We start from the raw sequence: 55,934 nt of genomic DNA on the forward strand, positions 1-55,934 counted from the left end.
CCGATCTTGACCGTGTCCAGGTCATAGGCGGTCATGATCGCTTCGAGCTGGTCGGTGATGACCTGCGGGTCAACGGGAACGAAGCGGTGGTTCCACGAGTCCTTCGGATCGAAGGACACAATGCAGGTCAGTGCGGTGATGCCGTAGACACCCAGTTCCTGGAAGGTCTTCAGGTCGGCCTGGGCGCCGGCGCCGCCGGTGGCTTCAGAGCCGGCGATGGTGAGCGTGACGGCCGGTGCTGAGGCCGCAGAGGAGGATGTGTTTGCAGACATGGGTCCATCTTCCACCCAAAGCCCCGGAACGGGCCACCCTTGCAAGACGCGCTGTTACGGCGCGCCGTCGTCGTACCGGCTCACTTCGCTGCGGGCTCCCCGTCCCGGCGGACGCCGCGGAGCACGTGGACTACGTCCTCCACGATGTTCCGGACCACGGGAAGACGGGACAGGATCACGAGCTTGGCCACCAGCGGCGCCACGCCGGCAGCCAGGCGGTGGGACCGGCGCTGCCCCGGCGAACGGTCGTAAACCCAGAAAAACGTGATGCCCATATACATCAGCCACAGCAGTTCGGGCAGGTCGCCGCGGATTGCCACAGGCGGCTGCGGCCGGGCAGTGGCCACGGCCTGGCGGAACATCGCGATGGACTTGCCACGTCCGACGGCGGCATCTTCCCTGCGGTCGGGTGCCATGGCGTCCCGCAGGAAATGCACACCAAAGGCGTGGTACGGCTCCATCGTCGTCAGGCCCGTGGACAGGATGGCCGAGAGGTTCTCGCCCAAGTTGTGGCCCTCACGGATCAGCGGCAGGGCCCGGGAACGATGCTCGTCCTGCAGGAACCGGTACAGCTCATGGATGAGGTCATCCTTGGAACGGAAGTAGTAATAGGCGTTGCCCACGGAGACATTCGCCTCCAGTGCGATGGCCCGCATGGTGGTCTTTTCGTAGCCCTGGGCGGCGAAGAGGCGAAGTGCCGTATCGATGAGGAGCCGGCGCGTCTGTTCGCTCTTGACGGTGACGGCCAATGTTGCTCCCTTTTGCAGTGTTTTCAGGGTCCAGTAGACCATGTTTTTGAACATGTTCAAAAACATTGGCACCACTGGTTCCGCCCGGTCGTGGCACAATGGATGCGGCCCACGTGGGCCGCCCGGGGCAGCGGGCAAGTGCTAATACAGCCGGCGACAGCCAGGCGAACCACTACCGGAACGGAAAATGCCATGGACGTACAGCCACGGGCAGCAGGAAAAACCGCTGCAATTTACGCCTCCCGCGGGAGCTCCCACTATGACCTGATCCTCACATTGATGTGCGTGGTCATTGTCATTTCAAATATCGGTGCCACCAAGGGTGTGCAGTTCGCCCTTCCAGGCGGCTGGGAGATTGTCACCGACGGAGGCTTTTTCCTCTTTCCACTCGCCTACATTCTGGGCGACGTGGTCAGCGAGGTGTACGGCTTCAAAGCCGCCCGGCGCGCGATCTTTGCCGGGTTCACCATGGCGCTGCTCGCCGTCGTAAGTTTTGCGGTGATCATTGCGCTGCCGGGGTTCAATGACGCCTACGGCATGGAAAAGCAGGCCGCCCTGGAAGCGGCGTTGGGACCGGTCTGGCAGATTGTGCTGGCCAGCCTGCTGGGGTTCCTCGCGGGGCAGATGCTGAACTCCCTGGTGCTGGTGCGGATGAAGGAGCGGTTCCGGGAGAAGGCCCTGGCCGGACGCCTGATGGTCTCCACCGGAGTGGGCGAGTTTGCCGACACCCTCATCTTTTGCGCCATAGCCGCTCCGGTGATCGGCATTACCGACGCCGGCGGGTTCTTCAACTATGTACTTTTCGGTTTCCTCTACAAGACGCTGATCGAGTACCTCTTTGTGCCGGTCACCGCCATGGTGATCCGGGCCATCAAGAAGCGCGAACCCACGTACGTGCCGGCCGGGCTGGAGCCTGTGGCTGCCGGGCACTAGGTTCTCCGGCGGGCTTGGGCCGGCAGCTGCCGTTGCCGACGCCGGTAGGCCGGCCATTCGCCGGGGGTTTCCGCTGCCGGTTTGTACATCCGCTGCCATTTCGGGATTTTGCTGCCGCGCAGAACAGCAGCAAAAACCCAAACTGGCAGTAGTTTCTCAAACCGGTCGGTTTTGGAGTGTCGGGACTGCACGAGGGGCCCCTGCGGTGCGGGATGCGCTGCTCAGGCCGGGCGAAATCCCCAGCCAGGTGTGCAAGGGTGGGGGAACGCACGCGTTTCACTTTCCCGGATGGCAGGAGACAAGATGAGCAATCAGGAACCAGTTTCGAACCCCGGTGCCAAGGCAGTGGATGAAAACCTTGCCGGAACCGCGGACGAATTCAACGACGCTGTCACACGGGCAATGGTTGAGGATGCACAGCAGGCTGACTCGAAACCAGGTGACGAAGAGCGGGACTCGCAGGAAGCGCTGGAAGTCGACGAAGAGACTCAGGCCAAGCCGGACAATTCCTAACCCTTCTGCAGCAGGTCCGGGCAGTACTGCAGCGGTAGGTCCAGTTACTTGCCGCTGTAGTACTTGCCCAGTACCTCTGCCTTGAAGTCGAAGAACGTCCCGTCGTCGATGGACAGCCGGGCGTCATCCACGAGTTTCACGGTGAAGCGTTCGTTGTGGATGGAAATCAGCGTGTGGCTGACCATCTCGTTGGCCTTGAACAGGTGCTGGATATAGGCCCGCGTGTAATGGGTGCATGTGTAACAATCGCAGCCGTCAACCAACGGCCCGAAGTCCCGCTTGAACTTGGCGTTGGACAGGTTCTTGCGGCCGTACGGCGTGTAGAACGCGGAATTGCGGGCCACACGCGTAGGAGAAACACAGTCAAAGGTGTCGGCTCCGTTTTCGATGGCCGTAAAGATGTCATCCGGCTCGGAAATTCCCAGCAGGTGGCGCGGCTTATTCTCCGGAAGCTCCTCCGTGCACCAGCGGACGATAGTGCCCAGGTTTTCCTTTTCGAAGGCACCGCCCAAACCGAATCCGTCAAAGTCCATGGCACCCAGGTCCCGGGCCGCTTTCCGGCGCAGGTCCTCGTACTGTGCACCCTGCAGCACCCCGAACAGGGCCTGGTACGGCTTGCCGGCGCGTTCCTCGGTCAGCCGCTGGTGCTCCGCGAGGCACCGCAGCGCCCAGAGCCGGGTCCGTTCCAGGGACATTTCCTGGTAGCCGCGGGAATTCATGAGTGTGGTCAGCTCGTCAAAGGCGAACATGATGTCCGCACCAATCTTGTGCTGGACCTGCATCGAAATTTCCGGACTGAAGCGGTGCTTGTCCCCGTTGAGGTGGGACTTGAACCAGACGCCGTCGTCGTCGATGTGCGCCAGGCGCTCCTTGCCGGGCGCGACGTCGTCATCCGCGCCGGTGGCATGCGTGGAGCCGTCGGCATTCATGTTGATGACCTTCTTGAACCCGGCGCCGAGGCTCATGACCTGGAATCCGCCCGAGTCGGTGAAGGTGGGGCCGGACCAGTTCATGAACTTCCCCAGGCCGCCGGCCTCGTCCAGGATGTCCGGACCGGGCTGCAGGTACAGGTGGTAGGCGTTGGCCAGCACCGCCTGGGCGCCGAGATCCGCTACGGATTCGGGCAGCACAGCCTTGACGGTGGCCTTGGTGCCCACCGCGATAAACGCCGGGGTCTGAATTTCACCGTGGGGCGTGGAGATGGTTCCGGTGCGGCCCTGGAAACCGCCGCCGTTCGCCTCGACCCGCTGTTCGGCCGCTGCAGGGGCGGTTTCGCGCAGGCGCTTACCGAGGGTGAAGGAAAAGGCTGAGGAAGACACCCCTCCATTTTGCCCTACCCGGAGCGCACCTCCCGCCGGGCGCGGCCGCTGGGAGATGCACCACATTTATTCAGCCCTGCGCTTTTCCGGGGATAGGTTGGATGGGCGGAATTTGAAGCCGCTGGGGAACCGGCGGAAATTATGCCCGCACCCACCTATTCCAATGGAACGAAAGTGCCAGTGGTACGAAAGTCAGAGGCCGTCCCCTTGACGCACCTGCAAGAGATATTCAGGATTGCTCCGGCGAACAATGACCATCAGGCGGCCATCCGCTGCGCCGTTGGCCTGGGAGCACCGCTTCTCCTGCTGTTGTTCACTGGGCGGATCGATCTGGCCATATTCGCAACGTTCGGTGCCTTCACGGGAATTTACGGCCGGAACGAACCGCACCGCCAGCGTCTGGGCCATCAGGGCCGTGCAGGCGCACTGATGCTGGCCGTGATCCTGGCCGCCGCGCTGTGCGCCCGCCTGGACCTGGACGATTGGGGAACCGTGGTGGGCACCACCGCGGTAGCCGGACTTGGCACGATCGCCACCGGATTCTGGCGGCTGCGTCCCGTGGGTTCCCTGTTCCACATCTTTGCCTTCGCGGCTATCTCTTCCGTACCGAACCAGCCACCGCTCTGGCAGGGCATGCTCACCGCGGTCCTCACCGTGGGGTTCTCCCTCCTGCTGGGTCTCTCCGGGATGCTGGTGCGGAAGCACCGCACCGAATGGGCCAGGCACGAGCGCCCGCGGTTCTCCCGGGTCCAACGCCGCCTCATCTACATTGACGGGCTGCAGTACGCCACGGCAGCGGTGCTGGCCGGTTCCATTGCCACCCTGCTCGGCATCGGGCACAACTACTGGGCCATGGTTGCCGCGACCGTCCCGCTGGTCGGGGCGACCGTCCGCCACCGGGTCCACCGGGGACTGCAGCGCATCCTCGGCACGTTCGGCGGCCTGCTGCTGACAGCCCTGATTCTCTTTCCCGGGCTGGAGCCCTGGCAGATGGTCCTGGTCATTGCCGCCTGCCAGTTCGGTGCCGAGATGTTCATTGCCAGGCAATACGCCCTGGCGCAGGTGGTGGTCACCCCGCTGGCACTGGTCAGCACGGAACTGGCCCACCCGAGCGATCCGCTGGAGCTGCTCCGGGACCGGGGCCTGGAAACCCTGATCGGCGCCGCGGTGGGCATGGCCGTGGTGGTGGCCGTGCATCTGCGGCAGCAGCATCTACGCGAAAAGCACGCGCGCCGGAAGCAGGACCAGATAGGGCAACTCCGCTAGCCGCGCACCGCAATAAGCTCGGTGCGGATCCGCCGGTCCAGCTCGGCGTCGGCCAGTGTCTGCGAGCCGCCGTGGGCACGCAGGTACAGGAGGGCGTTCAGGCGCAGGAGCCGCCATTCCCGTTCGCTGGCATCGTTTCCGGCCTCGGCGGCGCGGTGGATTTCACGGTCATACAGGTTCGGCTCGTTCAGCTGGCGCTGCAGCAGCTCGGCCGCCAGCTTCGCCTTCAGCGGGTCCGTCTCGGAGGTGTCCGCAGAGCGCACGGCATGGCTGTAGGCAGCTGCGCTCTCCGCATCGCCGGCCTCCTGCGTAATGTGCGCGGCCAGGGCAAGGGCACCCTGGATCCAGTTCCACCGTCCGAAGTTCCCGTCAAAGGGCAGCCCGGTGATGACGTTGCAGACCTTGAGCGCGTGCTCTGCGTCGCCAAGATCGATAAAAAGAATGTGGGCAAGGTCTCGGACATCCTGCAGATGACTGCCGGATTTCACGTTCAATCCGCGCTCCAGACGTGCCGCGATTTCCTGCACCGCAGCGTTGTCCGGATGCGCCGCCGAAGCTTCGGCAATGATTTCGGCAGCGTTGTCCTCTTCGGAAGGCACCTGCTGGACGGCGTCCGAAGGTGCACTCTCCGGAGCCGGAGCGGCTACCCGGACGGGGGACCCATAAGCCAGCCGGAGCGAGGATCCATCTTCCAGTTTGGCCAGCACCAGGGCCGGAATCCCGAAGTCATCGGCCTCCACAGTGGTTCCGGCTACGGGAGCCAGTGGTGCTGCGGCACCGTCGCCCGGGACCAGCATTTGTCCTGGGGCAAGCAGTTCCGCATTGACCCGGAATGCGTACGTTTCCGGTTGGCTCTCAGACATGGCGATTCCTTCGTGGTTGGACCCGGCTCCCCCCAGAACCCCCATTATATAAAGCTTGGGCTACGCCCCTTTGTCAGCGCCCCCAGCCGGCAGACGCAAGCGCCTGGCGCAGCAGGTCCCCGCGGCCGCCGGAGAACTCGGCGTAGATGGCCGGGCTAAGTGCTTCCTCGGGCGTGAGCCAGGACAATTCCAGGGCATCCTGGCGCGGGTCACATTCACCCGTTACGGGGATCAGGTAGGCCAGCGCGACGGCGTGCTGGCGTTCATCGGTCAGCCCGCTCTGGGAGGGGGAGGGGAAGTACTCGGCGACGGCGAACGGGACCAGGGTGGGCGGAAGCTGCGGCAGCGCCATGGGGCCGAGGTCCTTCTCTAGGTTGCGCAGCAGCGCGCCGCGGATGGTCTCGCGGTACAGCACCCGGCCCGAAACGAAGGAACGCACCATCTGCCCCTCCGGAGTTGCCTGCAGCAGCAGACCGACTTCGGTGACGTAGCCCAGCGGGTCACACCGCACGGGCACCGCCTCGACGTAAACCATGGGCAGGCGTTGCCGGGCTTCGTAGAGATCTTCCTCGGAAAGCCAGCCTGGATACGGGTCAGGAGTACGAACGTTCATAGCAGTGTTCTACCTCAAAGGTGCCGTGTCCGTCACATGGAACGCTGCGCTTCGGCCATTGGCTGAACCGGCAGGGCCCTTCCGGCGGGCCGGACCCTTTCAGGCCGGCAGGTGCTTCCCTAGACTTGGACCATGACACGGGAGCTCCCCGAGCTTCTCCTGCCCGACGCCGGGGCGTGGCGGGAGTGGTTGGAGCATAACTACGGGTTGTCCTCCGGCGTACGGCTGGTCCTTGGCAAGAAGGGTGGCAACGTCACCCGGCTGACGTATCGCCTGGCACTGGATGAAGCGCTCTGCTTCGGCTGGATCGATGCGCAGGCTGACAAACGCGATGAGGAAAGTTACCTGCAGCGGTTCCAACCCAGGGGGCGCCGCAGCATCTGGTCGCTGCGGAACGTGGGCCACATCAGCCGGCTGGAAGCGGAAGGCAGGATGCACCAGGCAGGCCGGGATGCCGTGCTCAGTGCCAAGGTGGACGGGCGGTGGGACGCTGCCTACGCCGGTTCGGCGACGGCGGAAATCCCCGCGGACCTTCAGGCGGCCATCGCAGCTGTTCCGGCTGCCCAGGAAATGTTTGACGTGCTGACCTCTCAAAACCGCTTTGCCATGTACTTCCGGCTCCAAGGACTCAAGACGCAGGCAGCCCGCGAACGCCTGATCGCCGACTACGTACAGATGCTCAGCGAACACCGCGCGCCCTATCCGCAGAAACGGAAGCCATCACCCTCGCCTGCGGGCGATCAACAGCGGGGCAGCTAGGCGCAGCCGCAAGGCTGCCCCGGTCCGTCCCCTGTCCATCAGGAGGTCCACATGTGCCGACTCTTCGGTATGCACGCCGGGAAAACTCCGGTCCGGGCAACGTTCTGGCTCCTCACGGCGCCCGACAGTCTGGCCCAGCAGAGCCGCAGGGAAGCGGACGGATTCGGGATCGGCACCTTCACCCCGGACGGCAGCCCGTCGGTCGACAAGGCACCCATCGCGGCGTACGAGGACATCCAGTACGCCCAGGCCGCCCGTGAGCTGGAGAGCACCACCTTCCTTGCCCACGTGCGTTATGCCAGCACGGGCGGGGATACGGACGTCAATACGCACCCTTTCGTGCAGGACAACCGCCTTCTGGCCCACAACGGGGTGGTGGAGGACCTGGACAAGCTCAACGACCGGCTGCGCCAGCTGGAGGTGTACCACCTGGTCCGGGGTGAAACAGACAGCGAACGGCTCTTTGCCCTGATCACCGGGGCAGCGCGGGTGAACGGCGGAGACGTTGAGGCCGCGATTGTGTCGACGCTGGCCTGGATCGCACAGAACCTGCGGCTCTACGCACTGAACATCATCCTCACCACCGCCACCGAGCTGTGGGCCGTCCGCTATCCCGACACACATCCGCTGTATGTCCTGCAGCAGGGGCCGCAGGACATGCTCGAGGACCAGCACAGCAACCGGATCAGCCTTCGCAGCGACCAGCTACGCGAGGACAAGCGCTCAGCCGTGATGGTGGCGACGGAAAAAATGGACTCAAATCCCAACTGGAGGCTGTTGGATTCCGGCGAAATGCTGCATGTGGACAGCGCGCTCCACGTCCAGCGCAGTTTCCCGCTCCCGCATCACCCGCAGCACCTGATCACCCTGGCGGACCTGGACCCGGTGGCAGCAGCATCGCAGCACCCGCTCAAGGCCGGCTGACGGCCGGCTCACGGTCCGCTTAGGCCGTGTCCGTGCCGGCCCGCCGCACCCGCGCCGACGCTTCCAGGACCATCCATGCCTGCAGCTGGGTGGAAAGCTCGACGGCGGTGCCGCCGGGATAGGTTGCCGCCGCCGGTTCCAGCGGCCGGGAGGAAAAGAGGATCCAGTCCGCACGTTTGCCCCGTCCCTCCCACAGCGCCTGTGCGGTGGCTTCCACCAGGCCGGCAGCGGTCCGGCGGGCCGGCTCCGGCAGGGCGGGGGACACGGCCGCCTGGGCGAGGTAGCGGGCCAGGATGCCGGTGAAAAGCCCGGCGTCGCCCGTGCCGTGGGTGCGCAGGACACGCGCGGACCCGCCGTCGTCGGTCAGGTGGGTGGAGACTGCCTCCACCAGCTCCGCGGCGCGGGCCAGGTTGGTGCTCCCGCCAAGCTCCAGCAGGGCACCCAGAACGGGGCCCTGGTTGTAGGTGAACACCGTCCGCTCCAACTTCGTTTGCACCGGCCCCGAACGGCGCCCGACCATCTTGATCCCGTCCAGGTAGAGGCCGGTTTCCGGGTCCAGCACGGTGGCGTTCAGCCAATCGACCAGTTCCTGCGCGCGGTCCCGGGAGCCGGTCCGGACAAAGTGCAGGGCCGCGGGAGCGGTGGCCGGAGTGTTCTTGAAGTTGCGGTCCCGGTTCCAGTAAATGCCGCCGCCCAGCTCGGGAGTGTGTGCGGATTCCAGTGCCGTGTTCAGGGCAGCGAGGATTTTCCGGTACGGCCGCTGCCGGTCACGCGATCCGGACAGTGCGTTCAGGCGGCCGACGGCGAGGGCCAGCCAGGCCATGTCGTCATAGAACCTGTTGGTGTAGTGCATGCGGTTCCGCAGCCCGATGGTCCGGACCAGTGCCGGTGCCAGGTCCGCAGCCGAAGGATGCTCGGGGCCGCGGAAGGGTGTGCCGGTCCGGCGCTCCCGCAGGCCGGCGTCGATCAGGGCATCGAGATAGTGCGCCTGCCACCAGTAATGCCACGGCTGGCGCAGCTGTTGAAGCCGGGACGCGGGGCGGCTGGTGGCGGCCAGATGGGTTCCGGGCAGGCCGGCCAGCTGGCGTCCAAAAGCACTGCTCACCGTGCGGGCAGCTGCTTCGGCGCGGTCGTCGGCGTCCAGGTCGGCATCCTCGAAGAGCATGCGCCAACCCTATGCCAGACGCCGAAGATGCGGCACCAGCCGGGGCACAGTAGGCTCGGATCCTGCCGGTGTGACATAGACGACACTGCCGGTGAGTACCCACCAGGAGGATTGCATGGACATCGCAGGCGCATCGGCCATAGTCACAGGGGGAGCCTCGGGCCTGGGGCGGGCCACGGCACGGAGACTGTACGACGCCGGCGCGTCCGTGGTTTTGGTCGACCTCCCGCAGTCGGAGGGACTGGCCTACGCGGCGGAACTGGGGGACAACGCCCGTTTCGTGCCGGGCGACGTGACCGACCCGGACCAGATGCAGGCCGCCGTCGAGGCGGCCATGGCAGCAGGACCGCTGCGGGTTGCCGTGAACTGTGCGGGCATCGCCACACCGGGCAAGGTGCTGGGGCGGGACGGTGTCCTTCCGCTGGAGGACTTCGCCCGCGTCATCAGCGTGAACCTCATCGGTACCTTCAACGTCACCCGCCTGGCTGCTGCCGCCATGGCCGAAACCGACCCCGTGACGGCCAACGGCACCGAGGAACGCGGCGTCATCATCAACACCGCCTCCGTGGCCGCTTTTGACGGCCAGATCGGCCAGCCCGCCTACTCCGCCTCCAAGGGCGGCGTGGCCGCGATGACCCTGCCGCTGGCCCGCGAACTGGCCCGCCACCTGATCCGGGTAGTCACCATCGCGCCGGGCATTTTCGAGACCCCGATGATGGCCAGCCTGCCGCAGGCCGCCCAGGATTCCCTGGCCGCGCAGGTGCCGCACCCCTCGCGCCTGGGCCGGGCCACGGAATACGCCTCCCTGGCTGCCCACATCATCGAGAACCAGATGCTCAACGGCGAGACGATCCGCCTGGACGGCGCCATCCGGATGGGACCGCGCTGACCTTGACGAACCACCCCGCACCAATGGACCAGCTGCCTGACGCCGACTTCTACGGCTTCGAAGACCTGCTCAGCGACACCGAAAAAGACAAACTCGCCGAACTCCGGCAGTTCCTCGCCGAGGAAGTGCTGCCGCACGCCGTGGACTGGTGGAACGAGGCACGGTTCCCCTCCGACCTCCTGCCCAAGCTGGCGCAGCTGGAGTTGTCCGCACCGGTCCACCAGGGGTACTCGCCGCTGTTTGCCGGACTCGTCATTGCGGAAATGACCCGTGCGGATACCTCCCTCGCCACGTTCTTTATGGTCCACCACGACCTGTTCGTTGAGGCGTTGCTGGCCTTCGGCTCCGCGGAACAACAGGCCCGGCTGCTCGACGACGCACGCGCCCTGCGGATCACCGGTGCCTTCGCACTGACCGAGCCCGAACACGGCTCCGACGTGGCCGGCGGAATGTCCACCACCGCAGTGCGGGACGGTGACCACTGGGTGCTGAACGGCGCCAAACGCTGGATCGGCAACGGAACCTTCTGCGACTACATGGTCCTGTGGGCGCGGGAACCGGAAACCGGATACACCCGTGGTTTCCTGCTCGATGCGACCCTGCCCGGAGTGGTCCGGACCCGGATCGAAAACAAGACCGCGCTGCGTACCGTGCAGAACGCGGACATTGTGCTGACCGACGTCCGGGTACCGCAGGCGGATCTGCTCGCGGGGGTGGAAAGCTTCGATGACACCAAGCAGCTGCTGCGCGGGTCCCGCATCATGGTCGGGTGGCAGGCGGTGGGGGCGCAGCTGGCCACGTTCGACGTCGCCCGCGCCTACGCCGTCGAACGCACGCAGTTCGGCCGTCCGCTGGCCGCGTTCCAGCTGATCCAGCAGCAGCTGGTCTCCATCCTCGGCAACGTGGTGGCCAGTACCGGGATGCTGGCCCGGGTCACTGAACTGGAACACGGCGGCTACCAGCTGCCGTCCGGCGAAGGCGAAGTGCCTGAAGCCCGTGGGGACATGGCGCGGGCTGCACTTGCCAAGTCCTACGCCAGCGCGAAGATGCGCGAGTCCGTGGCCCTGGGCCGCAGCATCCTCGGCGGCAACGGGATTGTCACGGATTACCGGATGGCCAAGATTTTCGCCGACGCCGAGGCCATCTACACCTACGAAGGCACCTACGAGATCAATACCCTGATTGTCGGGCGGGACATCACCGGGGTGTCGGCTCTGCGGTAGGTGTGTGCCATTCCGGCAGGGTTGCCCGGCTGGGGCCCCTCCGGCCGTTCCCGTTTTTGCTCCGTTATGGGAGAAATCGACCGGTTTGGGAAATCGCTGCCGTGGCAAAGCGGAGGGGTTTCCCAAACTGGCAGCAGATTCACAAACCGGAGCGAAATGGCATGTCCGGGACCCTGGATGTGCCGGCGACGGCTTCCAGCAGGAGCTCCCATGCAGGGCTGCCGGGTGGCATGCCATCCTCAGGATCAGTAGGCTTACTAAACGGGCCGTAGAAACGGCGGCCCGGTTTACCGGACGTGAAAGGCATGGTTTATGACCGAGCAGAGCATTCCTGATCCCGAGCTGGGCGACGATCCGGTTCTCGCCGACGACGTAGCCGCAGTTGCCACGCCGGATGAACTGACAGTGGTTTCCGAAGACGAACTGCTGGAACAGGACGAGCTGGTGGACGCTGAGGACCTCACGTACCCCGGCGCGGCGGAAGACAACCCGGACAACTGGCAGGACGATCCGCTGATCCGCGAAGAAGCACCGCTGAACGAGCCCGGCGAACTCTCCGACCAGACCCTCCGCGATGACACCGCCGAAGAGCGCTTCCTCAACGGCGACACCCAGGTCCCGCCGGAAGCACCGACCATCGGCGAGGCAGCCAACGACGTCGACTTCGGCGATCCTGCGGCCGGCGACGAAGACGCCAGCGACGACCCCGCACACCGCGGCGGCGATCCGCTTGCCGGCTTCAACCCGGACGACGTCTAAGACGAACACCAGAGGCCGTGGCAGCTCGCCCCGGCCGAGCCACGGGGCCCGGCAGTGCCGTCTACGGACGGCCGGCCGGGCCCTTCGGCTTCTGCCCGGCGGGATCTGGACCCGCTCCACCGTCATAGCCGGACACATGAACTTCGCAGACGGCTCACCCGGTGCCCGTGAACCCCTCGCCAAGATCACCAAGGGTACCGCAGCCCCAGCCCCCACCCCCTAAAACAGAAAAGACCGCTGAAGCCATAGCTTCAGCGGTCTTGGTCGCAACAGTAGACGGGATGGTTTCACGGCATTTCATGGCCGGCTGATCTCGTAAGCGGATCCCTCAACGGGCCGTGCACTTAGGAGATTACGGATTTCGAGCCGGATCAACGTCACAACGTCTGGTTAGGATTTGGGGGTGACCAGCCTAGCCACCTTGTGGCCACCCTTCGGATTAGTTCTCTCCACTCCACGTTTGGTTCTGCGACCGATCCAAGATGCGGACTTGCCCGCTGCCGTGGAAGCCGCGGAGGCTGGCATACATCCCCCAGGGCAGATGCCTTTTTCCCATCCGTGGACGGAGGCACGCCCTGAAGATCTTCCCGCAAACACTGCACGACGGATTTGGCGGGCACGTGCAGAATCGACACCGGAGAAGTGGGCACTCCACTTCGGAGTCTGGAGAGGCAACGACTTTGTCGGATGTCAGGACTTGAGTGCCGAAGGATTTGGCACTCTCAAGACGGTGTCAACGGGCTCCTGGCTCCGCCAAGATGCTCAGGGCCAAGGCCTCGGCAAGGAGATGCGAACAGCAGTCATCCTCTACGCCTTTGATTGGTTAAAGGCGAACACCGCTGTCTCCGAGGCAGCAGTCTGGAACTCGGCTTCTCTGGGTGTGTCAAAATCTTTGGGTTACGAGCCCAATGGGATTTTCAGGGAATCATGGAAACCTACGGAAGTAACAGAGGTTCAATACCTGCGCCTTAGCTCGGAAAGGTTTATACGGCCCGCCTGGAACCTCGACGTGAGAGGACACATACGTTCCGCAGACTATCTTGGGATTCTCCTCAGCGACGGCTAGGTTCGGCCGCTGGGATTTTTTTGAGAAACCACCCACACTCACAAGGCGACCTCAAATGCCCGTGAGCCTGTCGGCTTACGGGCACTCGATGGCGGCGCAGGCCGCGCGCGGATCGCACTAGGCTGGTCCCATGCCTTCCTTCCGTGTCCAGCTGAATATCCTCGGACTGAAGCCGGGCAACCCGCCCGAAACCGTCATGGAAACGGCGGTAGCCGCACTCGGGGCCGCTCACCACGTGGAGGCTAACCAACTGGATATCGTCTCCGGGGTTCCGCGGATCACCCTGCGCTTCACCGTCCCGGATGATGAATGGTCCGTGGAAAACTCCCGGGCCCGCCGCGCGGCGATCAATATGCGGGCAGCCGTCGAAGAAGTAGCGAACGGCCAGGATCTCCGCGTGCTCCGACGGATGCGCGGCCGCTGGACCGTCCTGTAGCCGGGATGCAGTAGAAGGGTAGATTCACCCGGTGTGCAGTAGTCGGGCAGCCTCAGCCGGGAAACGCCTCGAGCGACAGCCGGCTGCGGTACTCCACCGGTTCGTGGGTCAGCGGATCGGTGAACTGGACCGACCGGGCCAGCAGTTGAAGGGGCTTCGAATAGTCGTCTGGCGCCTGGGGCAGCAGTTCCGGATAGAACGAATCGTTCAGGATCCCGATGCCCTGCGAGGCCATATGCACCCGCAGCTGGTGGGTTTTGCCCGTGTGCGGGAGCAGCCGGTACCTCCCCAGCCCGCCGCTGCTTTCCATCAGCTCGATCCGGGTCTCCGCATTCGGCTCGCCCTCCACTTCCTGGGCCAGCAGGTAGGTGCGGGATTTGATCATCCGGCTGCGCACGATCCTCGGCAGCTCAAGATCCTCCCGGACGGGTGCGACGGCCTCGTATTCCTTGCTGATCCGGCGCTTCTCGAAGAGCGTCTGGTACTTGCCCCGGGTCTCCGGGTTCGTCGAGAACAGCAGTAGGCCCGCGGTCATGCGGTCCAGGCGGTGCATGGGGATCAGGTCCGGAATCCCCAGCTGGACCCGCAGCCGCACCAAAGCCGACTCGGCCACATACATGCCGCCCGGCGTCGTCGGCAGGAAATGCGGCTTGTCTACCACCAGCAGGTTCTCGTCCTGGTACAGGATGCCGATCTCCACCGGAATCCGCTCTTCGGGCGGGAGCTCACGGTAATACCAAATGAACGTGTGCTCGGCCAGGGGCGTCGTAGCGGTCAACGGCACGCCGCCCAGACCGACGACTTCGCCACGCTCGAAGCGGTTCACGATGCCGTCCGGATCCACGTGGCCGAAGCGTTCGAGCACATAGTCCATGGCGGTGTCCCAGGGGCCTTCGCCGGGAAGGCGCAGGCGGGTGGCATTGACTCCGTTGCGCACGGGAAGAGGGGACTGCATCACGGTTTCAGGATATCGCGCATCCGGGCTTAAATTGGGCTGGGTTGTTCTGGCCGGACACCTGTCCGTCCTGACACACCCGCCGGCACTTGTTGCCGCAGAATCTGCAAGCCGAAACGGAGCCCGGTGGCCACCAAACCAGTTCTTTCCCCTTCTGAGCCGACGAAAGCCACACCGACGGCGGCAGCGGCCCCGACGCCGGAGGAACGCCAGTCCGTCCTGCGTACCCTGCGTTCGCCGAAGCTGCTCAAGACCGAGGTCCTGGCCGGACTGGTGGTGGCGCTGGCCCTTATCCCCGAGGCCCTGGCCTTCTCCGTCATCGCCGGGGTGGATCCGCGGATCGGGTTGTTCTCCGCCTTCACCATGGCCGTCACCATTGCTTTCCTGGGTGGGCGCCCGGCGATGATTTCCGCGGCCACCGGTGCGGTGGCCCTGGTGATCGCCCCGCTGGTGGCGTCCCACGGTGTGCAGTACATGATTGCCGCAGTACTGCTGGCAGGTGTTTTCCAGGTGCTGCTGGCGCTGCTCGGGGTAGCCAAGCTCCTGCGCTTCATTCCGCGCCAGGTCATGGTCGGGTTCGTGAATGCACTGTCCATCCTGATCTTCGTTGCCCAGGTGCCCGAACTGCTGGGGGTGCCCTGGCTGGTCTATCCGCTCACGGCCCTCGGGCTGCTGGTGGTCTTCGGACTCCCGCGGCTGACGACGGCGGTGCCGGCGTCGCTGGTGGCCATCGTCGTCCTCACGGCCATCACGGTGGCCGCCTCCCTCGACGTCCCCACGGTGGGGGACAAGGGAGAGCTGCCGCACAGCCTGCCGTCCCTGCTGCTGCCGGATGTGCCGTTCACCCTGGACACCCTGCAGGTGGTCTTCCCGTACGCGCTGGCTGTGGCTTTCGTGGGGCTGCTGGAGTCGCTTATGACGGCAAAGCTGGTCGACGACGTCACCGACACCCGGTCGAATAAAACCCGTGAGGCCTGGGGCCAGGGTGCGGCGAATCTGGTTACCGGGTTCTTCGGCGGCATGGGTGGCTGCGCGATGATCGGCCAGACCATGATCAATGTGAAGGGTTCCGGTGCGCGGACCCGGATTTCCACCTTCCTGGCCGGTGTGTTCCTGCTCCTGCTCGTGGTGGTTCTGGGCGACGTGGTGGCGCTCATTCCGATGGCCGCCCTGGTAGCGGTCATGATCTTCGTGGCCGTGACCAGCTTCGACTGGCACAGCATCCGCCCGTCCACGCTGAAGATGATGCCCAAGAGCGAAACCGCCGTCATGCTGGTCACCGTGGCCGTGACGGTCTGGACCAACAACCTGGCCAGCGGCGTCGGCGTCGGCGTGCTGGTCGCCATGGTGCTGTTCGCACGCCGGGTGGCGCACTTTGTCACGGTGGACCGCACGGTTACCGGGGACGGGGCCGATGCCACCGCCACCTACAGGGTCAACGGTGAGCTGTTCTTTGCCTCCTCGAATGATCTGTACTTCCAGTTCGAGTACGTCCTGGATCCCGCCGCTGTGGTCATTGACCTGAGCGGTTCGCACGTCTGGGACGCTTCCACCGTGGCTGCGCTCGACGCCGTGACCGAGAAGTACCGCCGCCGCGGAACCGAGGTGCGGATCACCGGATTGAACGACGCCAGCGTGCAGATGCGCGAGCGGATGGCCGGAAAGCTTCCGTAGCCGCCGCCGTCGCGCGTCAGGCAGCTGCTGAATCCGGGAGCCGATGGCGCAGGGACGCCACCTCCCGCAGGCACTGCTCCGCGGTGGGCCGGTCCTGCGGGGACAGGGAGGTCATGGCCGAAAGCAGTGACCGCCAGCCGGCCGGCAGTGCGGACGGGATGTCCGGACCGTGGACCGTGCGGACCGTCAGGGATTCGGTCTGCGGCAGATCGAAGGCGCGGGCTCCGATCAGGCATTCCAGCAGGACGAGTCCCAGGGAGTAGATGTCCGTGGCGGAAGTCAGCGGGGCACGGCGTACCTGCTCGGGGCTCAGATAGGGCAGGCTTCCGTAGGACTGCGCCCCGCCGTTATGCACCAGGGTGCTGACGGCGATGCCGAAGTCCGTGATCTTGGCGGCGCCGGTCTTCGGGTCCAGCAGGATGTTCGATGGCTTCACGTCCCGGTGGATGTAGCCGGCAGCATGCACTCCGCCCAGCCCCGAGGCGAGGTCCAGGCCGAGGCGTGCCGTGGCGGCACTGGTGAGGACACCCGTGGTGGCAAGCGTCCGCTGGAGGTTGGTCCCCGGCACCAGTTCCAGGACCAGGTACGGCGTCTGCATGTCGCTCAGCGGATGGCTGATGGTGCCCGTGGAAATCATCCGGACAACGCGCGGATTGGCGACGGCCCGCAGCACAGCAGCCTCCCGCAGGGCTTCGTGACCCTCAGGAACATGGCCGAGCGGCGCGGAGAAAATCTTGACCGCCACCTTCTCCAGGGACGCGAGATCGGTTGCCCGCCAAACGTAAGCGGCGGTGCCGTGGCCAATCGGTTCATCCAGGCAGAACCGCCCGTCCACCAGGACGTGGGCACTGAAACCGGAGGCGTCGGAGGCGGGCGGGGCTGCTGGGCCTGGCTTTGTGTCCATCACCGTTTCCCCGCCCACTAGTGCCCGCTATTAGCTAGCTCGTCGAATTAGTAGTTCAGCTAACAATATGGGGGCATGGTGGCAGTGTCCAGCCTGGGGATGCGGATGGGGAGCGCGGATTACTGGTGTGGCGGGGTGGGTGCTGTTGCGGGCGCATCCAGCGCCTCACGCAGCCGGTCCATAAAACGGATCACGGTCTCGGCATCCTGTGGGGACAGCTCCGCCGCTGCCTGCATCATCCGCTGGTGCATAGTGCCCACAGTTGCCCGCACTTCCGCGTCCGAGGTATCGGTGGGGACAATTTCCCAGGCCCTGCGGTCGTGGGGCCTGGCACGCCGCTGGACATATCCGCCGCGCTCCAGCCGGTCGATGAGTGCCGTGGTGGACGCGGTGGAGATCCCCAGGAGCCTGCTCAGGTCTTTCGGGCCCAGGCTCCCGCCGGTCTGGCGGGCCTGCATCAGGTACCGCATGGCCAGGAGGTCGTTCTCATTCATACCCATGGCGTCCTGCGTGCGGCGGCGGATCCGGGTTTCCGCCGCACGGTAGCTCCGTACTGCTTCCAGTACCTCCCGGGCTTTTGGATGCTCGGGGCTGGACGCGTACCAGTAGCCGTCTGCCGGCTGGTTGGGGGTGTTCACCCAACTAATCGTAGCCTTCCGAAAAGGTAGGACAGCTAGCAAAAGATGCGAGGCATTTCACACCGTAATTAGGGCATAAAAACGTGATCTAATCTCTTCGGCTGTGGTCAGATGTTAGGTGTCCGCTTATGTATTCCACCTTCCGTCCCGTGAGGAATGTCCTTGACTGCACCCGAAATTTCCCTGTCCGGTCCAACATCGGGACTCTCACGACGCAACATCCTGGGCGGCGCCGGCCTCGGCTTCCTGGCACTGGCGCTGGGGGCCTGCTCCGGCCGTAACACGGTGGCTGCGGCGGGGAATGCGGCAGGATCCGGCGGTTTCACCGTGACCGATATGCGCGGCGTCGAGGTTTCCTTCGACGCCCCGGTGCGGAAAATCGCCACCACGGTCATTCCGTCTCCTTCCATGCTGGCTGCTGTGGACGGCGGGTACGGAAAGATCGTGGGCATTAACGAATCCACGGCGCAGGCCAACCGGCAGGGTCTGTTCGGGGAAATGTTCCCCGAGTCCAAAACCACCACCACCATCTCGCCGTCGAGTTTCACCCCCAACATCGAAACCATTACGAAGCTGGAACCCGACGTTGTATTCCAGTGGGCGGACCAGGGTGAGGGCCTCGTGGAGCCGCTGGAAAACGCCGGGTTCAAGACCGTCTGCCTGCTCTACGGAACGCAGGAATATCTGGAAACCTGGGTATCCCTGTTCTCCACCATCCTCGGCAAGCCCGAGCGCGGCACCGAAATCGTGGACTGGATGCACGCCGAAATCGCCCGGCTGGAGGATGAGCTCGCCGCTGTTCCCACCCGCGTCCGGGTCGTCCACCTCGGCCAGTCCGGCGACGGCTATTCGGCGTCCAACAAGTCTTCCTACATGCACTACTGGATGGAGTTGGCCGGTGGGCAGAACATGGCGGCGGAAAACCTTTCAGCCGAGAACGTGGTCAGCGCCGAGCAGCTGATCGAATGGGATCCCGAAGTCATCACCCTGGGCGGTTTCGATACCCGCACGCCGGCCGACGTCTATGCGGATCCGTCTCTGGCGTCCGTGTCCGCCGTCCAAAACCGCCGGGTCTACAAGGCGCCGCTGGGCGGGTACCGCTGGGAGGTGCCCTGCGCCGAATCCCCGCTGATGTGGCAGTGGGCCGCCGAGCTATTCCATCCGGGCCGCGCCAGGAACACCCTGCGCACCGATATGAAGGAAAAGATTGCGTACCTCTACGGGTACGACGTGAGCGAAGCCCAGATTGACGCCGCCCTGCGCCTGGACCTGAACGGGGCCAGCCTTGGCTACGACGTCTTCCGGGGCTGAGGTGGCGGCTCTTCGCCGGTCCGGCACCGGTGCGCGCACCCGGCCCGCCGGACCGTCGTCGTCGGCCAGGGCGTCGTCTGCCAGCGCTCCGCCGTCACCGGCGCGGCGCCGACTGATCCTGCCGCTCTGCGTCCTGATCCTGTGCGCGGTGGCCCTGGTCTCCATGGCGGCCGGCCGGTACTGGGTGCCGCCGAACGAAATCCTGCGCATCCTCTTCAACGAAGTCACCGCTCTCTTCGGCGGCGAAGGCATCGTCCGCCGGACCTGGACCGAGCAGGAAGCCACAGTGGTCCTGGATGTACGGCTGCCACGCGTGCTCCTGGCCTTCCTGGTGGGCGGCGCGCTGTCGCTCGGCGGTGCGTGCCTTCAAGCGTTGTTCCGCAATCCGCTGGTCAGCCCGGACATCATCGGCGTTACTGCCGGTGCGTCCTTCGGCGGCGTACTGGTACTGACCCTCGGGTTGTCCGGCGGCTGGATGGTCGGGGGTGCCTTCGGGTTCGGGCTGGCGGCCCTCGCCGGCGTGCTGCTGCTTGGCCGGCTGGGCGGACGGGACAACGCCATGCTGATGATCGTCCTGGGCGGGATTGTGGTGGCGGCGTTCTTCAACGCCCTGGTCTCCTTCATGACCTACCTGGCCGACCCGTACTCCGAACTGCCCTCGATTGTGCACTGGCTGCTCGGTTCCATTGCCGCGGCCAGTTACGACAAGGTGCTCACCGCCCTGGTCCCGGTGGCCATCGGCGCGGCGGTCGTCCTGGCCCTGCGCTGGCGGCTGAATGTCCTGTCGCTGGGGGACGACGACGCCGCCGCCCTGGGTGTGAACCCGCACCGCTCCCGGGTGGTGCTCTTGTGCGCCGTCGCCCTGATGACTGCCGGCACGGTCGCCGTGGCCGGGGCCGTCGGATGGGTGGGACTGGTGGTTCCGCACCTTGCCCGGCTCTGGGTGGGGCCGGACCACCGGACCCTGCTGCCGGCGTCGTTGCTGCTGGGCGGCACCTACCTGATGCTCATTGACACGATCAGCCGCTCCATCAGCAGCAGCGAACTGCCGCTGGGCATCCTCACCGCCATCATCGGCGCCCCCGTTTTCGTGGTGCTGCTGGCCCGTTCGCAGAAGAAAGCCGAGCTCTCATGACCGTCCTTTCCCGGGCCCGCCCGGTTCCGTCTGCTCCGGTGCCGGACCGCCCGGCCGCCGGCTCCGGACCCCTGATGCAGGCCACCGGCCTCGGTTTCCGCTATTCCCGGCTGCGTCCGTGGCTTTTCCGGGACCTCGGCTTTTCGCTGGAGCGCGGGGAAATCCTGTCCATCCTGGGCCCCAACGCCCGCGGTAAAACCACGCTGCTCAAATGCCTCTCCGGGCTGCTTGCCCCACGCGAGGGAACGGTTCACGGCGCGCCGGGCATCGGCTATGTGCCGCAGGACCACGGCGCCGGACCGTCCTTCACCGTCGCCGACATGGTGCTGATGGGCTGCACCCGGCACCTGCGCGCCTATCAAACCCCGCGCCCCGAGGACCACGCCGCCGCCGATGCGGCGATGGAACGGGTGGGCGTGGTGGACTGGGCCGCACGCGACTATTCCACCCTCTCCGGCGGGCAGCGGCAGCTGGTGCTGATTGCCCGGGCCGTGGCGTCCGGCTGCGAACTGCTGATCCTGGACGAACCGGCGTCGGCACTGGACCTGAACAACCAGTCCCGCGTGCTGAGCGTGCTCACCGGACTGGCCGCGGAGGGCATGGGTGTCATCATGACCACCCATCATCCCGACCATGCCCTCCATGTGTCCCGCAATGCACTGCTGTTTGTCGGCAGCCACGACGTTCGCTGGGGCCCCACCGAGGAGCTGCTGACCGGTCCGGCCCTCTCCGAGGTCTACGGCCTACCCATCTGCACCCCGACCGTGGGCACGGTGTCCGGCGACCGCGTCATCGCGGTGCCCGACTTCGGTCCATCCTGCCGTGCCTGCCCGGTCCCGGAAGCCGTTGGGGCACCGGCTGTATCCCTCCACGAATCCCGAAAGGACCATCCGTGATTGTCCGCTTGATCGGCGGGACGCCGATGCCTGGCCAGACCGACACCACCTGGCGCGGCGCCTTCGAGGACGTCGACGCCTATGACCTCGACGACGACGCCGCCCGCGCCCGGATCTTCTCGGCCGACGGCCTGGTGATCGGCGGCGGGGTGGACCATCTCCTGCTGGGCAGGCACCGCGAAGAGCTCACCGGATTTGTCCGCGCCGGCGGACGGGTGCTGGTCAACGGCCAGGTAGTCCGGCCGTTCATTGACGGACTGGCGGTCTGGCGGAAGCTCGAATTCCGCGGCGCGCAGGACGTCCGGCCGCATCCGGCCTCGCCGCACCCGGTGTGGGACGGCATCGACTACCGGGACCTGCACTACCGCACCGGGGTGCCCGGAACGCACAGCTACGAGCGGTTGGAGGAGATCGGCGTCGCCGGTTTCTACGGCCGCGGCTACCACCTGGACCTGCCCGAGGGCGCGACCGTGGTGACCGGCATCGGCCAGTACCGGCTTCCGCTGGACTACAGCTACCGGCTGGGGGACGGGGAAGTGCTGGTCCACGGCGGCAATGACCTTGAGAGCTTCAGCGACGATCAGTATTCCACCCGCGTGCTAGGTCCGAACCTGGTGCAGTGGCTGGCAGGGGGAACGGGGCTGGCTGCTGAACCGGTGTCATGGGCTGCGGGTGTCACCGTGCCCCCTGCGGCCGCTGCCACCGGTGCTTTCACTGCCACCAGCGCCGGCGTTGCTGGTTCAGCCCCGCGAACCGCTGCCCCCCGGATCGGGTTGCTGCACTCCGGCACTTTCCAGCCCCTGCGGACCCTGGCCGACCCTGCCCTGGCCCCGTACCGGCTGGAATCCGTTTATCTTCCGGACACCGATCCCTCCGTACTCGCGGACCTGGACGTGGTGATTGTCAGCGACCGGCTGCACCAGGGCCAGCTGGCCCGCTTTGTTCCCGCGCTTCTGGAGGCTTTGTCGGACCCGGGGAAAACAGTGATCGTGCTGGGGGAGAACAAGGTGGAACAGTGGCTGCCCGGCGTCGGCTACAGCTTCCGCCCCACGGTGTTCTGGATGTGGCGCACCGGCGAGGACAACGGCACCCGGCTGCGGCTTCCGGAGGACCCAATGTGGGAATTCCTCACGCCGTGGTCCGTGTCCTGGCATCACCACGGTTTGCTGCATCCGCGCCCCGGTGCCCGTTCGCTGGTGGTGATGGAAGAAAACGGTGCCGAATCCGGCTCGCTGCTGTATCTGGACGAGGTGAACCAGCCGGCCCGCCTGCTGGTGACCACGATGGACCCGGTCTACCACCACGGATCCGGCTTTATGCCCGGTGCTTCGCAGCTGCTGTATTCCCTGCTGCGCTGGGCCACGGCTACACACGCAACCGGCGGGCGCTAGCGGGGCCGGACGGCAGCAGAAGATCAAAAGGGACTGAGGCCGGTCAGCCGAGCACCAGGCGGACGGCCAGAACCAACATGACGACGCCGATGAGCAGATCAACCACCTGCCAGGTCCGTGGCCGGTTCAACACACCAGACAGCGAGCGGGCACCGTAGCCCAGGGCCATGAACCAGAGGAAACTTCCGACGGCGGCGCCGGCGGCGAAAACCCAGCGGGTGTCCGGACCGTACTGGTTCGCCAGGCTGCCCAGCAGCACCACCGTGTCCAGGTAGACGTGCGGGTTGAGGAAGGTCAGGGCAAGAGTGGTCAGGATGACGGTGCCCTTGGCGCGCGGGGCCTGTGCTTCCAGGACGGAAGGCTTAGCCGCGGAGATTAGGGAGCGGATGCCCCACCAGGTGAGATACGCTGCCCCGCCCCAGCGGAGGATTTCCAGTACTGCCGGGAAGCGGGACACCAGTGCCCCGATCCCGGCGGTGCCGCCGAAGATCAACAGTGCATCGCTGATGATGCAGAGGGCAACCACGACGCCGATGTGTTCCCGCCGCAGGCCCTGCCTCAGCACAAACGCATTCTGTGCCCCGATGGCGACAATCAATCCCAGTCCGGTGACCATCCCGGTTACCCAAACACTTCCCATTCCTTGACGGTAACCAGCTGAATCGGTTCAGACAAACGAAAGATTTGAAGGATGCATTAGGTTTGCTTCATGAACTTCGAGCATCTCCGCGCGCTGTCCGCCGTCGTCGACGAGGGAACATTTGAAGCGGCAGCGGATCGGCTGCACATCAGCCCGTCGGCCGTCAGTCAGCGCATCAAGGCATTGGAAAGTTCCGTAGGCCAGGTCGTCGTCCGCCGGGGGATGCCCTGCACCCCGACGGAGGCTGGCGCGGTTCTGCTGCGCATGGCCCGGCAGGTAGAGCTGCTGGAGGGGGAAACCCGGTCGGCGCTCTCCGGCGGCATGTCACCGCGGACGCCGACGCCGGTGGCCGTCAACGCGGACTCCCTCGCCACGTGGTTCGTGCCCGTCCTTTCCGATGCAGCCGGGTGGACGGACAGCACCCTAAACCTGCACGTGGAAGACCAGGACCACAGTGCGCAGCTGCTGCGCCAGGGGGACGTTATCGGCGCCGTCACTGCCGATCCGGCACCGGTCAACGGCTGCAGGGTAGAGGCATTGGGTGCCATGCGTTACCTCCCGGTGGCAACGCCGGGCCTGCACCAGCGCTTCGCACGGGACGACGGCGTCGACTGGGCAGCCATGCCGGTGGTGCAGTTCAACGCCAAGGACGATCTGCAGCGCCGCTTCCTGCAGGCGCGCGGTGTTGACGGCCTTCCACCCCGGCACACCGTTCCGTCCTCGGAGGCATTCCTGGTGGCGGTCCGGGCGGGACTTGGCTGGGGCATGCTGCCGGAACTGCAGTTGGGCACGGAGCTCGACGACGGGACGTTGGTGCTGCTCGACGAACGGGCGCACCAGGACGTCCTGCTGTATTGGCAGGCCTGGAAACTGGACTCGGAACGGCTGCACCGCATCAACGCCGCCGTCCGGAGGGCCAGCCGGCAGCTGAGATAAGAATGCTTGAGTCGGAAGCGGGAGCGTTTTAGGGGAACGGCTGGCAGCGCGGGCAGTAATACAGATCCCGCATTTCCATTTCGTTGTCACCGAGCAGCTCGTGGGCCACCTTGGTGCCGCAGCGCAGGCAGCCCCGCCGTTCCCGGCGATAGACCCAGAGCTGGTCCCGTCCCATGGCGCCGGTGGTGATCCGGCGGGACCGGGCCTTGTTGACCTCCAGAAGGCGCTTGGACAGGTCCACCAGCCGCGGCAGGTCCGGCACATCGGAGACCGGGGTCAGCGGATGGATGCCGGCCAGGAAACACAGTTCGCACCGGTAGATGTTGCCGATTCCGGCGAGGTTCCGCTGATCCAGCAGTGCCAGGCCGATGGGCCGGTCCGGCTGGGCCGAGATCCGCCGCAGCGCCTCATCCGCGTCCCAGTCCGGACCCAGCAGGTCCGGGCCAAGATAACCGACGGCGTCGTCCTCCTCCGAGCGGGACAGCACCCGGAGGAACCCGAGGTCGAACCCGACCACCTGGTGGGTGGCAGTCTCAAGGATGCAGCGGGCCTTGAAGGCCGGACGGCGCCACTTCTCTCCGCGCGCGTACACGTGCCAGAGTCCCTCCATTTTCAGGTGGGAGTGCAGGATCCAGCCGTCCACGGGATCACCGCCGCGGATCAGCAGATGCTTGCCGCGGGACACGACGTCCTGGACGGTGGACCCGGTGAAGTCGGTGGTCGCGAACTTCGGAACCCGAATATCGCACCGGGTCAGCTCCTGGCCGGCCAGAACGGCGTTGAGGTCCCGGGCCGCCCGCCAGATGGTATCGCCCTCAGGCACGGTTCCTCCTCAATCCGTCGGCGCCGGGCCGCAGGGACGGCAGCTCACACACGGTAACGCAGCCCCTTCGGCGTGCTGTAGAAACCGGCCGCGGTCAGCGCCCGCGCCGCTTCCGTGTCGAGGATATCCGTTCCGTTGACCTTCTCAATCGCCATCTTCTCCGCAGCACCGCGTTGGATAATCCGGACCAGGGCGGCCGCGGACAGTTCCAACGCAGCCGGTTCCTCCGTGAAGGTCAGGAGGGTCTTACCGCCCCGTTCGGCATACAGTGCCAGCTCGCCGTCGACCAGCACCACCAGCGCACCGGCCTTACGGCCTGGCCGGTGCCCGCCTTCCAAGGCGGGCCAGGGCAGGGCGGCGCCGTAAGGGTTCGCCGGATCCGTGGCGGCCAGCGCGACGGCGGTCGGTTCAGGCTGCTTCAACTGAGCGTCTTCGGAGAAGGAACGCAGCCGGTCCACCGTGGCCGGCACGGCAAACTGGGCGGCACCGAGCTGTTCAATAAAGTAGCCGCGCCGGCACCGGCCCATCTCTTCCAGCCGGGCCAGTACCCGGTACAGCAGGGCGAAACCGCCCGGCGTGCCTTCGCTGGCCACGGACCCGCGGGTCACCACTCCGTAGCGGTCCAGCATCAGCTCCGCCGTGGCATGGGCATGGAGGGTGGTGTCGGTTTCCACCTCGGGGAGCATGCTCCACCGCCCGGCGACCAGGGGCGGAGCGTTGCGCAGTGCGGGAGCCGACGTGCCGCCGGCAGCCAGCCGCATGGAACTGCCCGTTAGCGCTGCACCGGGTGCCCGTCCCAGCCGTCCCATCCGTGCGGTGCGGGCGCGGGGAGTTGCCGCCCGCTGCTTATGCGCGGTTTTCCCGCCCGAGAGCAGGGACCGGACCGGAGTGAAGGTGTCGTTGCTGATCCGCCCGGCCCACACGAGTTCCCAAAGGGCGGAAATGATGTTCGCATCCGTTTCAGCCACGCCGTCTGCGGCCAGGCCGTCGCCGAGCTGGCGGAAGAAATACGCACCGCCGTTGCCCAGCAGTTCCAGGACCCGCTGGTGCAGGCCGGTGGGCTCGAAATCCGGGGAGGGATTAAGCGTCAGCGGGGCGTTTTCGGCCAGGTGCAGGGCAATCCAACCGTCGTTTCCCGGCAGGGAGCCGCTGCCGGACCACACCACTTCCCCCGTCGCCGTCAGCTCGTCCAGCATGGCCGGGGCATAGTCCCGCACCCGGGAGCCCAAAATGAGCGGTTCCCAGGCCGAGGCCGGGATGGGCACGCCGGAAAGCTGGTCGATCACCGTGGCCACGCCGTCGAGTCCGCGCAGTGAGGAACCGACATTTTGCCAGGCCGGCAGGAACCGTCCGTAGGTGGCGGGGTCCACCGGTTCCACCTCGGAGCGCAGGGCGGCGAGCGAACTGCGCCGCAGCCGGCGCAGCACCTCGACGTCGCACCATTCGGTTCCGCCGGGAGAGCTGGGGACGGTGACGGTGGCCGGGGGAGTGGAGTCGACGCCGTCGGCCGCGTCCAGCAGCAGCGTCTCGGTGGGGCGGAATTCTCCCTCGGCGACGCGTCCCTCACCGGCGAGGCGCTGGAGGGTGCCGGTGACGACGGCGACGCCGAGTCCCAGCCGGGTGGCGGCTTCGGCTGCGGTGAAGGGCCCGTGGGTGCGGGCATACCGGCCCACCAGGTCCCCGAGCGGATCCGCAACGGGTTCGATGAAGGCCAGCGGCACGCCCATTGGCAGCGGTACGCCGAGGGCATCGCGCAGCCGGGCGGCGTCTTCGATGGCGGCGTACCGCGTGCTGCCGGCGATGCCGGTCTTCAGGGCACGGTTGGACCGCACCAGCTGTTCCAGCAGCTCTTCGGCGTCGGCAGGGGTGGCGGTGGACGGAGCCGGTTCCACCGCGGTCCCGGCCTCGTCCGTAAGGAGCTCCACCGGCTGCAGGCGGGCGGCGACCTCCGTAACGGACAACGGCCCGAGCAGCCGCAGCAGGTCCGCCACGCCTTCCAGTCCGCGGGCATGGCGGTCCGGAGCCAAGCGCTGGAGTTCGCTCTCGATCCGGGCGATGATCCGCGCGTCCAGCAGCTCGCGCAGTTCGGCCCGGCCCAGCAGTTCATTGAGCAGCGTGGGATCCAGGGACAGCGCGGCGGCCTTGCGTTCGGCCAGCGGCGAATCGCCCTCGTACAGGAAGGCACCCACGTAGCCGAACAGCATGGAGCGGGCGAACGGTGACGGCGAGGGGGTGGTGGTTTCCACCAGCCGGATTTCACGCCGCTCGATCCCGGCCGCAATGTCTTTCAAGGCCGGCAGATCGTAGACGTCCTGCAGGCATTCCCGCACTGTTTCCAGCAGGATCGGGAACGTGGGGTACTTCTTGGCGACGTCCAGCAGCTGCGCCGACCGCTGCCGCTGCTGCCAGAGCGGGGAGCGCTTGGACGGGTTCTGCCGCGGCAGCAGCAGCGCGCGTGCCGCGCATTCCCGGAACCGGGACGCGAACAGCGCGGAGCCGCCCACCTCGGCGGTGACTATCGAGTCGAGTTCCTCGGGGTCGAAGAGGAACAGCTCAGCTCCCGGCGGTTCATCCTCCATCAGCGGCACGCGCAGCACTATGCCGTCGTCGGAGGCCATGGCCGAACCGTCCAGCCCGTACCGGGCATGCAGCCGCGCCCCGACGGCGAGGGCCCAGGGGGCGTGGACCGGCATGCCGTAGGGGCTGTGCAGGACCACCCGCCAGTCACCGAGTTCGTCGTGGAAGCGTTCCACCACCAGCGCGCGGTCGTTGGGCACCACGTCGGTGGCCTGCTGCTGGTCGCGCAGGTAGGTGATCAGATTGCCGGTGGCCCAGTCGTCCAGCCCGACGGCGGTGAGCCGTTCGCGGGCCGCGGCGTCGCCCGCTGCGGCCATTTCGCGGACGAACGCACCCAGGGCACGGCCCAGTTCCACCGGACGGCCCAGGGTATCCCCGCGCCAGAACGGCAGTTTGCCCGGCTGCCCGAAGGCGGGGGAGACGAGCACCCGGTCGTGGGTGATGTCTTCGATCCGCCAGCTCGTGGCGCCCAGGGCGAAGATGTCCCCGACCCGGGACTCGTAGACCATTTCCTCGTCGAGTTCACCGACCCGGCGGCTGTTTTTACCCTCGGAATCGCCCACCAGGTACACGCCGAAGAGGCCGCGGTCCGGAATGGTGCCGCCCGAGGTTACGGCCAGCCGCTGCGCACCGGGCCGGCCGGTAATGGTGCCTTCGGTGCGGTCCCAGACAATGCGCGGCCGCAGTTCGGCGAACTCGTCCGAGGGGTAGCGCCCGGACAGCAGGTCAAGGGTGGCGTCGAACGCGGAACGCGGCAGGCCGGCAAACGGCGCGGACCGGCGGACGACGTCGAACCATTCCTCCACGTCGATGGACCCGAGGGCGGCGGCGGCCACGGTCTGCTGGGCGAGGATATCCAGCGGGTTGGCCGGGATGGCCAGGGGCTCGATCTGCCCGGCGAGCATCCGTTCGGCGGTGACGGCGGAGTTCAACAGGTCCCCGCGGTGTTTGGGGAACATAACACCCTGGGAGATCTCCCCGACCTGGTGGCCGGCCCGGCCCACGCGCTGCAGGCCGCTGGCCACCGACGGCGGCGATTCGACCTGCACCACCAGGTCCACCGCGCCCATGTCGATGCCTAGCTCGAGGGAACTGGTGGCCACGACGCAGCGCAGCCGCCCGGACTTCAGGTCGTCTTCGATCAGGGCGCGCTGGTCCCGGGACACCGAGCCGTGGTGCGCGCGTGCCAGCACGGGGTTGTCGTCCTCGACCGCGAGGTCCGCGCGCCGCTGCACAGAGACCCCGGCCTGGGCCATGATCTGGGCCGGCGGACGCGCCGGTGCTGCCGGAGCTACCGGTACGGAGGTTCCGTCGGTGCCCGTCGCGGCCTGTGCAGCCTCCAGCCGGAAGGCGTGGATTTCGTTCAGGCGGGCCGTGATGCGTTCGGCCAGGCGCCGTGAATTGGCGAACACAATGGTGGACCGGTTGGCCTCGATGAGGTCGACAATCTTTTCCTCCACATGCGGCCAGATGCTGGCCTGCGGAGCGTAGCCGCCCTCCACGGTGTCCTCAGTGGTGGGAGCGTTACCCAGATCCGTCATGTCCTCCACCGGGACGGTGACGGTCAGGTTCCAGTTCTTCCGGGACTGCGGTGCCACAATCCGCACCGGCGCGTTGCCGCCCAGGAAGCGGGCCACCGTTTCATGCGGCTCCACCGTGGCGGAGAGTCCGATCCGCTGGACGGGTTTCTCCAGCATGGCGTCCAGCCGGGCCAGCGTCACGGCCAGGTGCGCGCCGCGTTTGGTGCCGGCCACGGCGTGGACCTCGTCCACAATGACGGTTTCCACCTCGGACAGGGTTTCCCGGGCTTGCGACGTCAGCATGAGGAACAACGATTCCGGCGTGGTGATGAGTATGTCCGGCGGCCGGGTCAGCAGGGCGCGGCGCTCGTTCTGGGGTGTGTCACCGGAGCGGACCCCCACGGTGATGGACGGCGCCGGAAGGCCCAGCCGTTTGGCGGTCTGAGTAATACCGATCAGCGGGGACCGGAGGTTGCGTTCCACGTCGACGCCCAGGGCCTTCAACGGGGAGATATACAGAACCTTGGTCTTGCGTTTCGGTTCCGTGTTCCGCTTCCGGCGCGGAGGTTTCGACCCGGGTTCCGTCAGCCCCGGCAGGGGCAGCTCCGCAGGAACCGCAGGAACCGCAGGGCCTGAGGCGGCGGAGGCGATAAAGCTGTCCAGCGCCCAGAGGAACGCTGCCAGGGTTTTACCCGAACCGGTGGGAGCGACCACCAGGGCGTTGGCGCCCTCGGACACGGCGTCCCACGCCCCGACCTGGGCGGGTGTGGGCGCGGCAAAAGCCCCCTCGAACCATTCCCGAGTGGCGGGGGTGAACTTGCCGAGCACCAATTGTTCCTGCACCGAGGACGCCGATGTCATGGCACTATTCTTCCCCACCCCGGTGACACTTTCTCCGCGGCCGTGGGAGGTTCGGCTGCAGGCCGAAAATCAGCGGGCCTGCAGGATCCCCACGTGCAGCAGTTCGATGTCCGCGTTCGTGCATCCCGTGGAGGGGTAGGCAATGGTCAGGGAAGCGGTGTCCTCAGGCGGGTACACCAGCAGGGACGCTGTGCCCTGGACCTGGCAGTCTCCGTACTTCTGGGCCACGGTTTCCTGCAGCTCGGCGGCCGCGGCCTGGCCCGGTGCCAGCGTGACGGGAATTGCTTCGCCGCCTTCGGCCCGCGCAGCAGGCGCTCCCACCTGTGCTCCGGAGGCATCGAGGTAGGAGACTCCGGGGTAGCCGGTGACGGTGCAGGTGCCGTCGGCGGACGTGTTGGTCAGTACCAGGGCACGGTAGACGCCGCCCGGAGCAGCACCGCCGGGAACGTCTTCGACGGAGCCGGCCAGCATGTCGGCCGTGCAGGGAAGGGGGCCGGTGGCCGCGCCGCCAGTTGCTGCGGGCGGGGTGGACGACGCCGATGACGACGCCGATGTTGACGGTGATGCGGATGGCGCAGTCTCACTCGCCGAGGGGGACACCGAAGCGTCATCATCGTCCCGGGAACCGCATCCGGCAAGCGCCGATCCGGAGAGGGTCAGCAAAGCCACAAGGGCGAGGGCCCGGCGGGCCGGGGAGGGTGTTCGGGAGGCTGAGACAGTGATCATGCTCTCACCCTCCCCGCCGGGCGGGGGCGCGTCAATCCGCCCCGCCCGGCGGAACGGATCGACGCAGAACCGTTACGGGGCGCCAGCCCGGCGGAAACGAGCCCGGCAGGGACAGCCGGTCAGTGACTAGGCCTTGCTGCGGCCCCGCGTACGGATCAGGGCGGTTACGCCTGCGGCCAGGCCCAGCAGGCCCGCACCCAGACCCACGTAGCCCGCGATTTCGGCGGCCTCGCTGTCGTCGTCGTCGTCCTGCCGGTCGGAAACGCGTTCCTGCGACGCGCCGGCGGCGCTGCCGTGACCCGCGCCGTCCCCGTGCCCGTCGTCGTCCGCTTCAGTGATGGTCACAGCCGGTGCGGGGGAATCAAGGTCATGGCCGGACTGGCCTTCGGCGGGGATCTGGGACCAGTCCGTTTCGCCTTCCGCGCAGGTCTGCCGGACGGGGAAGGCGAGGGTGGTGTCTTCGGCGTCGGGCAGGACCACACTCAGTGCGATGGTGTCCCGGACGCCGTCCGCCAGGGGTTCCTTGGCGGTGTAAACAATTTCGCTGGTCCGCGAGCTGACCTGCGAGCCGTTGGGCAGGGTCTGCGGTTCTGCCAGTTCCTCGGTGACCTTCTTGATCTCCCAGCCCGCATGCGCCGTGGGGGTGGCGTCCACGAGTTCGTCCGGGAGGGTGAAGGTCAGGGCGGTGGTGGGTGAGCCCTCGCAGCCGTGCGAGAGATCGAAGGTCAGCAGCGCGGTCTCGCCGGCGCCGGTGGTGTCGGGCGTGACGTGGACGTGGGCGGCGGCAGGTGCCAGGCCGAGTGCCATCAGGGCGGCGGTGCCGCCGGCGGCAAGGAGGATGGAGGAGGAATTGCGCATGGAAGAGCCTTTCGATGGCATGGTGCCACGTAACCGCGCTGGAGGCGGTCAGGAGTGAAGTGCAGGGAAAGTGATCAGGCCAGTGCGAGCGACGGCGGCCCACGCAGCGGAGTTGCGGGGCAGTAGCGCGTGCGGGTGGTTCCGACGGCGGGACGGGGAGCCGCGGCGGGGCGGACGATCCGGAACCGCACCGGCGCGGGCACCGTGAACAGCGGCCGCAGCCAGGCCGCCGTGGCGTGCAGGGCGTCCTCGCCGCGCGCCAGAGCCAGCGCCGAGAGCACCACAGCGGCCAGATGTGCGAGGAAAAGTGCCGTGCCGGCGTCGTGCTGGAAAGTGTGGAGGCCGGAGAGCTGGTGCGCTCCAAGCTCCTGCACCCCCGCAGCCGGGGCCGGACAGACCATGGCAACGCCGTGGTGGGTGGAGGCGCCGGGCAGGCAGTGCACACCGGAGGTCAGGACGCGGAACGCACCGTGCAGACCGAGCTGGGCGGCCGCAAGCACCAGGAAAAGGCTGCCGGCAGGCAACCGGCGTCCGGCCGTGGCACTGGTGCCGGCCAGGGTAAAGGCGGCCAGCGCCAGCAGCAGGACCGGTTCGGGCAGGACCCCGCCGCCGGCCACATGGGCACCGGCCGCCAGCGCGAAAATCACCGCGGCAACGACGGCGGAACGCAGCAGGCGGAAGGGGTCGGTGCGCTGGGGCATACTTCCCTTCCCGGTCCCGCCGGCCGTGGCGTGGAGCCCGCCGGACTGCTGAAAAACTGCTCCTACTTTACCCGTACGCGGACCCTGCCCTATTCGTGGTGGTACGGGCGTCCGCCGGCGATCTCCTGGGCGCGGTACACCTGTTCGGCAAGGATCAGGCGGACCAGCTGGTGCGGGAAGACCAGGGGGGAGAGGGACCAGATGAAGTCGGCGCGGTCGTGGACGCTCGAGTCCACGCCGTAGGCCCCGCCGATGATCAGGGTGACGTTGCGAGAGGAATCCAACGGCCGCTGCAGGGTCTGTGCCAGCGCCGGCGAGGTGATGGCCTTGCCGCGCTCGTCCAGCAGGATGACGTAATCGGATCCGACCTTCGCCAGCAGGCGTTCGGATTCCTCCCGGCGGGCGGCGTCCCCCTCGCGTGCCGAATGCGGAATCGGCACCCATGTCAGGTCGAAGGGCTTCTTCAGCCGCTTTTCGTACCGGCGGATGCCGTCCACGACCCAGTCCTCGTGCTTGCGTCCGACCATTAGAACTTTCAATGCCATAGGACCATTCAAGCCCGGAACGGGTCCGGTCCGGTAACCGGACGCAGTGCGGGCCTACACTGCGGGGACAGGGAACAGCACTTCGATGGCGTCAGCCAGGGGGTAACAACGTGTTCGAATCGCGGGCAGTGGTATTGGGCGGCGGCGGAGTTGCCGGAATTGCGTGGGAAATCGGTCTCCTGGGAGAACTGCTGGACCAGGGCATCGACCTGAACGAGGCGGATCTGGTGGTGGGAACCTCTGCGGGGTCGGTGGTCGGCGCGGCGCTGCGTTTCGACCAGGTCGCCGCGGCGGCGGCCGCCCAGCAGGGTGCAGCGGACCGCACTGCGTCACCGGATTACCAGGAGCCCGACACGTTCGACGGCGAACGGTTTATGAACCTGATCGGCGCCGCAGGTTCCGGCGGGGGCGGAGAGAAGGCTGCCCGGGCACGGCTGGGGCAGGTGGCGCTCAAAGCTGACACTGCGCTCAGCGAAGACGCCTGGGTGGGCAGCATCCGGTCGCTGGTGCCTTATCCGGTCTGGCCGGACCGGGCCTTCGGAGTCACTGCCGTGGATGCCGAAGACGGCAGCTTCCGGGTGTTCGACGCCGGCTCCGGGGTGGATCTGGCGCTCGCGGTGACGGCCAGCTGCACGGTGCCCACGGTGTGGCCGCCGGTGCATATCGACGGCCGGGTTTACATGGACGGCGGGATGCGGTCAGGGACCAACGCCGACGTCGCCGAGGGGAACGACAGGATTGTGGTTATTTCCTGCGGCATCGAGGCACCGCAGAGCCCGTTTGGGCCAACGCTTCCGCAGGCCATAAAAACACTGGAAAAGAACGGCCAGGTGTTCCTTATTGAAGCGGATGCGTACGCACTGCAGGCCTTCGGCACCAACATGCTGCTGGATTCCACCCGCCGGCCCTCGCTGGAAGCCGGCCGGCGGCAGGCCAAGGAGATCGCCGAAGCCCTGCGGAGGTTCTGGGAGGGGTGAGCAGCTAGCGGTTGTCGCGGTCGACGTCGGCCTCCAGATCGGAACCCGGCTCAATCACCACGCCGTCCTCACGCTGCTCGACGCCGTCGGCCTGCGGTGCCGTGTCTCCGGGGAGGGAGGGAGCGGGGGCGGCAGCTGAGGTGGGGACGGCAGCTGAGGTGGGGGCTGCAGCCGCAGCGGCGGCCTCGGCCTCTTCGCGCTCCTTGATGTATTTGACGAGGTACTCGAGTTCGTCGCTGTACTGCTGCAGGCGGTCGGTGCGGGACTCGGTAGCCAAAGCCATCACGAGGTCGGTCTGGCGTGCACGCAGCTGGGCGATAGTGGGCTGTGATTCGTTGGTGTCCATGCTTCATCCTACAAAGGCCTGCCCGCCCTTAGCCGCATGGCTGGGACGGGAACCGTAGCGGCACTAGTCCCCGCCGGCGTCTCCCGGGCGCCGCTTCGAGGTGTCATCTTCGCCGGGGGTCCGCTTCACGTCAGCGCCATACGGTGCCCGCCGGCGCGGAGGCAGTAAATCGATGAGTTCGTTCGCGGCATGGGCCAGGATGTCCCGCTGCAGGAGAGGGAGGGAGAGAGAGCCGTTGATATAGGCGTCCACCTCGTATTCACCGGCTGCACCGCCGAAACGGAAGTATTGCAGCCAGACCTCGGGCACACTCAGCTGCGCGTCATCCAACGCCTTTTTGAGCAACTGCCGTTGCTGCGGCTCAACTGCCTCGAAACCCATGATCCATCCCTCATCATGTACGCACGTGTATCCGCCCAAGTGTTTCCTGCTTAGCGTCATCCTATTACTAAGTTTGCTTATAAGTTAGCTGCTGGGATAGGTTCCCCGTACTGGTCCGTGGCCGCTACACGAGGCGGCCCAACTAACGACGGGCCTGATATACGGAGGTGCGTAGTGTTTTTTCATAAGCAGGAACTCCAATTCTCGGCCACACCCGATAAGCCGGATGCTGTATTCGCCCGCAAGCTGCAGGAAGTCCTGGGCGGACAGTATGGCGAAATCACCGTAGCAATGCAGTACGGGTTCCAGTCGTGGAATTCCCACCTGCCCGGTAAGTACCGTGACCTGCTCTACGGCATCGCCGCCGAAGAGATGGGCCACGTGGAAATGCTGGCCATCATGATTGCCCAGCTGCTGGAAAAGGCTCCTTTGGGCATTACCGACGACGCCGTGCAGTCGGATCCGACGATTGCAGCAGTTGTCGGCGGCATGGACGTCCAGCACGCCATTGTTGCCGGAGCGGGGGCCCGTCCGGTGGACAGCAACGGCAATCCCTGGACCGGTGGCTACGTCACTGCCAGCGGCAACCTGCTCGCTGACTTCACGTCCAACGCGAACATCGAAATGCAGGGACGCCTCGCCGTCGCACGCCTGTACCACATGACCGATGACAAGGGCGTCCGCGATATGCTCGCGTTCCTCCTGGCCCGCGACACGATGCACCAGAACATGTGGACTGCCGCTGCAAAGGAACTCCAGGAAGAGGGCCACGAGCTGCTTCCGGTTCCGAGCAACTTCCCGATCAAGAAGGAACACCGCGAGGTGTCCTACCAATACCTGAACTTCTCCGACGGCAAGCATGCGTCCGAGGGCTCCTGGGCCTCCGGCCCCACGCCGGACGGCAAGGGCGAGTTCAGCTACCACGAGGGTCCCACCACCACGGCCCCCATGCCGGACGTTACCCGTCCGGATGCCCGTTACTACGGCACCACCGACATCCCCAATGTCGTGGAAAAGGTTGCCGGAACGGTTCAGGACAAACTGAACCGCGAGTAACAGCACGAATAAATGCCCGGACGCTCAGCGTCCGGGCATTTTTCTTATGCGGCTGTTTTTCTTATGCTGCTGCGCGGCGGCCTACTGCCGGAAATGCGTCTGTGCTTCGGCCTCCGAGACCGAAGCCACGACCTGCTCGGCTATCTGCCGAAGTTTTATGTTCCGGCTGCCGGAAGCGGAAACCAGAATATTGAACGCCTCATCCTGGTTGCACCGGTTCTGCGCCATGACTATCCCGACAGCCAGGTCAATGACCGTTCGGGAATCCATCGCGGCACGAAGGTCCGCGGAGTGCTCCCCGCCGGACACCAGACGGGCAGCGAGGCGAAGAGGCTTGGTGATGCGCCGGGAATAGTCCCGAACCTGCTCAATTGTCGCTGCGTCGAAATAACCCGGCCGGGTGCTGTAGAGGCTGAGGGTGGCCGCGCCGTCCGACTCCAGATCCATCGGAAACACGAGCACGGAATGCAGGCCAGCCTGGTTCAACACATCTACGTACTGCGGCCACCGCTTTTCCCGCTGCAGGTCCGGAATGTGCACCGCGGCCTGCTCCAGGACCGCGGTGGGGCAGGGTCCCTCGATGAAGTCGTACTTGATGTCTCCCAAGGAATGGGCGGCGGCGATGCTGGAGGCCGCAAGTACAGGTTTGCGCTCCCGAAGAAGGGTCATGGCGCACTGCACGGGGCTGTCCGGGAGGGAAAACGCCTCGGCCGTCAGACAGGACAAATCGTGGAGGAACTCGTGGACGGTAACGCTTGCGAGAGTCAGATCCTGCAGGCGCTCGACGAGGAAGAGGTCCACCTCGTCCGCAGTGCTCTTCCGGTCTACTGTCGACCGCCCGGGGGGTGTCTGCAATTGTTCTCCTGTGTCGGTTCCGGCCATGCCTATTTCTTCATCATGCGGCATACCAAGTTGCTTGTCCCTTTTTCCAAGATCGAATTGGCCAGCCGTATTCCCAGGGCCATTATTTGCCGGTGTTTTCGCGGGATGTGATGGCGAAAGTTCGGGACTGGATGACGGTGAGCCACGCGTCGAGGGCTTCCTGGTATTCCGGCACTACCGAGCTGCTATCACTGCTCCCGCGCGGCGCATGGGGAGTAACTGAGCAACTATTATGAAATCGATGTGCAGAAAACCCTCTCGGGAGGATGTGTTTCAGAACTCGGTGCGTTTGGTGCTGCCGGTGTCGCGGCGATGCGGCGTCAGCATCGGCCGCCGCCGCCTCAAGGTGATTGAGAATATGGGGACATGAAGAGATGAAGAGCCCTACAGGGAATACAACTGTTGTCCGTGACATGCTGGTCATGCAGGGCATTGGTCTGGTCTTTACCATTGTTGCGTTTGCAGCGGCCCTCTCCGAACTAGATGGCCGCTACGGAACCGAAATTGCTACGGTCTTGGTTGTCGGCATCGTGGGAGGAACGCTCATCAGATGGCTAGTCCACGAAGGCAAGGTAGCCATTGTATTGGTCCTCCTCGTGGTGGCTGAGGTGGTACTGCTCCAGAAATGCCCCAGCCCTTGGTCGGGGTTGTGGCCGGTACTCGTACCGGGTAGCGCCATTGGTGTTCTGGTGGGGGCTGCGATTCGGACGGGTGTTCGGCAAAGCAGGCCGAAGCCACGGGATGTGTGGGTGGTCAACGGTATCGAGGATCCGCGTTCGGACAGCGCCAAAGCGAAAGCCCTGGACGCTTTGCCGTCTTGGGATGCGGGGGACTCGGGTGCGTTCCGGGTGCAGCGCAACGATGCGGAGTTCACAGCGGTAGGAAGTTCGCAGACGGGCTTCATCGTGCACTCCACGACGAACTCCCGGGACGAGCACGAGTGGCGGATGCTTGGGACGGACGACGCCGACGTCGTCGAGATCCGGCTTTTGTCCGGTCCTGCTTTTGCGCCCAGGGGAGTGCTCTCCGATTTGGCTACCACTCGCAAGGCATTGCTGGGCTTCTTCCACCACCGCGGTCCCGACCCGCAGCTGCCTTGGTCGGTGGGTGAGGATGTGCGCACCTACAGGTTCGACCAGATGCCCCATCATATGGATAAAGGGTAAAGAGGCTCACGGGGGATGAAATGGTAGAGAAAAGTGGGACACGGCGAGGCAGGGGTGCGCTGATCACAGGTGCTGCTTTCCTTGTCGTGACGACTGCGCTCATGGTCAACGAGCCCACAGCGCCTGCCTGGCAGATAAGTGCCGCTTTGGTGGGCGGCCTCGCCCTTGGTTTTTGTTTCCTGCGGTTTCCTTGTTCGAAACCATGGGTTAGCCCGCTGGTTCTCGTCTTGTTTTGCGGTGTTTTGTTGTTCGCCCTGGACGCCGGTGAATTACGCATCGCCTGGTTTGGCGGGTTTGCCGCCGGCACAAACCTGGGGTCAGGGTGGAAAGCTATGAGCGACCAGAGCCGGAAGCGGGCGCAGAAGTCGGCGTGGACGGTGAATAACGCTGGTTTCGACACTGCGGCGGCGGCCCGTGAAGCGGCCGGGGCGGCACTGCGTGCGCTGGGCGGCGGGGCGCACCCACGTTTAGCTATTGAGCATGGATCTGCGTCGTTCCAGGTGACCGGGAGCGTCAAGGGTGGCCTGGTATGTCACCGAACCCATGATGTGCCGGATGAACATGCGTGGGCGGTGCTGGTGCGGGTCGGGCATACCCTGGATGATCCGGAGATGATGTGGGTGGATCTATCGATGGGTGGTTTCACGGGGTCCATGCCTGAGCCCTTGATCAATGATCTCGGTTCTGTGGAACTGGCTATGGACGATTTCTTCCATAATCCGACTGCTGTGCCCTCGGGCCCTTGGGTAACCGGTGACATGGCAGAAGGGTCGAGGTTGTCCACCCGCTAGGACCACAATCCGGCAAAGCAAAAGGCCCCGGTTCCTTGGATTCCAAGGGAAACGGGGCCTTCTTAGTTGGCGGTGACGGTGGGATTTGAACCCACGTTGGCTTTTACACCAAACAACATTTCGAGTGTTGCACCTTCGGCCGCTCGGACACGTCACCAACGCGTCAACCTTACCGGGTTGAAGGCCCAACCCCCAAAAGCAGTCCCGCCGGCACCCCGGGGTGCACACCGGAACTACAGGTCGACGACGTCGTTCTTGCCGATGTCGGGGGTGCCGCCGGTCACCGCGGCCTTACCGATCTTGAACAGGCTGGCGACCTTGGGTTCATCCGACGCCCAGTACTCGGCAGTGTGGGAGTCCACCTTCAGCAGTGCCACGGACGGGTCTTCACGGCCCTTCTCGAACCAGCCCTCCACCGAGGTCTTCCACAGGGAGGAGATCTTGCCCTGATCCTTTGTCAGTGTGGCGGTGCCACTGATGGACAGGAAGCCCTCGGAGTCGTTGATGGCCACATTCACGTGCGGATTGGCGCGGACCTCGTCGGCCTTGGGGGAGGGGTCCGGAGTGAAGAACCACAGGTTGCCGTCCGCATCGGCCTCCTGCAGCTGCAGGGGCCGGCTGACCAGGTTGCCCTGCAGGTCCACAGTGGTCAGGGTGGCGATCTTGGCCTTTTCGAGAATCTTGACGACGGTGTCGCGTCCATCCTGCTCTGATGCCATTACGGACTCCTTCAGTCGTAGCGTTCCGGAGTTAGTAAGCCTACGTACAGATGATCGCGGGCGGAACGGTTAGGAGTTGCGCTTTGAGCCGAAGAAGTCCCGCAGCAGGCGGGCCGATTCCTCCTCGCGGACCCCGGGAAAAACCTCCACCCAGTGATTCAGGCGACGCTCGCGCAGGATGTCGAACACAGAGCCGGAAGCGCCGGCCTTCTCGTCCCAGGCTCCGAAGACCACCCGGGGCACCCGCGCAAGGACTATCGCACCTGCGCACATGGCACAGGGCTCCAGTGTCACCACGAGGGTGCAGCCTTCCAGCCGCCATTCCCCGACTGCAGCGGCAGCCGCCCGGATGGCCAGGACCTCGGCATGGCCCGTGGGATCCCCCGTGGCCTCACGCTCGTTGCGCCCGGTGCCCAGCACCTCGCCGTCGGGCCCCAGGACGACGGCACCAATCGGCACGTCGCCGGTCTGCAGCGCCTTACGTGCCTCGGACAGGGCAAGGTCCATCCAGGCCTCATGTGTTCGGGAAAGGGACTCCATGCCTGCCATCGTCCCCCATCCGCGCACACGCGGGCGAACGCAGAGAGAGGGCAGGGGGCAATGGTAGTTTTGAAGCATGCGCGTACTTGTAGTGGATCACCCCCTCGTTGCCCACAAACTCACCGTTCTCCGCGACAAGGACACCCCGTCACCGATCTTCCGGCAGTTGACGGAAGAACTGGTTACCCTGCTGGCCTACGAAGCCACCCGGACCGTCCACGTGGAGCCGGTTCCGATCGAGACTCCCGTCACCTCCGCCGTCGGCACGGGTCTGGTCAAACCGACCCCGCTGGTCGTCCCCATCCTGCGTGCCGGTCTCGGCATGCTCGAAGGCATGACCCGCCTGGTCCCCACCGCCGAGGTCGGATTCCTGGGCATGGCCCGGAATGAAGAAACGCTCGAAGCAATCACCTACGCCGAGCGTCTTCCGGATGACCTCACCGGCCGTCAGGTCTTCGTCCTGGATCCGATGCTGGCCACCGGCGGCACGCTGCGCGAAGCCATCAAGTTCATGTTCCAGCGAGGCGCGGCGGAGGTCATCTGCATCTGCCTGCTCGCCGCTCCGGAAGGACTCTCGGTGCTGAAGGAAGAGCTGCAGGACGCCAACGTCACCATCGTGCTGGCCTCCATTGACGAGCGCCTCGACGAGAACGCCTACATTGTTCCGGGCCTGGGTGACGCCGGCGACCGGCTCTACGGCATCGTCTAAACGCATCGAACGACGGCGGCTCTGCCGTCACCATTCCGCCCCCGCTCGGACCCCGCGGTCTGTCCAGCATGTGGACAGACCGCCGCTACGGTAAACGCACCCGCTCTGTAGGCACCCTTACAGAGCGGGTGTTCTTTTTCCTGGACTGTATCCATGTGGACCGCCTGGACTCCGAATCCACGCGAAATTTATTTAGGGCTTATACATATTCACGCATAGCTATTCATCGCCGTTTTATGTGAACTGCGTCACAAAACGACACTTTTCGTCCACAATGTGAGACGACGGGCCCATTGTTACTTGCGCTTATCCCTTTGTTACATGCAATAATCCGAAGTGTGAACACCAACACGACAGCATCAGTCGCAGTCTTTCCCGGTGGCCTCCGTGCCGCGCAGGAGACTGGCTGCTGTCGAACGCATGCCTCTGGAACCACCCCCATCCAGAGGTAAGACTCAGGCCCAAGCATGGGCATAATAGGCGCCGTCTCGACCGGGCACACCCCCAGCAATCGAGCCGTGATGACGTCAAGTCACGATGAGGTCCCACATGTCAGTAGCATCCGGTTACGTCCACATCTCACTGCGCAACGCGCAGAACCGCGCCGGATCAGGTTCCCAGCGCCAGCCCGCAGCCGGCCGCTCCTACGGTGTCCAGCCGTTCGGGAACCAGTCCTATGCACTTCAGGCCGCCAACGGAAGCGGAGAGCGTCCGCTCCGCGCCGTTACCGGCCAGGAGGCCAACCCCATGACCGCCCCCATGTCGGTGGTCACGCCCAATGGCATCCCCGGACCGCAGGCTGTCAGCAATGACACCGCTGCCCGCGGGTTCGTTATTTATGTGGGCCTCGATGAGGACAGCGCTGCAGCCAACGGCACGTCCCTGAGCAAGCTGGCACAGGAGATCCGGGCACATGTCCAGACCCTCGTACCGTGCGCCCAGAGCCACGCAGCGGTGGCCCTTGCCCCCGCCGGCGCCAGCGGCTCGGACATTGACGTGGTCCGGCAGGCGCTGGGGGACCCCACCGTCGCCCGCCGGCAGCCCGCACCCCAGCCGGTGCCGGCACCCGCCGCTGCCATCCGCCCCTCCGGCGTCCTGATCGACCTGTCCCGCCGCGAGGTGCACCTTGACGGGGACACGCTGAACCTGACGTTCAAGGAATTTGAGCTCCTGAACTACCTGGTGGAGAACGCCAGCAGGACCGTCGGGCGTGAAGAGCTGCTGGCGGGCCTGTGGCGCAACGCCGAAGAGGTGCCCAACGAGCGCACCATTGATGTCCACATCCGGCGCCTGCGCTCCAAGCTGGGCCGGCTCGCCAACACCGTCCGCACGGTCCGCGGCCAGGGGTACCGCTTCTATGAGCACCCCGAGGTAGTTGTCTGGGCCGCGCCGGAATACAGCATCTAGCCGGAATAAAACATCCAGCAGTACGCGGAGCAGCAAAGTTCGACCCAGGTGCCGGTCTTGAGGATCTCCTCCGGACCGGCACCGACCGCTCCTGCCCCTCCGGCGGCGGAGCGGGGGCCGCGTCCGCGGCTAAACTGAGCCAATGACCGGCCACCACCTCAAAACACTCCAGCTCCTGCGCCATGCCAAGGCGGACTGGCCGCGCGACGTTGCAGACCACGAGCGGCCGCTTTCCGGCCGCGGGCACCGGGATGCGCCGCTGGCCGGGGAATGGATGCGCGAGCACGGAACGATTCCCGACTTCATCCTGTGCTCCTCGGCCCTCCGCGCCCGGCAGACCTGCACCTGGGTCTGCAAGGAACTGGGGGACAAGGCACCCACGGCCAAGCTCGAAGACCGGCTGTACGCCGCCTCGCCCGAACAGATCCTCAGCCTCATCAACCACGTGCCGGACACGGTCACCAGCCTGCTCGTGATCGCCCATCTTCCGGGGGTCCAGGACCTGGCCATGCGCCTTGCCTCGGCCGACTCGGACGAAGCCGCCGTGATGGAGATGGCCACCCGGTATCCGACGTCGGGCCTCACCATCATGGAGCACGCACTGCCCTGGGCCGAACTGGACGGCCGCGACGCGAGGATCACCGACTTCGTGGTGCGCCGGGCCTAGCTACAGCCCGTATTTCTCCAGCAGCCGCAGCCATACTTCGCTGATCGTGGGGTAGGCGGGCACCGCATGCCAGAGCCGGTCCAGCGGGATCTCCCCGGTAACCGCAATGGTTGCCGCATGCAGCAGTTCGGAGACCCCGGGACCGGCAAAGGTCATCCCCACTAATGTGCGGCGGTCCTCGTCCACCACCATCTGCGCCCAGCCGCGGTAGTTGTCCGCATACAGCGAGGACCCGGCGACGGCGATCTCCAGGGACGTCTCGGAGGCGTTGATGCCGTCCGCCCGGGCCTGCTCGAGGGTCCGTCCCACCATGGCCAGCTCCGGATCGGTAAACACCACCTGCGGCACCGCGGAATGGTCTGCCGTTGCCGTATAGCGGCTCCATGCGGCTGGATCCGCGCTGAGGGGCTCCTGCCGTGCCCGTGCGGCAATCGCGTCCCCCGTGGCCCGTGCCTCGTACTTGCCCTGATGGGTGAGCAGGACCTTCCCGGCGGCGTCGCCGACGGCATAGAGCCAGCCGCCCGCGCCGGCCACGCGCCCCGTATCGTCGATGTCCAGCCGATGCGGATCCAGTCCCAGGCCCTCCAGTCCCAGTCCGTCCAGGGCGGGCCGGCGTCCGGTGGAGACCAGCAGCCGGTCCCCGGCCACCGTGCCGCCGCCGTCGAGGCTCACCTCCACGCCGCCGTCGTCGGACTTCCGCACCGACGAGGGGGAGGCGGACGTGCGCACGTCCACGCCGCTCTCCTTCAATCCTTCCTCCACCAGGGCGCGGGCGGGTTCCGGGAAGGACTTCAGGATGGAACCGCGGGCGAGCAGGGTGACTTTCGAGCCAAGCCGGGCATAGGCCTGGGACAGTTCGACGCCGGAGACTCCGCCGCCGATCACCACCAGCCGGCCGGGGATTTCGGTGGCGGACGTGGCGTCCCGGGTGCCCCAGTACTCCACGGTGTCCAGGCCGTCGATCGGGGGAGTGGATGGCGTGGAGCCGGTGGCGAGGACGACGGCGTGCCGCGCAGAAATGCGCACGCTCCGGCCGTCAGTGGTGGCCACTTCCACCTCGCGTTCACCGGTGAGCCGGGCCCGTCCGCGGACCAGTTCAATGCCGGCCCCTGCGACCCACTCGGCCTGGCCGGTGTCGTCCCAGTTTGAGGTAAACGACGTCCGCCGTTCCAGGACGGCGGAAGTGTCCAACCCGCCGGTGACGGCTTCGCGTGAACCCGCCAGCGACTGTGCCTCCTTCAGGACGGTGCCGGGCCGCAGCAGGGCCTTGGACGGCATGCAGGCCCAGTAGGAGCATTCACCGCCCACCAGGGCCGCTTCCACGAGGACGGCGGAGAGCCCGCCCCGGACCACACGGTCCGCGGCGTTCTCGCCCACGGCGCCCGCACCAATGACAACGACGTCGGTCTGCAGGGTCTCAGTCATGGACCCGAGCCTTGCACTTACCCCGGGGCGGGGCAACCGCAGCGCCCGTGGAGATCGCTTCCGCCGGCAGCGGCCGGCAGCGGAAAACCGGGTTAAACGAAAAACCCGGCCGGATCAGGATTTCTCCTGACCCAACCGGGTTTTCAGTGGTGCGCGCGAAGGGATTCGAACCCCCAACCTTCTGATCCGTAGTCAGATGCTCTATCCGTTGAGCTACGCACGCATAACAACTACTCTATCAAAACCGATTCTCACCGGTGTTTTTCAAGATGTTCTTCAAGTTGTTTCGTGGCTGTTTGGCCGTAGATAACTATAGCGGGCTTTTGGGGGCAGCGCCAATCGGGGTTGTGTCGCAAGGTAAACTAGACCGGTCTACGTGACCTTAGTCACATTGGCCCAACGGGCGGGCCCGGTTTCCCGTGGATTTGTGGGCGCGATCACGATTCCGACCCTAAAGGTGTGATCTTTCGAGCGAAAGTGATCCGGAGGCCGCAACTAGCATCAAAACACACCACTGACCCAACGAAGGGAAGAGTCATGGGCGATGACGCGCGTCAGCTAGTTCTCGACGAGAACGGCGACAAAGCTGCAAGCCAGCCGCAGCACAGCACCACCGGGGGGACAGCTGCCCCCACCACCCACCAGGCCCTCCTTGCATGGGTGAAAGACGTTGCCGAGCTGACGCAGCCTGAGCGCGTGTATTGGGTTGACGGGTCCGTAGAGGAAAACCGGATCCTCACCGATGAACTCGTGGATGCCGGCACCCTGGTGCGGCTCAACCCCGAAACCTTCCCGAATTCCTTCGCTGCCTTCTCCGACCCCAAGGACGTTGCCCGGGTCGAAGAGCAGACGTTCATCTGCTCGGAGAAACGCGAGGACGCCGGCTTCACCAACAACTGGATGGACCCGGGTGAGATGCGGTCCAAGCTCAACGGACTGTTCGCCGGGTCCATGCGTGGCCGCACCATGTACGTCGTCCCCTTCGTGATGGGCCACCTCGACGCAGAGGACCCGAAGTTCGGCGTCGAAATCACCGACAGCGCGTATGTGGTTGCCTCCATGCGGATCATGGCCAACATCGGTACCGATGTACTGCGCAAGATGGAGGAACTGGACGCCTTCTTCGTTCCCGCCCTTCACTCCGTGGGCTACCCGTTGGCCGACGGCGCAGACGATGTGCCCTGGCCCTGCAGCGATGACAAGTGGATCGTGCACTTCCCCGAGGACCGGTCCATCTGGTCCTACGGCTCCGGCTACGGCGGCAACGCCCTGCTGGGCAAGAAATGCTATGCCCTCCGCATCGCGTCCATCATGGCCCGGGACGAGGGCTGGCTGGCCGAGCACATGCTCATCCTCAAGCTCACCAGCCCGGAGCGGAAGGACTACTACGTCGCCGCTGCGTTCCCGTCCGCCTGCGGCAAGACCAACCTCGCCCTCCTCGATCCGACCATCGAGGGCTGGAAGGTCGAAACCCTGGGCGACGACATCACATGGATGCGGTTCGGCAAGGAAGGCGAACTGCGCGCGGTAAACCCGGAGGCGGGGCTCTTCGGTGTCGCCCCCGGCACCGGCTGGAGCACCAACCCCAACGCCATGCGCGCCATCGCCAAGGGCAACTCCATCTTCACCAATGTGGCGCTCACCGAAGACGGCGGCGTCTGGTGGGAAGGCATGACGGACGACGCCCCGGCGCAGCTCACGGACTGGCTCGGCCAGGAATGGACCCCCGACGCCGGCCGCCCGGCCGCGCATCCGAATTCGCGCTTCTGCACCCCGATCGACCAGATCGACATGCTGGCCGACGAGTACCACTCCCCGAACGGCGTCCCCGTCTCCGCCATCCTGTTCGGCGGCCGGCGCAAGACCACCGTTCCCCTGGTGACCGAGGCCCGTGACTGGGCCAGCGGCATCTTCATGGGCTCCACCCTGTCCTCTGAGACCACCGCCGCCGCCGCGGGCCAGGTAGGCGTGGTCCGGCGCGATCCGATGGCCATGCTGCCGTTCATCGGGTACGACGCCGGCGACTACCTGCGGCACTGGATCGAACTCAGCGGCAAGGCCAACCAGGACCTGCTGCCGAAGATCTTCCTGGTGAACTGGTTCCGCCGCACCGCCGACGGCGGATTCGCCTGGCCGGGCTTCGGCGACAACGCCCGGGTGCTCAAATGGGTCATCGAACGGCTGGAAGGCACGGCCGGCGCGGTGGAAACCCCCATCGGCTTCGTCCCCACGGGTGAGTCCATCGACCTGACCGGCCTGGACATGACTCCCGAGGACGTGGAGCAGGCGGTCCGGGTGGATCCGCAGGAATGGGCCACGGAGCTGGACGGTATCGACGAGTGGTACGCCCGCTTCGGCTCCACCCTGCCGCAGGAACTTAAGGACCGGCTGGCGGAACTGAAGGAACGCTTCGCGACGGTCTAGCCGCTGACAGCACAAAAGGGGAGCCCCACCGGTACACCGGTGGGGCTCCCCTTATTTGTGGACTAACTGGCGGGCTAAGGCGCCGTTACGCCTCGGCGTCGTCGGCCCAGACAATGGGCTCTCCGCCCTCCCAGATGGGCTCGTTGAACGTCCATTCGCCGTCCTGTTCCGAGTAGGTCTGGATTGCGGAAATGCAGACCCCGTCGGAGTGTTCGGTGACAACGTGGATGGCGTCGGTGTCTTCCTCCGGCAGGTGGATGTCGGAGAACACGGCGACCGCTCGGTTCTCGCCCTTCTGCTCAGTCAGCACCGTGTACAGGTCCTCGATCATCGCATCTGCGTCGAGGTCCTCGTCGCTGTCCTCGGGAGAGACTGCGATCATCCGCAGCTCGCCGTCGTTCTGCACCACCAGGGCGGCAGGCAGGAAAGCGCCCTGCGCTTCAAGCTGCTCCTGGGTGACGCCAAGGGCGGTCCCAAGCAGGGAATTCAGGTCCTCCTGGACCTGGGCGGACGGCTCGGATCCGTTCAGTTCTACATCAGCCATTGTTATTTCCTTACCAGAGTCAGTACGTGGTCGCGGATGCGCTCCATGGTGGGCAGGTCCTCCGCCTCGGCGTTCAGCCGCAGGAAGGGTTCGGTGTTGGAGGCGCGGAGGTTGAACCACCACGTGCCGTCGTCGGACGTGAACGTCACGCCGTCGAGTGCGTCGACGGTGACGCCCTCGCGCTCGAACTCGGCGCGGACGCGTGCGACGGCGGCCGGGACGTCCTCCACCCGGGAGTTCACCTCGCCGGAGGAGAAATACGGCTCATACTCGCGGGCCAGGTCCGAGAGGGCGCGGGTCTGCTCACCCAGCGCGGCGAGCACGTGCATGGCGGCAAGCATGCCGGTGTCCGCGTTGTAGAAGTCGCGGAAGTAGTAGTGCGCGGAGTGCTCGCCGCCGAAGACGGCTCCTTCGCTGGCCATCACGGCCTTGATGAAGGAATGGCCCACGCGGGTACGGACCGCGCGGCCGCCGTCGTGCGCCACCAGTTCGGGTACGGCGCGGGAGGTGATCAGGTTGTGGATGATCACGGGAGTCTCTTCGCCGGCCGCCTTGGCGCGGGCAATCTCGCGGCGGGCCACCAGTGCGGTGACGGCGGAGGGGCTGACCGGTTCGCCCTTTTCGTCGATGACGAAGCAGCGGTCGGCGTCACCGTCGAAGGCCAGGCCGATGTCCGCGCCGTGCTCGACGACGGCGGCCTGCAGGTCGCGCAGGTTTTCCGGCTCCAGGGGGTTGGCCGGGTGGTTCGGGAAGGACCCGTCCAGTTCGAAGTAGAGCGGAACAATGTCCAGCGGCAGCTCGGGCAGGATGGTGTTGCCCAGCACTGCGGGGGTGGTCATGCCGGCCATGCCGTTGCCGGCGTCCACCACTACCTTCAGCGGGCGGATTCCGGACAGGTCCACCAGGCTGCGCAGGTAGCCGGAATAGTCGGCCAGGACGTCCCGGACCGAGATCGAGCCCGGAGCCGCCGCAGCGGGGATGACGCCGTCGTTCAGGTACTGCTCGGCGAGCGCCTGGATTTCCTTCAGCCCGGTCTCGGAGGAAATAGGGACCGCGCCGGCCTTGGCCATCTTGATCCCGTTGTACTGGGCCGGGTTGTGGCTTGCGGTAAACGTCACGCCGGCGGCATTGAGCACACCACACGCGTAGTAGAGCTCGTCCGTGGAGATCAGGTCCAGCAGCAGGACGTCGGCGCCCCGGGCAGTGGCGCCACGGGCGAAGTCGCGGATGAACTCGGGGGAGGACGGCCGCATGTCACCGCCCACCAGGACAGTCTGGCCGGACAGCCCCTGAACGTCTACAAACGCGGCACCTACGGCCTCGACGATCTGTGGAGTGATGGTCTCGCCTACGACGCCGCGGACATCGTAGGCCTTAAAGGACGCGGAGAGGTCGAATACATTGTTCACGTGGGCCAGTCTATAGGGGCATCTGCCCTGGCCGCCTTGTCCACAGCGTTAATCGGGTGCGGGTGGCATCCCGGCAGGCTGGGATAGTGGATGGTATGGAAAGCACCGATATGCAAGGCACCCCTTCCGGCGACGCTCCTACCGTGCAGGAATCCCCGCTGCACGCCGAGGCGGTTCAGCTGCTGCGGGCGCTGGTCGGCAACGACACCGCCGAGTTCCACCAGGACCAGTTCGAAGCCATCGAAGCTCTGGTTTCCGGCGGACGCCGGGCACTGGTGGTCCAGCGCACCGGGTGGGGCAAGTCCGCCGTGTACTTCGTGGCCAGCCTGCTGCTGCGTGCCCGCGGTGCCGGTCCCACACTGATTGTCTCCCCACTGCTGGCCCTGATGCGGGACCAGGTGGCCGCCGCGGCACGGGCCGGGGTCCGGGCCGAAGCCATCAACTCCGCGAACCAGCTGGAGTGGCAGGACATCTCCGCCAAACTCGAGGCCGACCAGGTGGACGTCCTGCTGGTGTCTCCCGAACGGTTGAACAACCCCGGTTTCCGTGAACAGCACCTGCCGGAGCTGATCCGCCGCTCCGGGCTGCTGGTGATCGATGAAGCGCACTGCATCTCCGACTGGGGCCACGATTTCCGGCCGGACTACCGCCGCATCCGCAGCCTCATCGAGCAGCTGCCCTCCTCCGTGCCGGTGCTGGCGACCACGGCAACGGCGAACAGCCGTGTGGTGAAGGACATTGAGGAACAGCTCGCCGCCGGCGGGGAAGATGTCTTCACCATCCGCGGTCCGCTGGCCCGCAAGTCCCTGCGGCTGGGGGTGCTGCGGCTGCCCAGTCCCAAGGCGCGCCTGGCCTGGCTGCTGACACACCTGGACGAGCTGCCGGGCAGCGGCATCATCTACACCCTGACGGTGTCCGGCGCCGAAGACACCGCCCGGCTGCTGCAGCAGGCCGGGCACCCCGTCCTGGCGTACACCGGCCGCACCGATCCCGCCGACCGGGAAGAGGCCGAAGCCGCCCTGAAGGAGAACCGGGTCAAGGCCCTGGTGGCCACCAGCGCACTGGGGATGGGCTTCGACAAGCCAGACCTGGGCTTCGTGATCCACCTGGGTGCACCCTCCTCCCCGGTGGCGTACTACCAGCAGGTGGGACGTGCCGGCCGCGGCACTCCGAACGCCGATGTGCTGCTGCTGCCCGGGGCCGAGGACCGCGATATCTGGCAGTACTTCGCCACCTCCTCCATGCCGTCCGAAGGTCCGGCCACAGCCGTGCTCTCCGAGCTGGCTTCCGGGGAAGTGCTCTCCGTCGGTGTGCTGGAAACCCGGGTCAACCTGAAGCGCTCGCCGCTGGAACTGCTGCTGAAGGTCCTGTCCGTGGACGGCGCCGTGGAAAAGGTGTCCGGCGGCTGGCGGGGCACGGGACAGCCATGGCATTACGACCGGGAACGGTACGAACGCATTGCCGCTGCGCGGGTGAAGGAACAGCAGGCCATGCTCGACTACGAGAGCACCTCCGGCTGCCGCATGCAGTTCCTGTCCCAGCAGCTCGACGATCCGGCAGCCGCCCCCTGCGGCCGCTGCGACAACTGCGCCGGGCGCTGGTTCGGCGACGACGTTGCGGCCGAAGCCTCCGACAACGCGGCCCGGGCGCTGGACAAAGTGGGTGTGGAGGTGGATCCACGCGGGATGTACCCCTCGGGCATGGACCGGCTGGGTGTCCAGTCCAAGGGCAAGATCAAGCCGGACCGGGTGGTGTCCGGCGGACGTGCGCTGGCCCGTCTGACGGACCTGGGCTGGGGCGGCCGCCTGCGTGAGATCTTCGCGCCGGGTGCCGAAGATGTTCCGGTGGATCCCGCACTGCTTCAGGGCTGCGTGCAGGTCCTGGCCCAGTGGGGCTGGGCCGAACGCCCGGTCGCCATTGTCTCCATTCCCTCACGGTCCCGGCCCCAGCTGGTGGATTCGCTGGCCCGCGGCCTCTCGGAACTGGGCCGGATTCCCTATCTGGGGGCGCTGCAGCTGCCGCACGGCGGACCCACCGGTGGTCCCGGCGGCAACAGCGCCTTCCGGCTGGCCGCCGTGTGGGACCAATTTGCCGTTCCCCCCGAAGGTGCGGCCTGGTTCGCCGCGAACCCGGGCCCGGTGCTGCTGGTGGATGACTTTGCCGACAGCCGCTGGACCCTCACCGAAGCCGGGCGGGTACTGCGGGAAGCCGGGGCCGACGCGGTGCTGCCGTTTGTGCTCGCACTGAAGGCCTAGCGCAGGATTCCCGTACCCTGAGGAACTCATTGGGGAATTCACGCGGTCACAAAACCTCCAACGCCAATACGCGGGTAATAGGATGTGGGGATGGAGGTACATAAGGCGGCGGCTTTCCTGGCAGTGGCCGAGGAACTGCACTTTGGGCAGGCCGCCCAGCGCCTGCATATGGCGCAGCCGCCACTTAGTCGTCTGATCCGTCAATTGGAGGCGGAACTGGGAGCGGATTTATTTATCCGCACTACCAGGCACGTCACCCTGACCCCGCAGGGGCAGGCGCTGCTTGAACCTGCGCGGGAACTTGTTCGCCTCGCAGACCAGATGAAGGACGTTGTCCTGAAATCTAAAAACGGGGAAATTGGACGTGTCCGGCTCGGTTTTGCCGGCGCATCCGTGAACCACGCGGTGGGTGAATTGGCCCGCAGGATACGCCGTCAGCGGCCCGGGATTTCCCTCGAGCTCTTCAGCTCGCAGTTTTCCCATCTGGGCCTGCAGAAAGTGCTCGATACCTCCCTCGACCTGGTCATTGGCCGTTGGGATTTCCTCCCTGCCGAAATCAACTCGCGGCTGCTGGCCTACGAGGAGCTGCTGATTGCCCTTCCGGAAAGCCATCGGCTGGCAGGCCAGGAGGACGTCGCGGCCGCGGAGCTGGCAGATGAACCCTGGCTGGTCCTTCCCGGCGGCGCCGGGGCTACCCTGCCGAACCGCCTCAACACGCTGGCCATGACCGCGGGTTTTGTACCCCGGATCGTGCAGGTTGCCCCAGATTCATGGACCCAGGTGGTCCTCGTCGGTGCCGAAATGGGGGTGGCCCTCACACTGTCGAGCGTCCGCGAATACGTTCCCTCGCGGGGCGTGGTCTACAAGCCGCTGCGGCAGGAGCAGAAGCATGTGGAAGTCAGGTTGATCTGGCGGCGTGGAGACCCCAACCCGGCCCTTCGAGCCGTGATCGAGATGTCGAGGAGCGTGTTCCCGAACCCCGAGGAACCCGAGGAGCAGGCAGTACCGGCCCCGGCTGATCCGCCGGGGCCGGTACCAGGTCAGGGACGCTCAAGTAGCAGCGCCGTCCCCTGACCCACCCCCACACACATGGTTGCCAGCCCCTTCTCGGCTCCTTCGCGCTCCATGCGTCCGAGCAGTGTCACCACCAGACGGGACCCGGAGGAACCCAGCGCGTGACCCAGGGCGATGGCTCCGCCGTCGCTGTTGACCACCGCAGGGTCCAGCCCCAGCTGGCGAATGCAGGCGACGGACTGGCTGGCGAAGGCCTCATTGAGTTCCACCGCGCCCAGATCCTCCACCTTCCAGCCGGCACGTTCGAGCACCTTCCGGGTGGCCGGGACCGGGCCGATTCCCATAACCTCGGGCCGCACACCGACTGAGGCGCCCTGGACGATACGGGCCCGGGTCCGCAGCCCGTATTTGCGGGCCGCCCGTTCCGACACCACAAGGATCGCGGACGCGCCGTCGTTGAGGCTGGACGAGTTGCCCGCCGTCACCACCGAACCGCCGTCCACCACCGGACGCAGCCTGGCAAGCACCTCCGTGGTGGTGCCGGCGCGCGGACCCTCATCCGTGTCTACGAGGCGGGTGCTGCCCTTCGGACCCGGCACCGTCACAGGAACGATCTCGTCCCGGAACCGGCCCGCCTCGATGGCGGCCAGCGCCCGTTCATGGGAGCTGACGGCAAACGCATCAGTCTCATCCCGGGTCACCCCTTCGACCTCGGCGACCTCCTCAGCGGTCTCCGGCATCGAATACGTCAGCTTGTCCCGTTCCAGGAACCGGGGATTGGTGAAACGCCAGCCGATGGAGGTGTCGAACATCGCTCCGGGCTTGGCGAACGCCGTCGTCGGCTTCTCCATCACCCAGGGTGCGCGGGACATGGACTCGACACCGCCGGCCACCACAACGTCCGCGTCACCGCAGCGAACCATCTGCGAGGCAAGGATGATTGCGGACAGCCCGGAGGCACAGAGCCGGTTCACCGTGATTCCGGGGACGGTATCCGGGAACCCTGCCAGCAGCCAGGACATGCGTGCAACGTTGCGGTTGTCCTCACCGGCGCCGTTGACGTTGCCCATGATGACCTCGTCCACGTCATTCGGGTCGATTCCCGCGTCCTCGACCGCCCGCTGGATGACCAGGGCGGCCAGATCATCGGGGCGGACGCCGGCCAGGGAACCCCCGTAGCGGCCCACCGGGGTGCGGACGCCGCCGGCCAGATATGCTTCCTGCATTTTCGTTTCCAATCCTTAGGTTTGCGTGATGCGTTGGCGTCGGAATCAGTTGAAGGCGGAAATGCCGGTGATGTCCCGGCCAACCAGGAGCGACTGGACGAAGTCGGTGCCCTCGTAGGTGGAGACGACTTCCATGTCCGTCATGTGGCGGGCCACATGATGCTCCAGGAGCAGGCCGTTGCCGGCGAGCAGGTCCCGGGCCTCATTGCAGATCCACTTGCCCTTCTGGGCGGTGGCCATCTTCACCATCGAGGCCTGCGCACTCGTGAGCTGCCCGCGGTCCGCCAGCTCCGCCATGCGGTTGCAGAGCAGCTGCATGGTGGTGAGTTCGCTGAGCATGTTGGCGAGCCGGTTCTGGATTAGCTGATAGCTGCCGATCGGGTTGCCGAACTGCACCCGGCTCGCGGCGTAGTCCCGGGCGATCTCGAAGGCGGCCATGGCGTGCCCAACGGCTTCCCACGACGCGCCGCCGCGGGTGGCCTTGAGTACGCGGGAGACTCCCTTGAAGGATTCGCACCGCTCGAGCCGGTTCTCCGCAGGGATCCGAAGGTCCTCGATCACGATGTCGGCCTGCTGGATAGCCCGCTTTCCAACCTTGCCGGTGATCACCTCGGGCCGGTAGCCCGCGGGGTGGCCGCCGTCCTCGTCCTTCTCCACCACGAAGGCGTTGACCTGCCCGTCTTCGGTGTTGCGGGCGAAGAGCACAACGACGTCGGCGGCGTGGCCGTTGCCGATCCACCGCTTGTGTCCGTTCAGGACCCAGGTGTCGCCGTCACGGCGGGCCGAGGTTTCCAGGGCCACCGAATCCGAACCATGGTCAGGTTCTGTCAGGGCGAAGGCGCCGGTTTTCTCGAGCCGGGCCATGGCGGGTAGCCAGCGGGCCTTCTGCTCGTCGCTGCCGAGCACATTGATCGCCCCCATGCACAGGTTCCCATGGACCCCGAGGAAGGTATTGATGCTGCCGTCCACACGGGACATTTCCCGTGCAACCATGCCGGCGGCCTTCCGGCTCATGCCAGGGCAGCCATACCCCTCGATCGTGGTACCGATGATGCCCAGCTCCGCGAGCCCCGGCAGCAGTTCCCAAGGGAACTCGGCACGCTCCCAGTAGTCGTTGATCAGCGGTTTGACCTGCTCCTGGGCGAAGGCCCGCACCTTGTCCCGGATGGCCAGTTCATCAGGTGTTAGGTCCTGGTCCAGCAGGAAGTAGTCGGATGTTGCTGCACCGCGGGATACGGCAGGCGCGGCAGCGGAGAGGGAAGTCATGAAAGGGGTCCTTTCGTTAGGTTCAACAGAAACAGGGAAGGTCAGGGGCGGCCGGGCGCGGGCGGGGCGGTGATCCGCAGCGTGGACAGGAATCCCACGGCCGCCACGCACAGGGCAGGAAAGATGAGCAGGGGCAGGTCAGCGGCGTAGGCGAGCGAAACCAGCGAGTAGCCTGCGGCCATGGCCAGGAAGCGGATCATATTATGGATTCCCACAGCTGTTCCGGATCCTCCGGCGGGGGAGGAAACCAGTTCCGTCGCTGCCGCGCTCTGAGTAAACGCGATGCCGGCGCCGGCGAGGATCAGGCCGGTCAGAACCAGTGGGACGGTCCACTGCCCGCCGGGAACCTGCTTCTCCAGCAGCATCGCCGCAGTGAGGATGACGGCCGCCGCGGTCAGCAACCCCGTTCCGCGGACCAGCTGGCCGCTGGTGCCAACCCGTGCGCCAAGCCGCGCTGCGAGGGGTCCGGCCACGATCATCGTCAGCGCCAGAGGCAGGACCAGCACCCCGATTTCCCCCGGTTCCAGGCCTAGGTCCGAGGCGAGGAACAGGGGAACCGCGACGATGAAGACGGCCAGCGACGCCATGGACAGGCCGGCTCCGGCCGCAGCCAGGGCGTAGCTGCGCCCACGCAGGATGGCGGGATCCAGCAGCGGCCGCAACGCCCCCGGCAGGTCCACCAGACGCAGGCGGCGGCGGGTCAGGCGGGTAAACAGCGTCCAGCAGGCAACGGCGCCGAGTCCGAGCAGCACGGCTCCCAGCCAGAACGCGCCCTGTCCTGCCATGACTGTTGCGGTGGCTGCAGCGCCGCCGCCCGTCACCAGCCAGAACAACGCCGAGGCGTGCACCGGAGGACGCTGCCGCCGGACCGCGGGCACCGAGAGGGTGAGCAGTACCATCATGACCAGCACCGCGGCAGCGTGCAGGATGAAGACGTAGCGCCAGCCGGACGCCTGGGTGACGAACCCACCGAAGGGCGGTCCGATGGCCTGGCCCAGTCCGATCGCAGATGCCCAAGCGCCCATGATCGCCCCGCGCCGGTCCGGCCACAGATGTACAAGGACTGCCTGGACCGCGGGAGGAATGGCGCTGCAGGCTCCTCCCTGCAGGATCCGGGCGCCGATCAGCAGCTCGGTTCCGGTTGCCAGGGACGCCAGCACGTCTGCACTGACCAGCACCCCCAACGCCGTGACCAGCAGCCTGCGGGGGCCGAAGCGGTCGCACAGCCAGCCCGCGAGGGGCACCATCGTGGCCATGGCGACCGTGAAGGCACTGACTGTCAGGACTGCTTCCGGTGCAGTCATGCCCAGCTCGTTCTGGATGCGGTACAGCGGGGCGTTGATCATGTTTGCCGAGAGCGTGCCCAGAGCCGTAGTGGCCAGGAGTGCCGGATAAGCGATGCGTCGTCGCCCCTCCTCCGGCACCCAGTGTGGCCTGCTCATGCACGGCTGGCCCCGGCGTCGGCCGCTACTGCGGAAGCACCGCCGTCGGTTCCCTCCGCGCCGTCTACTTCGTCGGGAACATTCCCGTCTCCTCCGCCGGACGCGGACGTCCGTGCGCGGAGCCCGTCCAAGGCCACGCGGAGGTGTTCAGGCAGCGGCCGCGGGCGTCCGGTCTGCGCATCCATCTGGACGAGTACGGTGCGGGCCCGGGCAGCTGCCTGGCCGTGTTGGAGCAGGTCGCAGTCCAGGGTGTAGGAAGAGCGGCCGACGGCACCCACTGTCACCTGTGCGGTCAGCTGGGGGCCGTGGTTTATGGGCCGCAAATAGTCCAGGTGCAGTGAGACCACCACGCGGGGCTGGGCCGGGTCGGGAATGCCCTCTGTTCCAAGCCAGTGTCCGAGTGCCGCGAGGCGCGCCTCCTCAATGAGGGTGACTATCCGGGCGTTGT

54 protein-coding genes and 2 tRNA genes (2 of these 56 cut by a window edge) are annotated in these 55,934 nt (G+C 66.1%); 26 read left to right on the forward strand and 30 right to left on the reverse strand.

Annotation, left to right across the window (positions count from 1 at the left end; genetic code table 11):
* Both thiD and QNO03_RS14190 read right to left on the reverse strand, forming a co-directional pair.
* Nucleotides 1-272, reverse strand: partial view of a bifunctional hydroxymethylpyrimidine kinase/phosphomethylpyrimidine kinase gene (gene thiD / locus QNO03_RS14185; protein ID WP_289603802.1) — the beginning only. Its footprint begins 574 nt before the window's first position; the window shows 272 of its 846 coding nt (coding positions 1-272); the start codon lies at nt 270-272; its stop codon lies beyond the left edge, outside the window.
* Nucleotides 273-352: 80 nt separating this feature from the next.
* The gene (locus QNO03_RS14190) at nt 353-1,075 is read right to left on the reverse strand and encodes a TetR/AcrR family transcriptional regulator (protein ID WP_289603803.1); all 723 of its coding nucleotides are present in this window, start codon (nt 1,073-1,075) and stop codon (nt 353-355) included.
* A 138-nt stretch (nt 1,076-1,213) separates the two neighbouring features.
* Between QNO03_RS14190 and QNO03_RS14195 the strand changes: the two genes are divergently transcribed.
* Nucleotides 1,214-1,954 (forward strand): queuosine precursor transporter, encoded by a 741-nt coding sequence (locus QNO03_RS14195; protein WP_229951142.1) that lies wholly within the window; start codon nt 1,214-1,216, stop codon nt 1,952-1,954.
* Nucleotides 1,955-2,257: 303 nt separating this feature from the next.
* Nucleotides 2,258-2,467 (forward strand): hypothetical protein, encoded by a 210-nt coding sequence (locus QNO03_RS14200; protein WP_229951140.1) that lies wholly within the window; start codon nt 2,258-2,260, stop codon nt 2,465-2,467.
* 44 nt (nt 2,468-2,511) lie between these two features.
* Here the strand turns inward: QNO03_RS14200 and tgt are convergent, their stop codons facing one another.
* Nucleotides 2,512-3,786, reverse strand: coding sequence for a tRNA guanosine(34) transglycosylase Tgt (tgt, locus tag QNO03_RS14205; RefSeq protein WP_289603804.1), 1,275 nt, complete (start codon nt 3,784-3,786; stop codon nt 2,512-2,514).
* Nucleotides 3,787-3,993: 207 nt separating this feature from the next.
* Between tgt and QNO03_RS14210 the strand changes: the two genes are divergently transcribed.
* Nucleotides 3,994-5,052, forward strand: a complete 1,059-nt coding sequence (locus QNO03_RS14210) for an FUSC family protein (RefSeq protein WP_289603805.1) — start codon at nt 3,994-3,996, stop codon at nt 5,050-5,052.
* On the opposite strand, the gene QNO03_RS14215 is transcribed toward QNO03_RS14210, so the two are convergent.
* Together QNO03_RS14215 and QNO03_RS14220 are read right to left on the reverse strand one after the other, a co-directional pair.
* Entirely contained in the window at nt 5,049-5,915 is an 867-nt protein-coding gene (locus tag QNO03_RS14215) for a DUF6707 family protein (protein ID WP_229951135.1), read from the reverse strand. The two genes, QNO03_RS14210 and QNO03_RS14215, sit on opposite strands and share 4 nt — an antisense overlap.
* A 73-nt stretch (nt 5,916-5,988) precedes the next feature.
* Nucleotides 5,989-6,528 (reverse strand): NUDIX hydrolase family protein, encoded by a 540-nt coding sequence (locus QNO03_RS14220; RefSeq protein WP_229951132.1) that lies wholly within the window; start codon nt 6,526-6,528, stop codon nt 5,989-5,991.
* A gap of 132 nt (nt 6,529-6,660) precedes the next feature.
* Between QNO03_RS14220 and QNO03_RS14225 the strand changes: the two genes are divergently transcribed.
* Nucleotides 6,661-7,287 carry a YdeI/OmpD-associated family protein gene (locus QNO03_RS14225; protein WP_289603806.1) on the forward strand — a complete coding sequence of 209 codons (627 nt, stop codon included), beginning with the start codon at nt 6,661-6,663 and terminating at the stop codon, nt 7,285-7,287.
* Nucleotides 7,288-7,338: 51 nt separating this feature from the next.
* Entirely contained in the window at nt 7,339-8,211 is an 873-nt protein-coding gene (locus QNO03_RS14230; RefSeq protein ID WP_289603807.1) for a class II glutamine amidotransferase, read from the forward strand.
* Nucleotides 8,212-8,230: 19 nt separating this feature from the next.
* Here QNO03_RS14230 and QNO03_RS14235 read toward each other — a convergent pair whose 3' ends face one another.
* Nucleotides 8,231-9,376 carry a glycoside hydrolase family 76 protein gene (locus QNO03_RS14235; RefSeq protein ID WP_289603808.1) on the reverse strand — a complete coding sequence of 382 codons (1,146 nt, stop codon included), beginning with the start codon at nt 9,374-9,376 and terminating at the stop codon, nt 8,231-8,233.
* A gap of 115 nt (nt 9,377-9,491) precedes the next feature.
* Here QNO03_RS14235 and QNO03_RS14240 point away from each other — a divergent pair, with 115 nt between their 5' ends.
* From QNO03_RS14240 to QNO03_RS14260, 5 genes are all read left to right on the forward strand, one after another.
* Nucleotides 9,492-10,265 carry a 3-hydroxyacyl-CoA dehydrogenase gene (locus QNO03_RS14240; protein WP_289603809.1) on the forward strand — a complete coding sequence of 258 codons (774 nt, stop codon included), beginning with the start codon at nt 9,492-9,494 and terminating at the stop codon, nt 10,263-10,265.
* A 23-nt stretch (nt 10,266-10,288) separates the two neighbouring features.
* The gene (locus QNO03_RS14245; RefSeq protein WP_289603810.1) at nt 10,289-11,488 is read left to right on the forward strand and encodes an acyl-CoA dehydrogenase family protein; all 1,200 of its coding nucleotides are present in this window, start codon (nt 10,289-10,291) and stop codon (nt 11,486-11,488) included.
* 312 nt (nt 11,489-11,800) lie between these two features.
* Entirely contained in the window at nt 11,801-12,247 is a 447-nt protein-coding gene (locus tag QNO03_RS14250) for a hypothetical protein (protein ID WP_229951121.1), read from the forward strand.
* 403 nt (nt 12,248-12,650) lie between these two features.
* A complete protein-coding gene (locus QNO03_RS14255; RefSeq protein ID WP_289603811.1) occupies nt 12,651-13,313 on the forward strand; it encodes a GNAT family N-acetyltransferase in 663 nt (220 codons plus the stop codon).
* A gap of 130 nt (nt 13,314-13,443) precedes the next feature.
* Entirely contained in the window at nt 13,444-13,749 is a 306-nt protein-coding gene (locus QNO03_RS14260) for a hypothetical protein (protein ID WP_229951116.1), read from the forward strand.
* A gap of 52 nt (nt 13,750-13,801) precedes the next feature.
* Here QNO03_RS14260 and QNO03_RS14265 read toward each other — a convergent pair whose 3' ends face one another.
* A complete protein-coding gene (locus QNO03_RS14265) occupies nt 13,802-14,704 on the reverse strand; it encodes an RluA family pseudouridine synthase (RefSeq protein ID WP_289603859.1) in 903 nt (300 codons plus the stop codon).
* Between the two features lie 126 nt (nt 14,705-14,830).
* Here QNO03_RS14265 and QNO03_RS14270 point away from each other — a divergent pair, with 126 nt between their 5' ends.
* The gene (locus QNO03_RS14270) at nt 14,831-16,378 is read left to right on the forward strand and encodes a SulP family inorganic anion transporter (RefSeq protein WP_502874594.1); all 1,548 of its coding nucleotides are present in this window, start codon (nt 14,831-14,833) and stop codon (nt 16,376-16,378) included.
* Nucleotides 16,379-16,394: 16 nt separating this feature from the next.
* On the opposite strand, the gene QNO03_RS14275 is transcribed toward QNO03_RS14270, so the two are convergent.
* Both QNO03_RS14275 and QNO03_RS14280 read right to left on the reverse strand, forming a co-directional pair.
* Nucleotides 16,395-17,282 carry a serine/threonine-protein kinase gene (locus QNO03_RS14275; RefSeq protein ID WP_289603812.1) on the reverse strand — a complete coding sequence of 296 codons (888 nt, stop codon included), beginning with the start codon at nt 17,280-17,282 and terminating at the stop codon, nt 16,395-16,397.
* A 119-nt stretch (nt 17,283-17,401) separates the two neighbouring features.
* Nucleotides 17,402-17,920, reverse strand: a complete 519-nt coding sequence (locus QNO03_RS14280) for a MarR family winged helix-turn-helix transcriptional regulator (protein WP_289603813.1) — start codon at nt 17,918-17,920, stop codon at nt 17,402-17,404.
* A gap of 162 nt (nt 17,921-18,082) precedes the next feature.
* Here QNO03_RS14280 and QNO03_RS14285 point away from each other — a divergent pair, with 162 nt between their 5' ends.
* The 4 genes from QNO03_RS14285 to QNO03_RS14300 are packed head-to-tail and all read left to right on the forward strand — an operon-like array spanning nt 18,083 to nt 22,653.
* Nucleotides 18,083-19,231 (forward strand): ABC transporter substrate-binding protein, encoded by a 1,149-nt coding sequence (locus tag QNO03_RS14285; protein ID WP_289603814.1) that lies wholly within the window; start codon nt 18,083-18,085, stop codon nt 19,229-19,231.
* The gene (locus QNO03_RS14290; RefSeq protein ID WP_289603815.1) at nt 19,206-20,366 is read left to right on the forward strand and encodes a FecCD family ABC transporter permease; all 1,161 of its coding nucleotides are present in this window, start codon (nt 19,206-19,208) and stop codon (nt 20,364-20,366) included. Before QNO03_RS14285 ends, QNO03_RS14290 begins: the two co-directional genes overlap by 26 nt.
* Nucleotides 20,363-21,262 carry an ABC transporter ATP-binding protein gene (locus tag QNO03_RS14295; RefSeq protein WP_289603816.1) on the forward strand — a complete coding sequence of 300 codons (900 nt, stop codon included), beginning with the start codon at nt 20,363-20,365 and terminating at the stop codon, nt 21,260-21,262. The genes QNO03_RS14290 and QNO03_RS14295 overlap by 4 nt, the downstream gene beginning before the upstream one ends.
* Nucleotides 21,259-22,653, forward strand: coding sequence for a hypothetical protein (locus QNO03_RS14300; RefSeq protein ID WP_289603817.1), 1,395 nt, complete (start codon nt 21,259-21,261; stop codon nt 22,651-22,653). Before QNO03_RS14295 ends, QNO03_RS14300 begins: the two co-directional genes overlap by 4 nt.
* A 43-nt stretch (nt 22,654-22,696) precedes the next feature.
* Here QNO03_RS14300 and QNO03_RS14305 read toward each other — a convergent pair whose 3' ends face one another.
* Nucleotides 22,697-23,269 carry a LysE/ArgO family amino acid transporter gene (locus QNO03_RS14305; RefSeq protein WP_502874595.1) on the reverse strand — a complete coding sequence of 191 codons (573 nt, stop codon included), beginning with the start codon at nt 23,267-23,269 and terminating at the stop codon, nt 22,697-22,699.
* A 93-nt stretch (nt 23,270-23,362) separates the two neighbouring features.
* On the opposite strand from QNO03_RS14305, the gene QNO03_RS14310 reads away from it, so the two are divergent.
* Complete coding sequence (locus tag QNO03_RS14310; protein WP_289603819.1) at nt 23,363-24,229, forward strand: LysR family transcriptional regulator ArgP; 867 nt, start codon at nt 23,363-23,365, stop codon at nt 24,227-24,229.
* A 28-nt stretch (nt 24,230-24,257) separates the two neighbouring features.
* Here QNO03_RS14310 and QNO03_RS14315 read toward each other — a convergent pair whose 3' ends face one another.
* The 6 genes from QNO03_RS14315 to QNO03_RS14340 all read right to left on the reverse strand — a co-directional run bounded on the left by QNO03_RS14315 (nt 24,258) and on the right by QNO03_RS14340 (nt 32,840).
* Entirely contained in the window at nt 24,258-25,052 is a 795-nt protein-coding gene (locus QNO03_RS14315) for an Fpg/Nei family DNA glycosylase (RefSeq protein ID WP_289603820.1), read from the reverse strand.
* A gap of 44 nt (nt 25,053-25,096) precedes the next feature.
* Nucleotides 25,097-30,010 carry an ATP-dependent helicase gene (locus QNO03_RS14320; protein WP_289603821.1) on the reverse strand — a complete coding sequence of 1,638 codons (4,914 nt, stop codon included), beginning with the start codon at nt 30,008-30,010 and terminating at the stop codon, nt 25,097-25,099.
* Between the two features lie 69 nt (nt 30,011-30,079).
* Entirely contained in the window at nt 30,080-30,736 is a 657-nt protein-coding gene (locus QNO03_RS14325; protein WP_289603822.1) for a DUF4232 domain-containing protein, read from the reverse strand.
* Between the two features lie 126 nt (nt 30,737-30,862).
* On the reverse strand, nt 30,863-31,594 hold the full coding sequence (locus tag QNO03_RS14330; protein ID WP_289603823.1) for a YcnI family copper-binding membrane protein: 732 nt from the start codon (nt 31,592-31,594) through the stop codon (nt 30,863-30,865).
* A gap of 74 nt (nt 31,595-31,668) precedes the next feature.
* Nucleotides 31,669-32,295, reverse strand: a complete 627-nt coding sequence (locus tag QNO03_RS14335) for a hypothetical protein (protein WP_289603824.1) — start codon at nt 32,293-32,295, stop codon at nt 31,669-31,671.
* Between the two features lie 89 nt (nt 32,296-32,384).
* Nucleotides 32,385-32,840: a 23S rRNA (pseudouridine(1915)-N(3))-methyltransferase RlmH gene (locus QNO03_RS14340; protein WP_229951086.1), complete on the reverse strand. Its 456-nt coding sequence runs from the start codon at nt 32,838-32,840 to the stop codon at nt 32,385-32,387.
* A gap of 110 nt (nt 32,841-32,950) precedes the next feature.
* On the opposite strand from QNO03_RS14340, the gene QNO03_RS14345 reads away from it, so the two are divergent.
* Nucleotides 32,951-33,817, forward strand: coding sequence for a patatin-like phospholipase family protein (locus QNO03_RS14345; RefSeq protein ID WP_289603825.1), 867 nt, complete (start codon nt 32,951-32,953; stop codon nt 33,815-33,817).
* Nucleotides 33,818-33,821: 4 nt separating this feature from the next.
* Here QNO03_RS14345 and QNO03_RS14350 read toward each other — a convergent pair whose 3' ends face one another.
* Nucleotides 33,822-34,163: a hypothetical protein gene (locus QNO03_RS14350; RefSeq protein WP_289603826.1), complete on the reverse strand. Its 342-nt coding sequence runs from the start codon at nt 34,161-34,163 to the stop codon at nt 33,822-33,824.
* A 63-nt stretch (nt 34,164-34,226) separates the two neighbouring features.
* Entirely contained in the window at nt 34,227-34,544 is a 318-nt protein-coding gene (locus QNO03_RS14355) for a hypothetical protein (RefSeq protein WP_289603827.1), read from the reverse strand.
* 174 nt (nt 34,545-34,718) lie between these two features.
* Here QNO03_RS14355 and QNO03_RS14360 point away from each other — a divergent pair, with 174 nt between their 5' ends.
* Complete coding sequence (locus QNO03_RS14360; RefSeq protein ID WP_146364083.1) at nt 34,719-35,600, forward strand: manganese catalase; 882 nt, start codon at nt 34,719-34,721, stop codon at nt 35,598-35,600.
* Between the two features lie 81 nt (nt 35,601-35,681).
* Here QNO03_RS14360 and QNO03_RS14365 read toward each other — a convergent pair whose 3' ends face one another.
* On the reverse strand, nt 35,682-36,455 hold the full coding sequence (locus tag QNO03_RS14365; protein WP_289603828.1) for a GAF and ANTAR domain-containing protein: 774 nt from the start codon (nt 36,453-36,455) through the stop codon (nt 35,682-35,684).
* A gap of 440 nt (nt 36,456-36,895) precedes the next feature.
* On the opposite strand from QNO03_RS14365, the gene QNO03_RS14370 reads away from it, so the two are divergent.
* Nucleotides 36,896-37,648, forward strand: a complete 753-nt coding sequence (locus QNO03_RS14370) for a hypothetical protein (RefSeq protein WP_289603829.1) — start codon at nt 36,896-36,898, stop codon at nt 37,646-37,648.
* 101 nt (nt 37,649-37,749) lie between these two features.
* Nucleotides 37,750-38,439, forward strand: a complete 690-nt coding sequence (locus QNO03_RS14375; protein WP_289603830.1) for a hypothetical protein — start codon at nt 37,750-37,752, stop codon at nt 38,437-38,439.
* 67 nt (nt 38,440-38,506) lie between these two features.
* Here QNO03_RS14375 and QNO03_RS14380 read toward each other — a convergent pair.
* From QNO03_RS14380 to tadA, 3 genes are all read right to left on the reverse strand, one after another.
* Nucleotides 38,507-38,596 (reverse strand) — tRNA-Ser (locus QNO03_RS14380).
* Between the two features lie 76 nt (nt 38,597-38,672).
* Entirely contained in the window at nt 38,673-39,158 is a 486-nt protein-coding gene (locus QNO03_RS14385; protein ID WP_229951071.1) for a pyridoxamine 5'-phosphate oxidase family protein, read from the reverse strand.
* Between the two features lie 69 nt (nt 39,159-39,227).
* Nucleotides 39,228-39,698: a tRNA adenosine(34) deaminase TadA gene (gene tadA / locus QNO03_RS14390; protein WP_229951069.1), complete on the reverse strand. Its 471-nt coding sequence runs from the start codon at nt 39,696-39,698 to the stop codon at nt 39,228-39,230.
* A gap of 76 nt (nt 39,699-39,774) precedes the next feature.
* On the opposite strand from tadA, the gene upp reads away from it, so the two are divergent.
* The 3 genes from upp to QNO03_RS14405 all read left to right on the forward strand — a co-directional run bounded on the left by upp (nt 39,775) and on the right by QNO03_RS14405 (nt 42,481).
* Nucleotides 39,775-40,407, forward strand: coding sequence for a uracil phosphoribosyltransferase (gene upp, locus QNO03_RS14395; protein WP_229951067.1), 633 nt, complete (start codon nt 39,775-39,777; stop codon nt 40,405-40,407).
* A gap of 549 nt (nt 40,408-40,956) precedes the next feature.
* Complete coding sequence (locus QNO03_RS14400; RefSeq protein ID WP_289603831.1) at nt 40,957-41,814, forward strand: winged helix-turn-helix domain-containing protein; 858 nt, start codon at nt 40,957-40,959, stop codon at nt 41,812-41,814.
* A 142-nt stretch (nt 41,815-41,956) separates the two neighbouring features.
* The gene (locus QNO03_RS14405; RefSeq protein ID WP_289603832.1) at nt 41,957-42,481 is read left to right on the forward strand and encodes a SixA phosphatase family protein; all 525 of its coding nucleotides are present in this window, start codon (nt 41,957-41,959) and stop codon (nt 42,479-42,481) included.
* Here QNO03_RS14405 and QNO03_RS14410 read toward each other — a convergent pair whose 3' ends face one another.
* Nucleotides 42,482-43,906, reverse strand: a complete 1,425-nt coding sequence (locus tag QNO03_RS14410; protein WP_289603833.1) for a dihydrolipoyl dehydrogenase family protein — start codon at nt 43,904-43,906, stop codon at nt 42,482-42,484.
* A gap of 147 nt (nt 43,907-44,053) precedes the next feature.
* Nucleotides 44,054-44,129, reverse strand: a tRNA-Arg gene (locus QNO03_RS14415).
* A gap of 314 nt (nt 44,130-44,443) precedes the next feature.
* On the opposite strand from QNO03_RS14415, the gene QNO03_RS14420 reads away from it, so the two are divergent.
* Nucleotides 44,444-46,330, forward strand: a complete 1,887-nt coding sequence (locus tag QNO03_RS14420) for a phosphoenolpyruvate carboxykinase (GTP) (RefSeq protein WP_289603834.1) — start codon at nt 44,444-44,446, stop codon at nt 46,328-46,330.
* An 85-nt stretch (nt 46,331-46,415) separates the two neighbouring features.
* Here QNO03_RS14420 and QNO03_RS14425 read toward each other — a convergent pair whose 3' ends face one another.
* On the reverse strand, nt 46,416-46,874 hold the full coding sequence (locus QNO03_RS14425; protein WP_229951054.1) for a hypothetical protein: 459 nt from the start codon (nt 46,872-46,874) through the stop codon (nt 46,416-46,418).
* Between the two features lie 2 nt (nt 46,875-46,876).
* Nucleotides 46,877-48,283, reverse strand: coding sequence for a phosphomannomutase/phosphoglucomutase (locus tag QNO03_RS14430; protein ID WP_289603835.1), 1,407 nt, complete (start codon nt 48,281-48,283; stop codon nt 46,877-46,879).
* A 110-nt stretch (nt 48,284-48,393) separates the two neighbouring features.
* Between QNO03_RS14430 and QNO03_RS14435 the strand changes: the two genes are divergently transcribed.
* Nucleotides 48,394-50,538, forward strand: a complete 2,145-nt coding sequence (locus tag QNO03_RS14435) for a RecQ family ATP-dependent DNA helicase (RefSeq protein ID WP_289603861.1) — start codon at nt 48,394-48,396, stop codon at nt 50,536-50,538.
* A gap of 90 nt (nt 50,539-50,628) precedes the next feature.
* On the forward strand, nt 50,629-51,612 hold the full coding sequence (locus tag QNO03_RS14440; protein WP_229951048.1) for a LysR family transcriptional regulator: 984 nt from the start codon (nt 50,629-50,631) through the stop codon (nt 51,610-51,612).
* Here QNO03_RS14440 and QNO03_RS14445 read toward each other — a convergent pair.
* The 4 genes in view from QNO03_RS14445 to QNO03_RS14460 are tightly spaced (at most 45 nt apart) and all read right to left on the reverse strand, a layout consistent with a single transcriptional unit that may run on beyond the window.
* On the reverse strand, nt 51,579-52,778 hold the full coding sequence (locus QNO03_RS14445) for a thiolase family protein (protein WP_289603836.1): 1,200 nt from the start codon (nt 52,776-52,778) through the stop codon (nt 51,579-51,581). The genes QNO03_RS14440 and QNO03_RS14445 overlap by 34 nt on opposite strands.
* A 45-nt stretch (nt 52,779-52,823) precedes the next feature.
* The gene (locus tag QNO03_RS14450; RefSeq protein WP_229951045.1) at nt 52,824-54,044 is read right to left on the reverse strand and encodes an acyl-CoA dehydrogenase family protein; all 1,221 of its coding nucleotides are present in this window, start codon (nt 54,042-54,044) and stop codon (nt 52,824-52,826) included.
* A gap of 41 nt (nt 54,045-54,085) precedes the next feature.
* Complete coding sequence (locus tag QNO03_RS14455) at nt 54,086-55,486, reverse strand: MFS transporter (protein WP_289603837.1); 1,401 nt, start codon at nt 55,484-55,486, stop codon at nt 54,086-54,088.
* Nucleotides 55,483-55,934: the 3' portion of an acyl-CoA thioesterase gene (locus tag QNO03_RS14460; RefSeq protein ID WP_229951039.1), read on the reverse strand. 64 nt of this gene lie beyond the right edge of the window; 452 of the gene's 516 nt are visible here — the last part of the coding sequence; its start codon lies beyond the right edge, outside the window — the gene reads right to left on this strand; the stop codon is at nt 55,483-55,485. The genes QNO03_RS14455 and QNO03_RS14460 overlap by 4 nt, the downstream gene beginning before the upstream one ends.

Source organism: Arthrobacter sp. zg-Y877 (genome assembly GCF_030373105.1).
In the GTDB taxonomy this organism is placed as follows: domain Bacteria; phylum Actinomycetota; class Actinomycetes; order Actinomycetales; family Micrococcaceae; genus Arthrobacter_B.

Coding starts and splice junctions, on each gene's coding strand:
- QNO03_RS14190 (WP_289603803.1), bottom strand. CDS start 1,075: ATGTTCAAAAACATGGTCTACTGGACCCTGAAAACACTGCAAAAGGGA.
- QNO03_RS14195 (WP_229951142.1), top strand. CDS start 1,214: ATGGACGTACAGCCACGGGCAGCAGGAAAAACCGCTGCAATTTACGCC.
- QNO03_RS14200 (WP_229951140.1), top strand. CDS start 2,258: ATGAGCAATCAGGAACCAGTTTCGAACCCCGGTGCCAAGGCAGTGGAT.
- QNO03_RS14215 (WP_229951135.1), bottom strand. CDS start 5,915: ATGTCTGAGAGCCAACCGGAAACGTACGCATTCCGGGTCAATGCGGAA.
- QNO03_RS14220 (WP_229951132.1), bottom strand. CDS start 6,528: ATGAACGTTCGTACTCCTGACCCGTATCCAGGCTGGCTTTCCGAGGAA.
- QNO03_RS14225 (WP_289603806.1), top strand. CDS start 6,661: ATGACACGGGAGCTCCCCGAGCTTCTCCTGCCCGACGCCGGGGCGTGG.
- QNO03_RS14230 (WP_289603807.1), top strand. CDS start 7,339: ATGTGCCGACTCTTCGGTATGCACGCCGGGAAAACTCCGGTCCGGGCA.
- QNO03_RS14235 (WP_289603808.1), bottom strand. CDS start 9,376: ATGCTCTTCGAGGATGCCGACCTGGACGCCGACGACCGCGCCGAAGCA.
- QNO03_RS14240 (WP_289603809.1), top strand. CDS start 9,492: ATGGACATCGCAGGCGCATCGGCCATAGTCACAGGGGGAGCCTCGGGC.
- QNO03_RS14245 (WP_289603810.1), top strand. CDS start 10,289: ATGGACCAGCTGCCTGACGCCGACTTCTACGGCTTCGAAGACCTGCTC.
- QNO03_RS14250 (WP_229951121.1), top strand. CDS start 11,801: ATGACCGAGCAGAGCATTCCTGATCCCGAGCTGGGCGACGATCCGGTT.
- QNO03_RS14260 (WP_229951116.1), top strand. CDS start 13,444: ATGCCTTCCTTCCGTGTCCAGCTGAATATCCTCGGACTGAAGCCGGGC.
- QNO03_RS14265 (WP_289603859.1), bottom strand. CDS start 14,704: ATGCAGTCCCCTCTTCCCGTGCGCAACGGAGTCAATGCCACCCGCCTG.
- QNO03_RS14275 (WP_289603812.1), bottom strand. CDS start 17,282: ATGGACACAAAGCCAGGCCCAGCAGCCCCGCCCGCCTCCGACGCCTCC.
- QNO03_RS14295 (WP_289603816.1), top strand. CDS start 20,363: ATGACCGTCCTTTCCCGGGCCCGCCCGGTTCCGTCTGCTCCGGTGCCG.
- QNO03_RS14305 (WP_502874595.1), bottom strand. CDS start 23,269: ATGGTCACCGGACTGGGATTGATTGTCGCCATCGGGGCACAGAATGCG.
- QNO03_RS14310 (WP_289603819.1), top strand. CDS start 23,363: ATGAACTTCGAGCATCTCCGCGCGCTGTCCGCCGTCGTCGACGAGGGA.
- QNO03_RS14320 (WP_289603821.1), bottom strand. CDS start 30,010: ATGACATCGGCGTCCTCGGTGCAGGAACAATTGGTGCTCGGCAAGTTC.
- QNO03_RS14325 (WP_289603822.1), bottom strand. CDS start 30,736: ATGATCACTGTCTCAGCCTCCCGAACACCCTCCCCGGCCCGCCGGGCC.
- QNO03_RS14330 (WP_289603823.1), bottom strand. CDS start 31,594: ATGCGCAATTCCTCCTCCATCCTCCTTGCCGCCGGCGGCACCGCCGCC.
- QNO03_RS14335 (WP_289603824.1), bottom strand. CDS start 32,295: ATGCCCCAGCGCACCGACCCCTTCCGCCTGCTGCGTTCCGCCGTCGTT.
- QNO03_RS14340 (WP_229951086.1), bottom strand. CDS start 32,840: ATGGCATTGAAAGTTCTAATGGTCGGACGCAAGCACGAGGACTGGGTC.
- QNO03_RS14350 (WP_289603826.1), bottom strand. CDS start 34,163: ATGGACACCAACGAATCACAGCCCACTATCGCCCAGCTGCGTGCACGC.
- QNO03_RS14355 (WP_289603827.1), bottom strand. CDS start 34,544: ATGGGTTTCGAGGCAGTTGAGCCGCAGCAACGGCAGTTGCTCAAAAAG.
- QNO03_RS14370 (WP_289603829.1), top strand. CDS start 36,896: ATGCTGGTCATGCAGGGCATTGGTCTGGTCTTTACCATTGTTGCGTTT.
- QNO03_RS14375 (WP_289603830.1), top strand. CDS start 37,750: ATGGTCAACGAGCCCACAGCGCCTGCCTGGCAGATAAGTGCCGCTTTG.
- QNO03_RS14385 (WP_229951071.1), bottom strand. CDS start 39,158: ATGGCATCAGAGCAGGATGGACGCGACACCGTCGTCAAGATTCTCGAA.
- tadA (WP_229951069.1), bottom strand. CDS start 39,698: ATGGAGTCCCTTTCCCGAACACATGAGGCCTGGATGGACCTTGCCCTG.
- upp (WP_229951067.1), top strand. CDS start 39,775: ATGCGCGTACTTGTAGTGGATCACCCCCTCGTTGCCCACAAACTCACC.
- QNO03_RS14400 (WP_289603831.1), top strand. CDS start 40,957: ATGTCAGTAGCATCCGGTTACGTCCACATCTCACTGCGCAACGCGCAG.
- QNO03_RS14405 (WP_289603832.1), top strand. CDS start 41,957: ATGACCGGCCACCACCTCAAAACACTCCAGCTCCTGCGCCATGCCAAG.
- QNO03_RS14410 (WP_289603833.1), bottom strand. CDS start 43,906: ATGACTGAGACCCTGCAGACCGACGTCGTTGTCATTGGTGCGGGCGCC.
- QNO03_RS14420 (WP_289603834.1), top strand. CDS start 44,444: ATGGGCGATGACGCGCGTCAGCTAGTTCTCGACGAGAACGGCGACAAA.
- QNO03_RS14425 (WP_229951054.1), bottom strand. CDS start 46,874: ATGGCTGATGTAGAACTGAACGGATCCGAGCCGTCCGCCCAGGTCCAG.
- QNO03_RS14435 (WP_289603861.1), top strand. CDS start 48,394: ATGCAAGGCACCCCTTCCGGCGACGCTCCTACCGTGCAGGAATCCCCG.
- QNO03_RS14440 (WP_229951048.1), top strand. CDS start 50,629: ATGGAGGTACATAAGGCGGCGGCTTTCCTGGCAGTGGCCGAGGAACTG.
- QNO03_RS14445 (WP_289603836.1), bottom strand. CDS start 52,778: ATGCAGGAAGCATATCTGGCCGGCGGCGTCCGCACCCCGGTGGGCCGC.
- QNO03_RS14450 (WP_229951045.1), bottom strand. CDS start 54,044: ATGACTTCCCTCTCCGCTGCCGCGCCTGCCGTATCCCGCGGTGCAGCA.
- QNO03_RS14455 (WP_289603837.1), bottom strand. CDS start 55,486: ATGAGCAGGCCACACTGGGTGCCGGAGGAGGGGCGACGACGCATCGCT.